The organism is Nocardiopsis chromatogenes YIM 90109, from assembly GCF_000341185.1.
In the GTDB taxonomy this organism is placed as follows: domain Bacteria; phylum Actinomycetota; class Actinomycetes; order Streptosporangiales; family Streptosporangiaceae; genus Nocardiopsis_A; species Nocardiopsis_A chromatogenes.
This window is the reverse complement of sequence record NZ_ANBH01000105.1, coordinates 1-46261: the sequence shown is the minus strand read 5'-3', so window position 1 is coordinate 46261 and position 46261 is coordinate 1. Positions and strand designations below refer to the sequence as shown.

General features: G+C 74.8%; 41 protein-coding genes, 4 pseudogenes and 2 CRISPR repeat arrays. Of the genes and pseudogenes, 24 read left to right on the top strand and 21 right to left on the bottom strand.

Translation table 11 applies throughout. The features are described from left to right. Positions 1 to 24: 24 nt before the first annotated feature. Positions 25 to 210: a hypothetical protein gene (locus D476_RS0110530; protein ID WP_017623915.1), complete on the bottom strand. Its 186-nt coding sequence runs from the start codon at positions 208 to 210 to the stop codon at positions 25 to 27. A 179-nt stretch (positions 211 to 389) separates the two neighbouring features. After that, the gene (locus D476_RS0110525; RefSeq protein ID WP_017623914.1) at positions 390 to 920 is read right to left on the bottom strand and encodes a cysteine hydrolase family protein; all 531 of its coding nucleotides are present in this window, start codon (positions 918 to 920) and stop codon (positions 390 to 392) included. 155 nt (positions 921 to 1075) lie between these two features. Here D476_RS0110525 and D476_RS32870 point away from each other — a divergent pair, with 155 nt between their 5' ends. After that, positions 1076 to 1555 carry a MarR family winged helix-turn-helix transcriptional regulator gene (locus D476_RS32870; protein ID WP_017623913.1) on the top strand — a complete coding sequence of 160 codons (480 nt, stop codon included), beginning with the start codon at positions 1076 to 1078 and terminating at the stop codon, positions 1553 to 1555. 292 nt (positions 1556 to 1847) lie between these two features. Beyond that, positions 1848 to 2918: a YeiH family protein gene (locus D476_RS0110515; RefSeq protein ID WP_026123403.1), complete on the top strand. Its 1071-nt coding sequence runs from the start codon at positions 1848 to 1850 to the stop codon at positions 2916 to 2918. 100 nt (positions 2919 to 3018) lie between these two features. Then, positions 3019 to 3291: a CRISPR direct-repeat array (repeat unit 29 nt; unit sequence ATGCTCCCCGCGCGTGCGGGGATGGACCC). 212 nt (positions 3292 to 3503) lie between these two features. Here D476_RS0110515 and D476_RS0110510 read toward each other — a convergent pair. The 3 genes and pseudogenes from D476_RS0110510 to D476_RS40060 all read right to left on the bottom strand — a co-directional run. Then, entirely contained in the window at positions 3504 to 4673 is a 1170-nt protein-coding gene (locus D476_RS0110510; protein WP_449289400.1) for an ARPP-2 domain-containing protein, read from the bottom strand. A gap of 1913 nt (positions 4674 to 6586) precedes the next feature. Beyond that, positions 6587 to 6808 (bottom strand): hypothetical protein, encoded by a 222-nt coding sequence (locus D476_RS38905; RefSeq protein ID WP_026123402.1) that lies wholly within the window; start codon positions 6806 to 6808, stop codon positions 6587 to 6589. A 106-nt stretch (positions 6809 to 6914) separates the two neighbouring features. Continuing rightward, positions 6915 to 7118: pseudogene (locus D476_RS40060) on the bottom strand (transposase); the annotation flags it as partial. A 387-nt stretch (positions 7119 to 7505) separates the two neighbouring features. Between D476_RS40060 and D476_RS0110495 the strand changes: the two are divergent. Continuing rightward, entirely contained in the window at positions 7506 to 8240 is a 735-nt protein-coding gene (locus D476_RS0110495) for a DUF4389 domain-containing protein (RefSeq protein ID WP_017623910.1), read from the top strand. A gap of 41 nt (positions 8241 to 8281) precedes the next feature. On the opposite strand, the gene xylB is transcribed toward D476_RS0110495, so the two are convergent. The 7 genes and pseudogenes from xylB to D476_RS0110460 all read right to left on the bottom strand — a co-directional run bounded on the left by xylB (position 8282) and on the right by D476_RS0110460 (position 15524). After that, on the bottom strand, positions 8282 to 9688 hold the full coding sequence (gene xylB, locus D476_RS0110490; protein WP_017623909.1) for a xylulokinase: 1407 nt from the start codon (positions 9686 to 9688) through the stop codon (positions 8282 to 8284). A gap of 87 nt (positions 9689 to 9775) precedes the next feature. After that, positions 9776 to 10723: a PfkB family carbohydrate kinase gene (locus D476_RS0110485; protein ID WP_017623908.1), complete on the bottom strand. Its 948-nt coding sequence runs from the start codon at positions 10721 to 10723 to the stop codon at positions 9776 to 9778. A 131-nt stretch (positions 10724 to 10854) separates the two neighbouring features. Further along, a pseudogene (locus D476_RS32860) lies at positions 10855 to 11259 on the bottom strand (carbohydrate ABC transporter permease); the annotation flags it as partial. Positions 11260 to 11300: 41 nt separating this feature from the next. After that, positions 11301 to 12152 carry a carbohydrate ABC transporter permease gene (locus D476_RS0110475; RefSeq protein ID WP_017623906.1) on the bottom strand — a complete coding sequence of 284 codons (852 nt, stop codon included), beginning with the start codon at positions 12150 to 12152 and terminating at the stop codon, positions 11301 to 11303. Further along, a complete protein-coding gene (locus D476_RS0110470; RefSeq protein WP_017623905.1) occupies positions 12149 to 13105 on the bottom strand; it encodes a carbohydrate ABC transporter permease in 957 nt (318 codons plus the stop codon). The genes D476_RS0110475 and D476_RS0110470 overlap by 4 nt, the downstream gene beginning before the upstream one ends. Next, complete coding sequence (locus D476_RS0110465) at positions 13102 to 14469, bottom strand: ABC transporter substrate-binding protein (protein ID WP_017623904.1); 1368 nt, start codon at positions 14467 to 14469, stop codon at positions 13102 to 13104. Before D476_RS0110465 ends, D476_RS0110470 begins: the two co-directional genes overlap by 4 nt. A 29-nt stretch (positions 14470 to 14498) precedes the next feature. Continuing rightward, the gene (locus D476_RS0110460; RefSeq protein ID WP_017623903.1) at positions 14499 to 15524 is read right to left on the bottom strand and encodes a zinc-dependent alcohol dehydrogenase family protein; all 1026 of its coding nucleotides are present in this window, start codon (positions 15522 to 15524) and stop codon (positions 14499 to 14501) included. A 195-nt stretch (positions 15525 to 15719) separates the two neighbouring features. Here D476_RS0110460 and D476_RS0110455 point away from each other — a divergent pair, with 195 nt between their 5' ends. The 3 genes from D476_RS0110455 (at position 15720) to D476_RS32855 (ending at position 17889) form a co-directional block, all read left to right on the top strand. Continuing rightward, entirely contained in the window at positions 15720 to 16652 is a 933-nt protein-coding gene (locus D476_RS0110455; protein WP_192826373.1) for a sugar-binding transcriptional regulator, read from the top strand. 124 nt (positions 16653 to 16776) lie between these two features. Next, positions 16777 to 17211 (top strand): SgcJ/EcaC family oxidoreductase, encoded by a 435-nt coding sequence (locus tag D476_RS0110450; RefSeq protein ID WP_040725942.1) that lies wholly within the window; start codon positions 16777 to 16779, stop codon positions 17209 to 17211. Positions 17212 to 17367: 156 nt separating this feature from the next. Beyond that, complete coding sequence (locus D476_RS32855) at positions 17368 to 17889, top strand: hypothetical protein (protein ID WP_152529304.1); 522 nt, start codon at positions 17368 to 17370, stop codon at positions 17887 to 17889. A 296-nt stretch (positions 17890 to 18185) separates the two neighbouring features. Here D476_RS32855 and D476_RS38895 read toward each other — a convergent pair whose 3' ends face one another. Then, positions 18186 to 18758 carry a hypothetical protein gene (locus D476_RS38895; RefSeq protein WP_338036239.1) on the bottom strand — a complete coding sequence of 191 codons (573 nt, stop codon included), beginning with the start codon at positions 18756 to 18758 and terminating at the stop codon, positions 18186 to 18188. A 157-nt stretch (positions 18759 to 18915) separates the two neighbouring features. Next, positions 18916 to 19473 (bottom strand): annotated as a pseudogene (locus tag D476_RS38890) (MFS transporter); the annotation flags it as partial. Positions 19474 to 19594: 121 nt separating this feature from the next. Here D476_RS38890 and D476_RS0110435 point away from each other — a divergent pair. After that, entirely contained in the window at positions 19595 to 20182 is a 588-nt protein-coding gene (locus tag D476_RS0110435) for a TetR family transcriptional regulator (protein ID WP_017623895.1), read from the top strand. 575 nt (positions 20183 to 20757) lie between these two features. Here the strand turns inward: D476_RS0110435 and D476_RS0110430 are convergent. Both D476_RS0110430 and D476_RS0110425 read right to left on the bottom strand, forming a co-directional pair. Continuing rightward, positions 20758 to 22218: an amidase gene (locus tag D476_RS0110430; protein ID WP_017623894.1), complete on the bottom strand. Its 1461-nt coding sequence runs from the start codon at positions 22216 to 22218 to the stop codon at positions 20758 to 20760. Positions 22219 to 22265: 47 nt separating this feature from the next. Continuing rightward, positions 22266 to 22898 (bottom strand): TetR/AcrR family transcriptional regulator, encoded by a 633-nt coding sequence (locus tag D476_RS0110425; protein ID WP_017623893.1) that lies wholly within the window; start codon positions 22896 to 22898, stop codon positions 22266 to 22268. Between the two features lie 127 nt (positions 22899 to 23025). Here D476_RS0110425 and D476_RS0110420 point away from each other — a divergent pair, with 127 nt between their 5' ends. Next, complete coding sequence (locus tag D476_RS0110420) at positions 23026 to 23526, top strand: DnaJ family domain-containing protein (protein ID WP_017623892.1); 501 nt, start codon at positions 23026 to 23028, stop codon at positions 23524 to 23526. A gap of 80 nt (positions 23527 to 23606) precedes the next feature. Further along, a CRISPR array of direct repeats spans positions 23607 to 24062; the repeat unit is 29 nt; unit sequence ATGCTCCCCGCGCACGCGGGGATGGACCC. Positions 24063 to 24159: 97 nt separating this feature from the next. On the opposite strand, the gene D476_RS0110415 is transcribed toward D476_RS0110420, so the two are convergent. Continuing rightward, on the bottom strand, positions 24160 to 24939 hold the full coding sequence (locus tag D476_RS0110415) for a helix-turn-helix transcriptional regulator (RefSeq protein WP_017623891.1): 780 nt from the start codon (positions 24937 to 24939) through the stop codon (positions 24160 to 24162). Positions 24940 to 24974: 35 nt separating this feature from the next. Between D476_RS0110415 and D476_RS0110410 the strand changes: the two genes are divergently transcribed. Then, entirely contained in the window at positions 24975 to 25415 is a 441-nt protein-coding gene (locus D476_RS0110410; RefSeq protein WP_017623890.1) for a VOC family protein, read from the top strand. A gap of 21 nt (positions 25416 to 25436) precedes the next feature. On the opposite strand, the gene D476_RS0110405 is transcribed toward D476_RS0110410, so the two are convergent. Continuing rightward, entirely contained in the window at positions 25437 to 26144 is a 708-nt protein-coding gene (locus D476_RS0110405) for a sulfotransferase family protein (RefSeq protein WP_017623889.1), read from the bottom strand. Positions 26145 to 26261: 117 nt separating this feature from the next. On the opposite strand from D476_RS0110405, the pseudogene mmuM reads away from it, so the two are divergent. Further along, positions 26262 to 27157, top strand: a pseudogene (mmuM, locus tag D476_RS32845) (homocysteine S-methyltransferase). Between the two features lie 117 nt (positions 27158 to 27274). Next, on the top strand, positions 27275 to 29440 hold the full coding sequence (locus tag D476_RS35560; protein ID WP_051061683.1) for a serine/threonine-protein kinase: 2166 nt from the start codon (positions 27275 to 27277) through the stop codon (positions 29438 to 29440). Here the strand turns inward: D476_RS35560 and D476_RS0110390 are convergent, their stop codons facing one another. Next, positions 29441 to 30364, bottom strand: coding sequence for a LysR family transcriptional regulator (locus D476_RS0110390; protein WP_017623887.1), 924 nt, complete (start codon positions 30362 to 30364; stop codon positions 29441 to 29443). Between the two features lie 398 nt (positions 30365 to 30762). Continuing rightward, positions 30763 to 31323: a MarR family winged helix-turn-helix transcriptional regulator gene (locus D476_RS0110385; RefSeq protein ID WP_017623886.1), complete on the bottom strand. Its 561-nt coding sequence runs from the start codon at positions 31321 to 31323 to the stop codon at positions 30763 to 30765. Positions 31324 to 31424: 101 nt separating this feature from the next. On the opposite strand from D476_RS0110385, the gene D476_RS0110380 reads away from it, so the two are divergent. From D476_RS0110380 to D476_RS0110355, 6 genes are all read left to right on the top strand, one after another. Then, positions 31425 to 33701, top strand: a complete 2277-nt coding sequence (locus tag D476_RS0110380; RefSeq protein WP_017623885.1) for an LLM class flavin-dependent oxidoreductase — start codon at positions 31425 to 31427, stop codon at positions 33699 to 33701. Positions 33702 to 33848: 147 nt separating this feature from the next. Beyond that, positions 33849 to 34265 carry an SRPBCC family protein gene (locus tag D476_RS0110375; RefSeq protein ID WP_017623884.1) on the top strand — a complete coding sequence of 139 codons (417 nt, stop codon included), beginning with the start codon at positions 33849 to 33851 and terminating at the stop codon, positions 34263 to 34265. Positions 34266 to 34400: 135 nt separating this feature from the next. Beyond that, the gene (locus D476_RS0110370) at positions 34401 to 35414 is read left to right on the top strand and encodes a zinc-binding dehydrogenase (RefSeq protein WP_020380448.1); all 1014 of its coding nucleotides are present in this window, start codon (positions 34401 to 34403) and stop codon (positions 35412 to 35414) included. Between the two features lie 792 nt (positions 35415 to 36206). Next, positions 36207 to 37910, top strand: coding sequence for a nitroreductase/quinone reductase family protein (locus D476_RS35555; protein ID WP_449289399.1), 1704 nt, complete (start codon positions 36207 to 36209; stop codon positions 37908 to 37910). Between the two features lie 25 nt (positions 37911 to 37935). Next, entirely contained in the window at positions 37936 to 38118 is a 183-nt protein-coding gene (locus D476_RS38885; protein ID WP_017623881.1) for a hypothetical protein, read from the top strand. Between the two features lie 55 nt (positions 38119 to 38173). After that, positions 38174 to 39277 (top strand): pirin family protein, encoded by a 1104-nt coding sequence (locus tag D476_RS0110355; protein ID WP_017623880.1) that lies wholly within the window; start codon positions 38174 to 38176, stop codon positions 39275 to 39277. Positions 39278 to 39296: 19 nt separating this feature from the next. Here D476_RS0110355 and D476_RS0110350 read toward each other — a convergent pair whose 3' ends face one another. Then, a complete protein-coding gene (locus D476_RS0110350) occupies positions 39297 to 40214 on the bottom strand; it encodes a TetR/AcrR family transcriptional regulator (protein ID WP_017623879.1) in 918 nt (305 codons plus the stop codon). 123 nt (positions 40215 to 40337) lie between these two features. Between D476_RS0110350 and D476_RS0110345 the strand changes: the two genes are divergently transcribed. The 7 genes from D476_RS0110345 (at position 40338) to D476_RS32825 (ending at position 46071) form a co-directional block, all read left to right on the top strand. Then, positions 40338 to 41081 carry a GTP cyclohydrolase II gene (locus D476_RS0110345; RefSeq protein WP_017623878.1) on the top strand — a complete coding sequence of 248 codons (744 nt, stop codon included), beginning with the start codon at positions 40338 to 40340 and terminating at the stop codon, positions 41079 to 41081. Then, positions 41074 to 41913 carry an inositol monophosphatase family protein gene (locus tag D476_RS0110340; RefSeq protein WP_017623877.1) on the top strand — a complete coding sequence of 280 codons (840 nt, stop codon included), beginning with the start codon at positions 41074 to 41076 and terminating at the stop codon, positions 41911 to 41913. The genes D476_RS0110345 and D476_RS0110340 overlap by 8 nt, the downstream gene beginning before the upstream one ends. Next, a complete protein-coding gene (locus D476_RS0110335; protein ID WP_017623876.1) occupies positions 41900 to 42688 on the top strand; it encodes a CDP-alcohol phosphatidyltransferase family protein in 789 nt (262 codons plus the stop codon). Before D476_RS0110340 ends, D476_RS0110335 begins: the two co-directional genes overlap by 14 nt. Before the next feature lie 4 nt (positions 42689 to 42692). After that, positions 42693 to 43667 carry a zinc-dependent alcohol dehydrogenase gene (locus tag D476_RS0110330; RefSeq protein ID WP_017623875.1) on the top strand — a complete coding sequence of 325 codons (975 nt, stop codon included), beginning with the start codon at positions 42693 to 42695 and terminating at the stop codon, positions 43665 to 43667. A gap of 73 nt (positions 43668 to 43740) precedes the next feature. Continuing rightward, the gene (locus D476_RS0110325; RefSeq protein ID WP_017623874.1) at positions 43741 to 44139 is read left to right on the top strand and encodes a 6-pyruvoyl trahydropterin synthase family protein; all 399 of its coding nucleotides are present in this window, start codon (positions 43741 to 43743) and stop codon (positions 44137 to 44139) included. Then, positions 44136 to 45245 (top strand): glycosyltransferase family 4 protein, encoded by a 1110-nt coding sequence (locus D476_RS0110320; RefSeq protein WP_017623873.1) that lies wholly within the window; start codon positions 44136 to 44138, stop codon positions 45243 to 45245. Before D476_RS0110325 ends, D476_RS0110320 begins: the two co-directional genes overlap by 4 nt. Positions 45246 to 45267: 22 nt before the next feature. After that, a complete protein-coding gene (locus D476_RS32825; RefSeq protein ID WP_083939476.1) occupies positions 45268 to 46071 on the top strand; it encodes a methyltransferase domain-containing protein in 804 nt (267 codons plus the stop codon). The last annotated feature ends 190 nt before the right edge of the window (positions 46072 to 46261 follow it).

The window sequence follows — 46261 nt, the reverse complement described above, 5'->3', positions numbered from 1 at the left end:
GGGGATTGCGGCGCGTCCCGGTGGTCACTCGGTGACGGTGATCCCGGCCGCGCGCAGTTCCGCCACGGCGGCGTCGGCACCGCCGGGGTGCGCCCCGACGAACACCGTCGCCGGGCCCTCAGGCGGGAAACGGCCCCTCCCGGTGGGGGAGAGGCCGTCTCCGGCGAGCGCTCCCGAGGTCAGAAGGTCGACGGCGGGTTCATGGTCCAAAGCTCTTCCATCTGAGCTACACCGGCTGTGCCGGTGGCAGGACTCGAACCTGCGTCCCTTGGATTAGGAGATGAAGTATCCGCCGTCTTCGCACCGAGAGCGCGTGAAGGACGCTATCAGCGCTGTTCTGGGTGGAGAAAGGGATTTTCCGGCCTGGGGATTGCGGCGCGTCCCGGTGGTCACTCGGCGACGGTGATCCCGGCCGCGCGCAGTTCCGCCACGGCGGCGTCGGCGCCGCTCGGGTGCGCCCCGACGAACGCCGTGGCCGACAGGGGAACGGTCACCCTGTATCCCAGCCCGGCCGCGTCCCGCGCAGTCGCGGCGACGCAGACGTCGGCCGCGATGCCCACCACGGTGACGGCCTCGACGCCGTCCCGGGCGAGCAGCGCGCCCAGGCGGCTCAGCCCGCCGGTGCCGGGCCCCTCGTCGGCGCCCGGGACCGGGGCGTGGACGAACCCAGAGAAACCCCCCTTCCTGCCGGGCCCCTTCGTCACCACGGTGCCGCGCACCACCAGCTTCGGGTGCAGGTCGAACCGGGGGTCGTCGGGCGGCCCGTCGACGGGGGCGTAGTCGCGGGTGTAGTAGACCGGCCGTCCGTGCCGTGCGGCCGTTTCGATCTGGTCGTTCACGGCGGCGAGCACGGGCTCGCCGACGACGTCGACGAACAGGTTCTGCACGTCGACCACGATGAGCGCCTCGTTCGCGGGCATCGGCTGTCTCCTCACGTTCGGGTGTCCGCGCCGTGGCCGTACGGCCGGCGGGCGCGACCGGGGGGATCCCGGCGGTGGTTTGCTCGGCGATCATTCACTAGGAAACTATCTACCACGACATGAAACGCCGGTCAACCTTCTGCTAAGGTCGGGATATGCCGAACGAGCGCCCCGCAGCCCTGACCGCGTGGATGGAACTCGGTGACACCGCCACCCGGCTCCGCGCACAGATCAACCGGGTCCTCCAGCGGGAGGTGGACCTGACGCTGGCCGAGAACCTCGTGCTGTGCCATGTGGCCATGGCGCCGCAGGGGAGGCTGCGCATGGTCGACGTCGCCGACATGCTCAATCTCGGCAAGAGCGCGGTGACCAAGACCGTCGACCGGCTGGAGCGGCGGGAGCTGCTGGCCCGCCGCCGGGACGACCCCGACCGCCGGACCGTCTACGCCGTCGTCACGCCGGAGGGCGGCCGCGTGTTCGAGACCGCCCAGAAGGTGTTCGCGGAGGCCGTCCGCGCGCAGGTCGAAGGGGCCCTGACCCCGTCCGAGGTCGGAGAGTTCCGGCGCCTCCTCGACAAGCTCGACCGGCGCGCCTCCGCCGAGGAGCACGCCGACCCCGAGGGGCGGCAGGCGTAGAAGGGCCGGTCCGCCTTCCGCGGCCGATTCCACCGCGCGTCACCTCGGATTCGCCCCTCCAGGCCGCCGCTCGTCCTGGGGTGCGCGTTGACGGTCATCGTCGACCGGTGCCCCTCGTCCGTCCCTCGTCCGGGCAAGGGCGCACCAGGGCGTTCGCGTGATCTGCGATGTCACCCGCCCCGTCCGGTGATGGCCCGGGCGGAAGCGGTGGCAGGAGGTGATGCAGTCACTGCATGCCCTACCCCGGAACCGGCGGCTACCGGCGGGAGACCGGCGGCGGGAGCGTGGGGGCATGCTCAAAAAGTCCCCTTCCTTCGCTTTATCCCCCGCGCGGATCCGGGTGCGCCTCGCCCCGCTGCTGCCCGGGACGGTGCTGGCCGCGGCGGGCGTGGCGGCGGCGATGGGCGTGCACGCCCTTGTCCCGGGCGCGGGCGCCCTGGTCGTCGCGCTGGTCCTGGGGGCGGTCCTGGCCAACGTCGGCCTGGTGCCGGACCGCGCGCTGCCCGGCCTGAAGGCGGCGGCGAAGACGCCGATGCGCGCCGGGATCGTCCTGCTCGGTCTGGGGCTGTCCCTGCCGGACGTGCTGGCGCTGGGCGGACCGGTGCTTCTGGTGGTGGCCGGGGGACTGGTGGCGACGTTCGGCGCCACCGTGGCGATGGGCCGCGTGCTGGGCATCGGCCCCGAGCGGAGGATGCTCATCGCCGCCGGGGTGTCGGTGTGCGGGGCGTCGGCCGTCGCGGCGGCCAACGATGCTGTGGGCGGTGACGATGACGACGTGGCCACGGCGGTCGCCCTGGTGACCGTCTTCGGGACCATCGCCATTCCGGTGCTGCCCGCCCTGGCGGCGGCGTTCGGCCTCGGCCCGGACCTGACGGGGATGTGGATCGGTGCCAGCGTGCACGAGGTGGGCCAGGTGGCGGCGGCTGCGGGCGCGGTGGGCGGGACGGCCCTCGCGGCGGCGGTGGTGGTGAAGCTGACCCGGGTGGTGCTGCTGGCGCCGCTGTTGGTGGCGCTGGGGATGTGGCGGCGGAGAAGGGAGGCCGCCGGTGCCGGACCTGACGGGGCCGCTGGCGCCGATGGGGAGCGGAAGCCGAGCCTTCGCCGCCCGCCGCTGGTGCCGCTGTTCGTCGTCGGGTTTCTTGCGGCCGCAGCCTTGGGCGGGACCGGATGGCTGCCGGGAAGCGTGTTGGCGGTCGGGGGAGTGCTTCAGACGATCCTGCTGTCGGCGGGGCTGTTCGCCATGGGGACCGGAGTGCACCTGCCGACCCTCGCGAGGAGCGGAGCCCGGCCGTTGGCGCTGGGGGCGGCGGCAAGCGCGTTCATCGCGACGGCGACCTTGGGAGGGCTGACGGCGGTCGCGTGAGAGGACAGGAGGACGCCTCTACGGGTGCGCTACCGTTTCCAGGAGCCTCAAAGTTGCATGAAAGAGGGTTCAGCGCTGAAGAAGCCCCAGGTCAGCGAGGATGCTCCCCGCGCGTGCGGGGATGGACCCCCCGCAGCTCTTCCACCAGAAAGAACAAGCTCATGCTCCCCGCGCGTGCGGGGATGGACCCTGCCTGCGGCACCACTGCTCGACACCGCGCGAATGCTCCCCGCGCGTGCGGGGATGGACCCGGCGCACCGACATGGCCGGAATGCGCCTGCTGATGCTCCCCGCGCGTGCGGGGATGGACCCACTTCGTGGACCTGCTCGTCTAGGTCCACGGCATGCTCCCCGCGCGTGCGGGGATGGACCCGAGAGAGACACGCGTCCTGGTGGTCCGCAACGATGCTCCCTGCGCGCGGGGATGGACCCGCCTTCACCAGGGTCTCCCGGGGCGTATCTACATGCTCCCCGCATGCGCAGGGTCGGACCTGTGCGTCTGGAAGTGCTGTGCCCCGCACCAGCCGGGGTGACAACGAACGAAGGGGCGGTGCCGCGCACCGCCCCTCTCTCGTTTCCGGCTTCCTACGGGTTCGGATTCCCCGCGTAGAAGCGGTCCAGGATGTCCTGCCTCAGCAGGTGCTCCAGCCCTGCCGACCGCATCCTCGTGATCAGTCCCCGGCGGTCCGTGTCCAGCGCCGCCGCGGCCGTGTCCAGATGCCACCGCGCGTCGGCCAGCCGACTCAGCAGATGTCCCCGCTTCGTCTGGGTCTTGGACAGCACGATCGTCTTCAGGTAGGCCACGCGCTCCCTCTTGTGGAGGATCGCCTCCCCGATGTGGTTCGTCTTGGCCGGGTCGAACGGCGGCAGGAACCGTTCCAGCGTGAAGTCCCCCATCCGGTAGACCGGGTTCCGCGTGTAGTCGGCATCGGCCANCGCCAGCATCGTCTCGTCGTGGAACTCCCGCCACGACGCCCGCTGCTCCTCCAGTGCCTCCCGCAGCCCCGCCAGGTCCGTCACCCCGCGCGTCCTCAAGGGCGCGTACAGGTGGGGCGGGTCAGGGGCGAACATCGCGTTGCGGTAGACCGCCTCCCCGAACATGTCCAGCACCAGCGTCGGGTGCAGCATTCGGTAGTCCTCCGGGTGCGGTGTCACGACCACCGACGCCAACTCGTCCGCGATGTACAGCGCGACCCCGCACTGCCCGCGCACGATCTCGAACGTGCGCAGCGCCTCGGCCAGCCCGTCCACGTGCAGCCCCAGGTAGGAGTCCTCCTCGCGCGGCGACAGCCCCCGCCGGAGCGTCGTGCGCGACCACTCCTGCCATGCGATCTCCGGTCCGCCGAAGTGCAGGCTCAGATACCCCTCCATCGCCAGGTGCAGCGGCAGGAACCGCAGCCGCGTCCGGGCCGTGCGCTGCACCTGCCGCCGCAGCCCGAACATGGTGATCCGGGGCGGCCCGCCGGCCGCCTCCTCCCGCAACGCGCGCTCGGCCTCGGCCCCGGAGGGCACCCCGTCCTCCACCTCCGAGAGCCACGTGCCGTACGCCGCCGACGCCGCCTCGTCGCCCCACGCCGCGACGTAGGCGTGCGGTACGTACCCCACGTAGCGAGGCCGCCGCTGCGACCCCACGGCCGCGGTGTCGCCACCGGTCAGGCGCGGGTGCAGCCGCAGTCCTTCGACGGGGTGCCGCCGGAGCAGCGGCACCATGCGCACGCTGCCGCGCACCTGCGCGCGGCCGGTCTCCAGGCCCATCAGGGCGAGGCCGGTCACCGGACCTCCTGAATCGTTCGCGCCGCGTCGACGTCGGCGATATAGGCGGCCACCCGCTGGTCCAGGTGCTCGCGCAGCTCGGCCAGGCCCGACCGGCCCTCCCCGAAGCGCGCCAGCTCCACCAGCGACGGCAGCGCCGAGGCGTCCCGGATGCCCACGGTCGGCACCGAGCCCGCCAGCCGGGCGGGCTCCATCTCGTCCGCGTCCAGCACCGGGTTCAGGTGCACGGCCGCCGTCCGGCGGTCCGGGTCCACCCGGGTGCGCCAGGCGTCCAGCAGCGCCGCCGGGACGGGCGGGCTGTCGTCGTGCCCGTCCGAGACGACGACCATCCGCTCCGGCCCGTCCTCCAAGGCGTCGAGGATGGTCTCGGCCAGCCGGGTCGCGCCCTCCGGGCGGACGGTCAGGGCGTCGCGGCGCCCCGACACCCAGTGCGCCGTGTACCGCACCGACAGCTCCTCCAGCACGAAGTGGCACGCCAGCGCCACCGCCAGCGGCCGGTTCCGCTTCACGGGCGACCCGAACGAGGAGTAGCTGTCGTCGAGCACCGCCGCCGTCGGCCCCCACGTGCCCGCTTGGCCGCCGACGATCCGCCGGGCCGCCGACCGGAGCGCCGCCGTCAGCTCCTCGCGGCGCTCCTCCCGCTCGGCGATCNCACGTACGAGCACAGCCGCGTCAGGCCCGCCCGCCTCAGGTCGGCGCCTTCCAGGCCGTGCGCGCGCAGACTCCGGTCGAGCCGCAGCAGCTCGCCGCCGGTCGCCGACGCGCGCGCCCGGGACAAGAACTCCTTGCGCGGCACCCCGTGCTTGGCGGCGAACCCCTCGCCGACGCTGAGCGGCAGGTCGTAGGCGGCCTCCATGGTGTAGTGGGCCTCCCGGTAGGACTCCAGCAGGGGCGTGGCGAAGAAGCCCGCCCGGTGCGGCGGGGAGAAGCAGAACTCGGAGATCTCGCCGGGCAGGCGCAGGTGGGCGTGGCGGGCGGCGGCGGTCAGCCCGGCGCGGTACTTGACCGCGTCGAAGGCCAGGTCCCGCCGCTGCGAGACCCAGCGGGCGATGACGGCGCGCGTGCGCCGGTTGTTGACCCGCTCGGCGGCCAGACGCCGGAAGAGGCGGTAGACGCGCTGCGTCGGCATCCGCGAGAGGCGTTGGGCGATGAGGGCGCCCTCGGTGCGCCGGTCCAGGGCGGCGGCCCCGGGCTCGCCGGGGTCCGACAGCAGGCCGTGCACGATCCGGGCGGCGTTGTGGTCGTTGACGTCCAGCGCCAGCGAGGCCGCGTACAGGTCCCGGTAGTTGATGCGCACGTAGTCGTGCAGGAAGTCCAGGGTGAGCCGCTGCTCGGCGGCGCCGTCGCGGAACTCGCGCTGGCCGGTCCCGCTGATCGCGGCGTTGGCGAACCTGAGCACGTCCTCGCAGGCGAGCAGGTCGGTGTAGGTGTCGCCGTTCGGGGTCTCGCGCATCGCCGCTCCGCGGGGGTCGGGGGGAGGCCGACCGGGGAGGAGGGGAGCGAACTGCGTGATGGTCGCGATAGAGGCGAAATCCGGAAGTCGCGCCGAAGTCCCACGGTCGGCCCGGAGTGAGGCTAGCAGCCCGCGAGCGCCCGATTCATGGGGTTTTCGTGTCGCCTCCGCCCCCGGTGGAGGCCGGGGTGCGCCCGCCACGCGCCCCTGCACGTCCGTTCACGCACCGTCACGGATCCGGTGGCCGGTCATCGGCGGGTGCGTCCCTCAGAGCGGCGTGGCCGGGCCCGACCGGGTCGGTGCGACCGCCACGGGGCGAAGGAATGCCCGCCCCGTAGGGAGGGCGCTCACCGGTGCTCGCTGACGGCGGGTTCCTGTGTCCTGTCCGAAGTTCCCCCGCCCGGCCTCTTCCTTTGGTGCTTGCTGCCCGTCCTGCCCCGGTCTACCGGGCTTGGTCCCGTCGCCGACCCCCTTTCAGCTCCTCGCGGCGCTCCTGCCGTTCGGCGGTGGGCAGCGCCAGCACGTACGAGCACAGCCGCGTCAGGCCCGCCCGTCTCAGGTCGGCGCCCTCCAGGCCGTGTCGGCGCAGGCTCCGGTCCAGCCGCAGCAGCTCGCCCCCGGTCGCCGACGTGCGCGCCCGGGACAGGAAGGTCCCGCGCGGCACCCCCTTTCAACGCCCGGATAGGGGAGGAACCGACCGCCGCGCGGGAGAAGTCCAGCGCATCGGCCCCGCGCAGCTCGTCCAGCGGTACCTCGCGCAGGCGCTCCCGCACTCCGGCGGCGTTCCACTCCTCCAGCGGCCGCCGGCAGGTCGTCCCGGAGCCGAAACCCGACTCCGCGGGCAGGTGCTCCCAGGCGATGCCGGTGTGCAGGACGAACAGGACGCCCTGGAAGGCCTTGCGGTCATCGAGCCGCTTCCGCCCGGGATGCCGGAAACGGCGCTCGGCTCGGGGAAGCAAGGGCTCGATCCTGGACCCGAGCTGGTCATCGACATCCCACGGCCTCGGCCCGGCCGCCGCACACCCTCCAGATCATCGCCCCCGGGATGATCAGACCACGCACTGCCCCATCCTGTTAGGAGTTCTTCAGCCCGACTTCCCCGAGAGCAACGGGGATCCGGGCCGGTGGGGCCGCCGGGGGGAGTCACGGCGGGACCCGGCAGAACTCCGGGCAGGCCCTGGGCCCCGCGACGCAGGGGCGATGTGCCCGAAAGTCCCCGTGCTGGAGGCTGTTCACCCCTTAAACCGGGCCGCCCTCCCGCGTTCCACTGGAGACCGCCGCCTACGGGCTCGGCGTCCCGGGGGGACGGCCCTTCACCGGGCCGTGCGCAGCAATGTTCCCTGTCTGTGGAGGGCAGTGAGATGGCGACCACCCCGGTCCGGATCGAAGGCGACCTGGACGGCCGGAGCCGCTGGATGTGGCTGGTGAAGTGGCTCCTGGCGATACCGCACTACATCATCCTCTTCTTCCTGTGGGTCGCCTTCCTGCTGCTCACCGTCGTGGCGTTCGTCGGGATCCTGATCAACGCCCGCTATCCGGGCTGGATCTTCCGCTTCAACCTCGGCGTGCTGCGCTGGTCGTGGCGCGTCGACTACTACGGCTACGCCGTGCTCGGCACCGACCGCTACCCGCCCTTCACCCTCGGAGCGGCCGAGGACTACCCCGCGCGGCTGTACATCGCCGAACCCGGGCGGCTGTCGCGGGGCCTGGTCCTGGTCAAGTGGTGGCTGCTCGCGATCCCGCACTACCTGGTCCTCATGGCCTTCCTCGGCGGTACGACCTTCGTCGTCATGGACGGCGGGGACAAGGGGTACGGGGCGGTCGCCGCGGAGGCGGCCGCGAGCGGGATCGGCCTGACGACGGTCCTGCTCCTGATCGTGGCGGTCGCGCTGCTGTTCACGGGCCGCTACCCGCAGGGGCTGTTCGACCTCCTCATGGGCATCGCGCGGTGGGCGATACGCGTCGGGGCGTACGTCGCCCTCATGACCGACACCTACCCGCCGTTCCGCCTCGACCAGGGCGGGCGCGAGCCGCTCGCGCAGGACCCGCAGAGCGGAGCGGACACGCCGCCGCGGGCGCCCTCCGGGACCGTGTGAGACCGGCCGGGGCGGCGGGACCCGGCCCCGCCGCCCCGGCCTCACGCCTCCTGCGACTCCAGCCGCGCGCGGACCTCGGCGTAGCGCTCCCGCACCTGCGGGGCGGGCTCGCCGGTCCGCTCCTCCGCCTTCGCGCCCCTGCCCCACTCCGGCGGCTCGGCGCCGCCCAGCAGCGCCCACGCGGCCTGCCGCGCGGCCCCGTCGGCCACGTACTCGCTGTCCTCGGGCACCAGCACCGGCCGCCCGAACACCCGCGGCGCCAGCGCCTTGACCGCCTCCGAACGGGCGCCGCCGCCGATGAGCAGGACCCGCTCCACCGGGACGCCGTTGTCCGCCAGCGCGTCCGCCGCGTCGGCCAGGCCGCACAGCATGCCCTCCACGAACGCCCGCGCGATGTTGGCGGGGCGCAGGTTGGCCCCCGTGAGGCCGTCCAGCCGCCCGGTCGCGTCCGGGAGGTTCGGCGTGCGCTCCCCCTCCAGGTACGGCAGCAGCACCAGCCCCTCGGCGCCCGGGTCGGCGGAGAGCGCCAGCCGGTCGAACTCCTCGCGGCCGACCTGCAGGGCCGCCGCCCCGGCCTCCAGCACGCGCGCCGCGTTCAGCGTGCACACCAGCGGGAGGAAGCCCCCCTCGGCGTCGGCGAACCCGGACACCAGCCCGCTCGCGTCCGCCGTGGGCGCCGGGACCGACGCGAAGGCGGTTCCCGACGTGCCCACCGACACCGCCACGTCGCCCGGGCGCAGCCCGAGCCCCAGGCCCGCCCCCATGTTGTCGCCGGTGCCGACCCCCACCGCGCGCACGTCCTCCCGGCCCGGCGCCGGGGCGCACTCCAGCGCCTCGCCCGGCGCGGCCACGCGGGGCAGCCGCACGTCGTGCCCGAGCGCCAGGCGCACCAGGTCGTCACGGTAGGCGCCCTCGGCGGGGGAGTAGTACCCGGTCCCCGAGGCGTCGCCGCGGTCGGTCACCGCCTGCGCGGCCCCGGTGATCCGCCGCGTCAGCCAGTCGTGCGGCAGCACCGCCTCGGCCACCCGGGAGGCGTTCTCCGGCTCGTTCGCGGCCAGCCAGCGCAGCTTGGCCACGGTGAAGCTGGACACCGGCACGCTGCCCACGGCGTCGGCCCACGCCTTGGGCCCGCCCAGCTCGGCGACCAGGTCGGCGGCGGCGCCGGCCGCCCGCGTGTCGTTCCACAGCAGCGCCGGGCGCACCACGCGCCCCTCCTCGTCCAGGGCCACCAGCCCGTGCTGCTGGGCGGCGACCGCGATCGCCTCGACGCCCTCCAGCAGCCCGCCCGAGGAGGCCTCCTCGAACGCGCGCCACCAGGCCTCGGGGTCGACCTCGGTGCCGTCGGGGTGCGGGGCGCGTCCGGTGCGCACGAGGGCTCCGTCCTCGGCGCGCCGGACGACGATCTTGGTGGCCTGGGTCGAGCTGTCGACGCCCGCTACGAGTGCCATGCGATCTCCCTCAGGGGACAGGGGGCGCCCCTCACGCCGGGGGTGCGCTCCAGGGAACGTGGTGTGGCGGCCATTACCCGCCACACCCTAAGAGACCGCTTTTCCGAGGGCGGCTTCCACCTCGGCCCGGCCGGGCGGGGAGGAGCCCGCGCGCGTGCACGCCAGGGCGGCCGCGTTCGCGGCGAACACCAGCGCCTCGGAGGCGGCGTCCGGGCCCATCTCCTCCAGCGCCGCCGGGCCCTCCAGGAACCCGCGCCGTTCCAGCTCGGCCAGGTAGGCGCCGATGAAGGCGTCGCCCGCCCCGACGGTGTCGACCACGTCCACCGGCGGCGCGGCGGCCCGCAGCGGCTCCCGGCCGGGCAGCACCGCCACCGCGCCCTCGCCGCCGAGGGTGACCAGCGCCAGCCGCAGGCCGTGCTCCTCCACGAGCGCCTGGGCCGCCTCCACCGGGTCGCGCCCGGGGAACAGCAGCGCGAGGTCGTCGGCGCTGGCCTTGAGCACGTGCGCCACATCGCACCAGCCGCGCGCGTTCTCCCGGTAGGCGTCCATGTCCGGGCAGGCCACGGCGCGCACGTTGACGTCGTAGGAGACCACGGTCTGTCCGCGCCGCGCGCGCAGCCACGACCGCAGCACCGAGGCGCCGGGCTCCAGCACCGTGGCCAGGGTGCCCACGTGCACGCACGCCCCCGCGGTCTGCGACGGCAGCTCCACGGGCGACCACTGCCAGTCGGCGGTGCCCGCCGCGTAGAAGGTGTACTCGGCCGACCCGGAGTCGTCGAACGCGACGAAGGCCAGGGTGGTCTGCTCGGGGGCGTCCACCGCCCACCTCAGGTCCACCCCGTTCTCCTCCAGGTGGGCGCGGAGCATCCGCCCGAAGTGGTCCCGCGACAGGCGGCAGAGCAGGGGCGCGCGGGCGCCCAGCCGGTTCAGCGCGATGGCGGCGTTGGCGGCGCCGCCGCCCGGCAGCGCCCGCCAGTCGGCGGGGGAGTCCCCGGGGATGAGGTCCACCAGGGCCTCGCCGCAGACGATGATCATGTGACTCCCGACGTTCGGCGGCCCCGGCGCGGCGGTGCCGAGCACCGCCCCACCGGGACCGGGACTGTCCGACGGTTCCCCATCATGGCGGGGCGGCCGGGCCCGCGGCCCGCCGCCCCCGCCGTCGGCCCCTACTTCACCGCGCCCATCGACAGGCCCCGCACCAGCTGCCGCTGGGCGGTCCAGCCCACCACCACGATGGGCAGCGAGGCCATGACCGCCGCCGCCGACAGCTGCGCGATGAACAGGCCCTCGCTGGTGATGAACCCGGTCAGGAAGACCGGCACGGTCGCCGCCTGGGCGGCGGTCAGGTTCACCGCGAAGAAGAACTCGTTCCACGCGAAGATCGTGCAGATCAGCGCGGTGGCGGCGATGCCGGGCGCCATCACCGGCAGCATCACCGACCACAGGATGCGGCCCAGCCCGGCCCCCTCCACCCGCGCGGCCTCCACGATGGCGCCGGGCACCTCCAGGAAGAACGAGCGCAGCATCCACACCGCGATCGGCAGGGTCATCGCCGTGTAGAGCACGACCAGGGNCGGCCGGGCCCGCGGCCCGCCGCCCCCGCCGTCGGCCCCTACTTCACCGCGCCCATCGACAGGCCCCGCACCAGCTGCCGCTGGGCGGTCCAGCCCACCACCACGATGGGCAGCGAGGCCATGACCGCCGCCGCCGACAGCTGCGCGATGAACAGGCCCTCGCTGGTGATGAACCCGGTCAGGAAGACCGGCACGGTCGCCGCCTGGGCGGCGGTCAGGTTCACCGCGAAGAAGAACTCGTTCCACGCGAAGATCGTGCAGATCAGCGCGGTGGCGGCGATGCCGGGCGCCATCACCGGCAGCATCACCGACCACAGGATGCGGCCCAGCCCGGCCCCCTCCACCCGCGCGGCCTCCACGATGGCGCCGGGCACCTCCAGGAAGAACGAGCGCAGCATCCACACCGCGATCGGCAGGTTCATCGCCGTGTAGAGCACGACCAGGGTCCACACGTTGTCCAGCATGGACAGCCACGAGGCGGCCACATAGATCGGCACCACGACGGCCACCACCGGCAGCATCTTGGTGGAGATGAAGAAGAACAGCACGTCCTGGGTGCGCTTGACCGGTGCGATCGACAGCGCGTAGGCGGCGGGCAGCCCCAGCACCAGGACCAGCACGGTCGAGGCGACGGTGGCGATCAGCGAGTTGCCCGCGTACGGCAGGAAGTCGGCGCCCAGGACCGCGGTGAACCGGTCCAGGGTCGGCTGGAAGAACAGCGTGGGCGGGTCGGTCGCCGCCTGGTTCTCCTCCTTGAAGGCGGTCAGCACCAGCCACAGCACCGGTGAGACGAACAGCAGCGCGATCGCCCAGGTGGCCGCGGTCAGGGCGGTGCCGCGCGCGCTCCCGCGGGGGCGGCGCGCCGGGCGCTGGGGGCTCAGGGCGGTCACGTTCTCGCCTCCTGTGCGTTCATGAAGGTCCGGAAGATCAGCCGCAGGGCGAGCATGGCCACGATGATGGTGCCGACCACCACCACGACCCCCATGGCCGCCGACTGTCCGATGTCGAACCCGAGGAAGGTCCGCTGGTAGATGTAGAAGGGCAGGTTGGAGCTGGCGGTCCCCGGGCCGCCCTGGGTCATCATGTAGATCGTGTCGAAGGTGTTGACCACGTAGACCGACCCGAGCAGCACCCCCAGTTCGATGTAGCGGCGCAGGTGCGGCAGGGTGATCCAGGCGAACATCTGCCACCGGGAGGCCCCGTCGACCTGACCGGCCTCGATCACGTCGCGCCCCTGGCTCTGCAGGCCGGCCAGCACCAGCAGGGTCATGAACGGCGTCCACTGCCACACCAGGGCCACCACCACCGAGAGCACCGGCGACTGCGACACCCAGTCGGTGTCCCCGGCGCCCAGCGGCCCCAGCACGAAGTTCACCAGGCCGAACACCGGCTCGAACATGATGTGCTTCCACAGCAGCGCCGTGGCCACCGGCAGCACCAGGAACGGGGTGATGATCATCGTGCGCACCACCCCGCGCCCCCGGAACGGGCGGTCCAGCAGCAGCGCCAGGCCGATCCCCAGCAGCATCGCCACCACCACGCACGAGGCGGTGATCAGCACCGTGTTGGCCGCCGCCCCGAGGAACTGGCGGTCGGTGAAGACGCGGGCGTAGTTGGCCAGGCCCACCCACGCCTGGGAGTCGGGCCGCAGCAGGTTCCACGACCGCAGCGAGTAGACGATCGTCGCCAGGAACGGCAGCTGCGTGGTGGCCACCAGGAACACCAGGGCGGGCAGGAGGGGCGCGCGCCGCGCCCACCCGGCCGCGCGCCGGCCCCGCTCCTTCTCGGGCCGCCGGGCGGGCGCCGCGGGGGCCTCGCGCGCGGGCGCGGTCGCAGCGCTCATCGCTCGTCCTCCTTGTAGGTGTCGCCGACGTCCTGGGCGTAGCGCTGGCTCTGCGCGAGCGCCTCGCCGACGGTGACCTGACCGGCGATCGCGGCACTGAGCTGCTGGCTGACGCGGGTGCCCAGGTCCTGGAACTCGGGGATGGCGAGGAAGCCGATGCCCTGGTAGGGGACGGGGCGCGTGCCCGGGTCGGCGGGGTCGGCCTGCTCGATGCCCTGCAGCATGGGTCCGGCGTAGGCGCCCGCGGCCTCCTGGTACCCGGGCTCGTCGAAGGTCGACAGCCGGTTGCCCGGCGGGACCCGCTGCCACCCGTACTCGTCGGCCACCAGGCGGATGTAGTCCTTGTCGGTCATCCACTCCAGGAACCGCCAGGCCTCCTCCTTGTGCTCGGAGGTGGCGGGGATGCCCAGCGACCAGGTGTAGAGCCAGCCGCCGTAGTCGGTCTCGGCCACCGGGGCCGGGGCGTAGCCGTTGAGCCCGGCCACGTTCCCGGCGCTGTCGTCCTCGATGGTGCTCACCATGGAGGTCGAGTCGTAGAACATGGCGGCCCGCCCCTGGGCGTACCGGTTCAGGCAGTCGCCGAAGCCGCTGTTGGCGGCGCCGGGCTGGCCGTGCTCGCGCACCAGGTCCACGTAGAAGTCCGCGGTGCGGCGGAACTCGGGCGAGTCCAGCTCGGCGTTCCAGCCCCGGTCGTACCACCGGCCGCCGAAGGTGTTGAGCATGCTGTTGAACGGGCTGAGCATCTCGCCCCACCCGGCCAGGCCGCGCATGCAGATCCCGGACACGCCCGGCTCGACGCCGTCCAGCTCGGCCGCCAGGCCGGCCACCTCCTCCCAGGTGGGGTTCTCCGGCATCTCGACCCCGGCCTCCTCGAAGAGGTCCTCGCGGTAGGCCAGGAAGGACGACTCGCCGTAGAAGGGGACCGAGTACATGTCCCCCTCGTGGGAGAGGTCCTCGCGGATGGAGGGGATGAAGTCCTCGTCGTCGTAGCCCTCGGAGGCGTCGATGTAGGGCTGCAGGTTCTCCAGCCAGCCGAACTCGGCCCACTGGCGGGTCTCGTAGTTGCTGATCATCACGGCGTCGAACTCGCCGCCGCCGGTCGCCACCGACGTGGTGATCTTCGCGCGCGCCTCGTTCTCCGGCAGCGAGACGAAGTCGACCTCGATGCCCGGGTTCTCCTCGCGGAACCGGTCCTGCAGCGAGATCGCGTCCTGCATCTGGGGGTTGGAGACGATGGCGACGGTCAGCCGGACGGTGTCGCCGCCGGAACCGGTGGCGCCGGCCCCGGCGCATCCGGTGAGCAGCAGCCCGGCGGCGGCGACGGCGGCCGTGCGGGCGATGGGGATGGAGCGCGTGGGGTGCACTGTGCTGCCTCTTCCGATCGCTTCGGGTCTCAGGAGGCGCCGCCGGTGTCCGCGCCGCCCTCGGCGCCGGGGACGACCTGGATCTTCACACCGGCCCCCGAGCGCATCATGTCCAGCGCCTCGGGGAACTTCTCCAGCGGCAGCGCGTCGGTCAGCAGCGGGGCGGTCTCGATCGCGCCCTGGCCGATGAGGTCCACGGCGGTGCCGAAGCTGTTGAGCACCGCCATCGAGCCGACGATGGTGATCTCGTCGTTGTAGATGCGGAAGGGCGACAGCGACACCAGCGCGTCGTCGGCGGCCACGCCGAAGACGAGCAGCCGCCCGCCCCGCCGCAGGGAGGAGAACGCGGCCTCGATGGCCTGCGGCGCCCCGGTGACGTCGACCGCGGCGTCGAAGCGCTCGTCGTCCAGGTCGGCGGTGTCCTCCGCGGTGGCATCGGCGCCCAGGTCGGCGGCGATCGCCAGGCGGCGGGGGTTGCGGTCCACGACGGTGACGCGCGCGCCGGAGCCCTGCAGGAGCTGTTGCAGGAGCAGCCCCATGGTCCCGGCGCCCACCACCAGGAAGCGCTCGCCGACCGCGGCGCCGATGCGGCGCACGCCGTGCACCGCGCACGACAGCGGCTCGACCAGGGCGCCCTGGCGCATGCTGACCGAGTCGGGGAGCCGGTGGCAGTTGGCGGCGGGGACGGCGACGTACTCGGCGAAGGCGCCGTCGACGGTGTCGCCGGTGGCGCCCCAGTTGGCGCAGAGGTTGCCGCGCCCGGACCGGCAGGGGGTGCAGTGGCCGCAGAACAGGGAGGGGTCCACGGCCACCCGGTCGCCGGGGCGCAGGCCGCCGGGGGCGCCCTCGCCGACGGCGGCGACGGTCCCGGCGAACTCGTGCCCGGGGACCAGCGGGTAGGGGCTGGGCGGGAACTCGCCGTCGGCGATGTGCAGGTCGGTGCCGCAGATCCCGCAGGCGCCGACGCGGACCACCACTCCGCCGGGAGCGGGTACGGGGTCGGGCCGTTCGCCCACGGCGACGGATCCGGGCTGGGAGATGACGGCGGCACGCACGAGGGTTCTCCAGGGGTCGGGGACGGGCGTGACCGAGACCGCTCATGTGAGCGGCGTGTGTCACAGATGTTTCGTGTATTGAAAACCCATCGGAAATGCGGTGTCAATGCGCGGCGCTCGATCGAGTACACTGCTGCGCATATGAGCGAACGGCGGAGTGAGGCGCAGGAGGCCGCCCCGAGCGGTCCCGCGGAGATGGTGCGGCTGGCCGCGATCGCCCGCAGGTTCTACCTGGACGGGCGCTCGAAGGTGGAGATCGCCGAGGAGTTCGGGCTGAGCCGCTTCAAGGTCGCCCGGGACCTGGAGGCGGCCCGCGGCGCGGGCATCGTGCGCATCGACGTGCGCCTGCCCGAGCGTCTCGACGGTGCGCTGTCGGAGCGGCTGCGGCAGGCCTACGGTCTGCACCGCGCCATCGTCGTGGAGGCGGCCGAGGACCCGCTGGAGACCCGCAGGGCGCTGGGGTCGGCCGCCGCGCGCCTGCTGCCGGAGATCGTGCGCCCCGGCGAGGTGCTGGGCCTGGCCTGGAGCCGGGTGCTCCAGGCGATGGGCGCCGAGCTGGCCGAGCTGCCCCGGTGCACGGTGGTGCAGCTCAACGGCGTGCTCTCGGAGTTCGCCGAGGGCGGCGGGTCGGTGGAGGCGGTGCGCCGGGCGGCGTCGCTCTCGGGCGGCCCGGCCTACCCGGTGTACGCCCCGCTCATCCTCCCGGACGCGGCCACGGCGGCGACGCTGCGCGCCGACCCGGGCATCGCGGCCGCGTTCGCCCACTACGACCGGCTGACCACGGCGGTGGTGGCCATCGGCGGCTGGGACGAGCGGAACTCGACGGTCTACCAGGCCCTCGACCCGGACTCGCGGGCCCGCTACGACGGCCTGGGGGTGCGCGCCGAGGTGTCGGCCCAGCTGATCGACGCCGAAGGCGAGCCGGTCCACTGCGACCTGGACGAGCGTGTGATCAGCATCCGGGCCGAACAGCTGCGCAAGGTCCCTGAGGTGGTCGCGGTCGCCGGTGCGGGGGACGGGGCCAAGGCCAGGGCGATCGGAGCGGCGCTCAAGAGCGGCCTGGTGTCGACCCTGGTGACGGACAGCGCGGTGGCCCAGGTGCTGCTGGAGGGCGCGGCCGGCGACTGAGCCCTGCCGCGCCGGAGCGGTCCGGGGAGGTCCGGGCCGTCGCGGTCGGCGGGCCGCGGTGCGACGGCGGTCACCGCACCCGGAGCCTTGACCTCAAGGGAACTTGATGTCCGAGGGTGGGGCCATGGACACCACGGAGTTCGAGAAGACGGAGAACGCCCCCGCCGACGCGGAGGCCGAGGTCGCGGCGATCGAGAAGGTCGTCGCCGGGATCGAGCACGCGCAGCGCAACGAGCTCCCCGAGGGGTTCCTCCGGCACTTCCGCGGCGACGCCGTCTGGACCACGGGGCACGGAAGGCGACTGATCGGCCGGGAGGAGATCGCCGCCTTCACCCGCAAGGTGCTCCCCGGCGCGATGCAGGGGAACACCCCCACCTACGAGGTGCTGAACGTGCTCTTCATCCGCCCCGACGTGGCCGCCGTCAAGGTGCGCCAGCGCTACCGGGGGCCGGACGGGGAACAGGTGGGGCCCGAGGGCAGCCCGCTGTACGTCATGGCCAAGGAGGAGGGGGAGTGGCTCCTGACCGCCTGCCAGAACACGCTCGTGGCCGAGGAGTGACCGAGGGGGTGCCCCCGGTGCGGATGGGCGAGGCGCCCCGGCGCCGCCGGTGAGTGGTGCGCGCACCACTCACCGGTCCACGTGAACGCTCTCCTGACGGGCAGGGCTGCCGTGCCCGAGGGTGGGACCCGACATCGGCCCCCCTTGGAGGCGCACATGCCCCGCACGGTCACCACTCCGCAACCGGCCTCTCCCTCCGGGGCGCTGGAAGCCCGGGGCGAGCCGGGATCCGCGCCCCGCGCGTTGCGCATCGCCTGCCTGTTCTGGCTGGTCGCGATCGGCGCGGGCGTCGTCGAATCCGTCATCGGGGCCACCGGCATGCTGCTCGACGAGGGCATGACCGCCGGGCTCGCCGCCGCGATCGCCCTGCGCGTCGCCGTCTACTCGGGGGCCGCGGCGCTCGTCCTCCTCCTCTACCGGGGCCGGGCCTGGGCGCGGATCGCCCTCACGGTCCTTCTCGGGGTCATCGGCTTCGGGACTCTGGTGGTCCCACTCGCCGCCTGGTTCGCGGGCGGGGGCGACCCCGCGGCGGCCCTCGCGCAGGCGGACGGTGCACGACTGGCCTACTTCGCCGTCCGGGCGGTGCACATCGCCGCCGTTCCGGTTGCTCTGGCGGCCATGTTCCTGCCTGCCTCCGGCGCCTACCTCGCGTCCCGGACCGGGGGCGCGAACGGGTGAGCCGGCGCCGGTCCGGACGGCGAGGACGGCGCCACCTGCGCCACCTGCGCCACCAGTGCCCACATGGCGTGCTCAAGGGGCGGGCCGACATCTCCGCGCGGGGCGTCTGGGCCTTCGAGAGGCGGGGATGGGCGTACGAGGTGTGCCCGCCCGGTGCCGAACGCCTCAAGGCGGAGAGGGTCGCCGCTGAGTGCCCCGGGGCGCCCTGACGGGCGGTCCCGGAGCCTTCGGCGGAGTCGGCGCGGTCGTGGCGGCGGGGCGGCGGCGGTCAATGGTGACAGGTCGCCGATGACAGGTCAGCGGCGGCGGTCCACTGCCGTGAGCAGGCCCCACGCTGCCAGGGCGAGGGCGACGGTGGCCGTCGCCGCCCCGGCGGCGGCGACCCACCCGGCCGCCTCGTACAGGGCCGCGCCCACGCCCGACCCGGCGGCACCGGCCAGGAAGGTCCCGAACATGAAGACCGTGTTCATCCGGCCCCCGGCCTCGGGGTTGGACGCCAGCACCGCGGTCTGGTTGCCGACCTGGGCGGCCTGGAGCCCGGCGTAGAGGACCGCGATGCCCACGGCCGCCACGGGCGGCCCCAGGTGCGCCGCCATCAGCAGGGCGGCCCCGGCCGTGATCGCCGCCAGACCGGCGCCCCGCACCGGCCAGGTGCCGAACCGGTCGATCGCCCGACCGGCGACGGGCGCCACCAGGATGCCGAACGCCCCGAAGGCGCCGAAGAGCGAGGCCCCGAGCGTCGAGAACCCGAACCCGGGCCCGGTGAGCAGGAAGACCAGCGCCGTCCAGACCATGTTGAACGCCGCGAAGGCCGCGCCCTGGAACAGCAGCGACCGGCGCAGCGCCGAGACGCGCAGCAGGCCGGGCAGGGACGCCAGCAGCGCCGGGTAGGACGGGCGCGCGGTTCCCGGGGCGGTCGCGGGGGCGTCGGCCGCGCGGGGGAGCAGGGCGATGGTCAGCGCGCNCCCCCGCCGCCGCGACGAAGACCGGACGCCACCCGGCGAACTCGCCGAAGGAGCCGCCGACCACGCGTGCGGCGATCGCGCCGGTGAAGACCCCGGCCTGGAGAACGGAGACCACCCTCCCGCGCCGCTCGGGTCCGGCCAGGCCCGCGGCGACGGGCACGAGGAGTTGCGGGATGACGGTGAAGGCCCCCGCCGCGAGCATCGCGGCGGCGAGCGCGGGCAGCCCGGGGGCCGCCGCGGCGGTGGCCAGGGCGCCGACGGTTCCGGCGACCAGAGCGATGAGTAAGGGGCGCCGCCGCACCGTGTCGCTGAGCGGCAGCAGGAACAGGAGGCCCAGCGCGTAGCCGAGCTGCCCGGCGGTGGTCACCAGCCCGGCGTGGTCGGCGGTGATGCCCATGGTGTCGGAGACCAGTCCGAGCAGCGGGGCGCTGAGGTAGATGTTGGCCACCGTCACCGCGCAGGCCAGCGCGAGCACGGCGGTGAGCGTTCCGGAGATACCCGTCGGGGCTCCGGGCGTGCCGTGCGTACCGGGGGTGCCGGGCGCGGTGGGCGCTGCGGTGGCGTCGTCGGTTCCGGTTCCGGCGCCGGTCGGGTGCGCGGCTGCGGGATTCGCGGACATGGTCGGCCTCCGGAGGGACGTGGAATGAACGAACCAGATGGTTCGCTTTGTGGCGCGGTCGACCCTACACCCGCACTCCGAGAGAACGAACCATCTGGTTCGGAAATGTAAGCTGCCTCCCATGGGATACGACGCCGCCGCCACCAAGGCCCGCATCCTCAGGGCGGCCACACGGGAGTTCGCCGACCACGGGATCGCGGGCGCCCGGGTGGACCGGATCGCCGCCGCGGCCGAGGCCAACAAGCGGGCGATCTACGACTACTTCGGCGGCAAGGAGCGGCTGTTCACCACGGTGCTCTCGGACGCCTGCTCGCGGCTGTCGGCCGCGGTGCCGCTGCAGGAGGGCGACGACCTCGCCGAGTACGTGGTGCGCGTCCACGACTACAACCGCGAGCAGCCCGAGTACCTGCGGCTGCTGATGTGGGAGGAGCTGCACTACACCGAGGGCCCGGTCCCGGCGGAGGACTGGCGGACCGAGCGCTACCGCCGCAAGGTCGAGGTGGTCGCCGAGGCCCAGCGCCGCGGCCGCGTGCGCGCGGACATGGCCCCGGAGGTGCTGCTGTTCATGCTGCTGTCCCTGGTGAACTGGGCCGTGGGCGCCGGACAGCTCCGTCGCCTGATCACCGGCGGCATGAGTGAGGACGGCCTGCGCGCCTCGCTGCGCGCCTCGGCGTCGGCGCTGTTGGCGGGGGAGGGCGGCGAGCGGTAGGCGCCCCTGGCCGGAGCAGGGGGCGGAGCGGATGGCCGGACAGGTCGGCCCGCGCTGCAGCGCTGTCGGGTGCGCGGTGTGTGCGTGGTCGCTGCGATGGGCGGCGATGGCGGAGCTGGGCGGTTCCCCGGCCCTGTCGGTCGGCTGACGGCTCCCTTGCGGTGCGGGTGGGCCGGGCGGTGGGGTCGGCGGGTGGTCGGGCGCGTTCGCGGCGGCGATCGGGCCGGTGGGTGGGCCCGGAGGAGCGGCCCGCTGGACACCGCATTCCGGGCATGCCGGGCGCGCGGGTAGGGCTTCGGTGATCCTGCGTGGCGGAATCGCCACCTGATCAGCGATTGTGTGGCGATTCCGCCACGCAGGATGCCTCCGGCCGCCCGAGGTGCCCGGAAGGTGGGTTCCGGTTCCGCCGTTACCGGCCCCGCATTCGGTTGCCCGCTGTCCGGGGCGCCGGGCGGGTCCTCACGGGGCGTTCCGGGCGCAGGACGAGTGGATTCGGGCATTGGGTATGCCCGGATGGGAACGGATCTACGCTGTCAAGGCAGCGCTTGATTCGCACCTACGCCCCCGCCACGGTCTCACCCCAGGTCCGGGCGCCGTCTCCAGTGGCCCGTCGCCTCCTCGAACGCCGAAGCATGGCCGAGCAGGCGCCGCTCCGAGCGGTGCGGCCCGACCATCTGCACGCCCACGGGCAGCCCTTCCCGTGTGAAGCCGCCCGGGACCGACAGCGCAGGGCACCCGGTGACCGTCACCCAGAAGCACGAGGCCATCCACTCCAGGTAGTCGCCCATCGGCCGACCCGCGACCTCGGCCGGGTACTCCAGGCCGGCATCGAACGGGGGAAGCTGGCTCACCGGCAGCAACAGCAGGTCGTAGCGCTCGAAGAACACGCGGAACCGGTGGTACAGCTCCGCCAGGCCCTCCTTGGCGCGCCCTACCTGCTCACCCGTCAGCGCCGCCCCCTCGGCCGCGTTGCGCACGACCGCCTCCTTGACCTTGCCCGGGTGCGCCTCGATCACCGGGCCGAACGCCAGATGGAACTGCCAGGCGCGCAGCGTCCGGAAGACCTCGTCCGCGCCGGAGAAGTCGGGCAGCGCCTCCTCGACCGAGGCGCCGAGCCGCTCCAGCGTCCCGGCCGCCCCGGCGACGACCTCCGCCACCTCGGGGGCGACCGGCAGCAGCCCGCCGAAATCCGGCGCCACCGCCACACGTGCGCCGCGCACCCCGCCCGGCCCCGGTTCGGCGAACGCCGCCCCCGGCTCCTGCAGCGCCATCGGCGCCCTGGGGTCCGGCCCGGCGAGCACCGACAGGAGCAGCGCCGTGTCGGCGACGGTCCGCCCCATCGGTCCGGGCGTCGACAGCGTCTCCCAGGGGAGCGCCGACGGCCACGCCGGTACCCGCCCCGGAGACGGCCTCAGGCCGACCACGTTCGTGAACGACGCCGGGTTGCGCAGCGACCCGCCCATGTCCGACCCCTCGGCGACCGGGACCAGCCCGGCCGCCAGCGCCGCCGCCGCGCCCCCGCTGCTGCCGCCGGCGGAGCGGGTGGGGGCGTACGGGTTGCGCGTGGTGCCGAAGACCGGGTTGAAGGTGTGCGATCCGGCGGCGAACTCGGGCACGTTGGTCTTGCCGACCACGATCGCCCCGGCGGCGCGCATCCGCTCCACCACCAGGTCGTCGGCGTCGGGGACATGGTCGGCGAAGACCGGGGAGCCCAGCGTGGTGCGCACGCCCGCCACGGCGTGGGTGTCCTTGACCGCGACGGGCAGGCCGTGCAGGGGGCCCGGGGCGACCCCCGAGGCCAGGCGTTCGTCCGCGGCGGCGGCCTCGTCCATCGCGCGGTCGGCGCACACCGTCACGACCGCGTTCACCTGCGGGTCGACGGCGGCGATCCGGTCCAGGTGCGCCGCGACGGCCTCGCGGGCCGACACCCGGCGCTCCCGGATCATGCGCGCCAGCTCGACGGCTCCGGTCCAGTGCAGTGCGTCGTCGCGCTCGTCGTCGTGGGCGGGCCCGGCCAGGGGGTGGGTCTCGTGCATGGGGGCATCATGCCGCCTGGGCGCGGGCGTGTACCCGGGCGGGGTCCTCAGGAGATGTGGGGCGGTCCCTCAGTGCTCCGCGTGTCGAAGACCCGGTCCACGTGGTACTCGGCGACGGCGAGGGCGCGATCGGAGGTGAGGCGCCCGGTGAGGACGTCGGTGCCCAGGCCGTGGGTGAGTGCCAGCAGGCGGGGCGCCTCCATCGCCGGGTCGCGGTCGGTGGGGAGGCCGCCGTCTGCGCGGGCCTCCGTGAGCAGGTCGGCCAGTTGGCGCTCCAGGCGTTCGGGGCCGGAGACGAAGGGCTGCTCGGCCAGTGCGGGGTCGGTCATGGCCAGGACGGCGAAGGAGGTCCACAGCAGATGGAACACGCGGCTCTCCTCGTCGTCGGGGATCGCCTCGGCGACGAAGGCGTGCACGCGCGCACGGGCCGGGGCGGGGGAGGGGAGGGCGGCGAGCCGTTCGTTCCACCGCCGGTGGCTGCGCTCTTCGAGGTGGAGCAGTGCGGCGTGCATGAGGCCGCCCTTGTTCTCGAAGTAGTACTGCACCAGGCGGAGCGACACCCCGGCCTCGGCGGCCACCGACCGCATGGTCACCGCGTGCAGCCCGTCGCGCGCGGCGGCGCGGACCAGGGCGTCGCAGATGTCGGCCCGCCGCTGGCCGTGGTCGACGGTTCGGGGCACGGGTGTCCTTTCGGGGGTTCGTCGGAGGCGGTGCCGGGCTGGCACACCTTCATGATACAGGCGTATCATGAAGGTCGGGTGCGGAACGGTGCCCGGCCCCGATGGACCACGGAGGTGGGGTGCGGCCATGAGCAAGCGCAAGCCCGCGGGCATGGAGTGGGAGTCCTGGGCGGACCAGCAGGTCCGCGAGGCCATGGAGCGCGGGGAGTTCGACGGCCTTCCGGGGGCGGGCAAGCCCATCCCGGACATCGACCGCCCGCGCGACGACCTGTGGTGGGTCCGGCGCAAGACCGAGGAGGAGGGCGTGGCGCCGCTGCCCCCGGCGCTGCGCGTCCGCAAGGAGGCCGAGGAGGCGCGGGCCGCGGCGGTGGGGGCCCGCACCGAGGACGATGCGCGCCGGATCATCGCCGAGATCAACGAGGAGATCGTGCGCACGGTCAAGTTCCACACCACCGGTCCGCCGCTGAACATGATGCCTTTTGATGTCGAAGAGGTCGTTGCCGAATGGCGGGAGCGGAAGGCGGCCGACATGCGCAAGGCAGAGGAGAGGCGCGCCGAACGCGCACGGGAGGCGCAAATGGCCGCCGAAGAGAAGCGCAAGCGCCGCTGGTGGAACATCTTTGGGTGAGGTGCGGCGGGATGGCGGGTCGCTGAGTAAAGTGGTTCAAACCAAGAGGTTGCTTGGCCCATTCCCCCAGGTCAACGAGGATGCTCCCCGCGCACGCGGGGATGGACCACATTGGGGTGACGATGAAACGCGATTGTGGGAATGCTCCCCGCGCACGCGGGGATGGACCCGACGCTGCCGAGTGGGTGGCGGGGCGCCGGTCATGCTCCCCGCGCACGCGGGGATGGACCCTTACGTGGTTTGGGTACGGTGGCAGCATGAGCATGCTCCCCGCGCACGCGGGGATGGACCTTGGCGCCCGGCGGCACGATGGCCTCTCGCATCATGCTCCCCGCGCACGCGGGGATGGACCCGACGACGCGAACAAGTACGCCGACCGGGTCTGATGCTCCCCGCGCACGCGGGGATGGACCCACCACGTACTACTCGATTCAGATGATGGTCGGATGCTCCCCGCGCACGCGGGGATGGACCCCTCAGCGCCCGGTCGCGCCACACGGCCTCCAGATGCTCCCCGCGCACGCGGGGATGGAGGCACCTTGTCCGGCTGGAGCATGTCCTTCAGGTCGTGACTCTCCGCTCCCCGCACGTGCGGGGGTGCCGTTCCTCGGCTGGACGGGACCTACAGCAGACTCAGGACGAACCCTCCGGCCATGAGGCCCCCACACCCGATCTGCGCTCCCTCAGCAACGCCCGTGGGGTGAGACCGGACATCCTCCGTACCTCCCGGCTCAGGTGGGCCTGGTCGGCGTAGCCCGCCTGCACGGCCAAATCCGCCAAGCGCTGCACCGGGGCGGAGTCGGCCAGGGACAGGAAGCGCTGGAGGCGCATCACCCGTTGCAGCTCCCTCGGGTCCAGGCCGGTCGCGTCCAGCATCAGGCGCCGCAAGTGGCGCTCGGAGACCCCGGCCGCCTCGGCGGAGCCGCCGACCGATGCCGCGGGCGTGCTCAGCGCGCGCAGCGCCGTCCGGACACGGGCGTCGAAACCTCGGCGCGGTCGCAGTTCCGGCGAGTCGCCGTGCCATACCTGCTCGGCCAGCAGACGCGCCTCCCCCGACGGCAGGACGTCCTCCAAGGCGGCCTCCCCGTTCCGCAGGGCCTCGGCGGAACACCCGAGCACCGGCCCGATCGCCGAAGGGCGCAGGCGCAGGCCGCGCACCGTCGCCCCGGGGGACAGGCGGGCCAGCTCGGCCCCTGTCGCAGGGCCGACGAACCGGGCCCCGCCGTCCTCGGTCACCACCACGTCGGCGCAGGCGTCGGGCAGCACGCGTTGGACGTACCCGCCCCCGGGGCCGATCCGCTGCTCCCATGCGCACACGGCCCCCGGGACCGGGGGTCCGGCGGGCGGGAACTCCCGGTAGGAGGACCGGGCGCCGGTGCCGGACCCCGATCGGCGCGTGTCCGTTTCGTTCAAGACCGCCCACCCCCCACACCGCCATCATCAGGGGCATGAACCAGTCCGTCCACTTCATCACCCTGTCCACGCCCGACCTGAACGCCGCCCGCGACTTCTACGTCTCCGGGCTCGGGTGGACCCCGCTCATGGACGTGCCGGGGGAGATCATCTTCTTCCAGATCGCCCCCGGCACGGTGCTCGGCCTCTTCGAGGCGGGCAGGTTCGCCGCCGACATGGAGGGCGGTCCCGAGGACGCCCGCCTTGCGGGGCTGACCCTGTCGCACAACGTCGCCTCCCCGAAGGAGGTCGACGTCGTGGTCGACCAGGCCCTGAAGGCCGGCGCCCGCCTGGTCAAGAGCCCGAAGAAGGCCGACTTCGGCGGTTACCACGGGCACGTCGCCGACCCCAACGGGGTGGTGTGGGAGATCTGCCACAACCCTGGCTGGAGCGTGGGTGAGGACGGAACAGTGCGCCTGGGCCCGGTCGAGGGGTGACACCCCGGCGGGGGAGGGGCCTCAGCCGATGGGCGCCTCCCCCTTCATCACCTTCCCCAGCCGCTCCTTGAGGTCCTGGGCCTCGTTGAGCCGGGGGAAGGGCTCGCCCTCGGGGACCGGGACGTCCAGGAAGTCGCACAGCGGCTCCCACCCCTGCGACACCTCGAACACCAGCAGGTTGTCCGCGGGCACGGTCGCGCGGACGTGCTCCACGTGGCGCTCGAAGGCCGCGATGGCCGTCGCCTCGTCCGGCACCACGTCGGAACCGACACCGAAGGCCCCGCGCCACATGCTGTCCAGCAGCGTCCGGTGCAGCCTTTGCAGGCGCTCCATGGTCTGTACCGCCTCCGGGTCCGGCTCGTGCCCGTCCGGCGCCTCCTCCCCGCCGGAGAGGGCCGCGGGTGCGAACTGGAAGATGGTCTCGTAGGCGCTCTTGTACCAGCGCTTGGGGTCGCGGACGGTGAGCAGGATCTTGGCGTCGGGGTTGGCCCGGTGGACCTCTTCCCAGTAGTAGCCCGTCGGCCAGTCGACCGCCGACACGTACCCCTCGTAGAGGCGGTCCCAGGACGCCTCGCCCTCGCCCGGGGTGAGCGACCACAGCTCACTCTGCTCGGGGCGGCTCATCACCTCGAACATGTGGTGGCAGGGGCCGAACCCGAGCCGTTCGAGCGCGGCCTTCAGGGAGAGTGTTCCGGTGCGCGGGTATCCCGCGCCGATGACCTTGAGCATGTGCACCGTCCTCGGCGAATCGCGCCTGCCGCCCGTGACCGGGCGCCCTCGGTTCCGAGCCTCCTCCTGCCGCGAACGGGCCCACAAGGGCCCCCGTCCGGTTCTAGAGTGGCGGCCATGGAGGCGCTGCTCGGACACCGGGAGACCGTGGTGCTGGACGGCGGGCTGGCCACCCGCCTGGAGGAGTACGGCCGCGACCTGTCCGGCGGCCTGTGGTCGGCGCGGCTGCTGGCCGACGACCCCGGCCTGGTGCGCCGCGCGCACCGCGACTTCTTCGACGCCGGGGCCGACGTGGCCGTCTCGGCGTCCTACCAGGCGAGCTTCACCGGCTTCGCCGAGCAGGGCATCGGCCGCGACGAGGCCGCCGCCCTCATGCTCCGTTCGGTGCGTCTGGCCGCCCAGGCGCGGGACGAGGCCGGGGGCGGTCTGGTGGCGGCCGGAATCGGCCCCTACGGCGCGGCGCTCGCCGACGGCTCGGAGTACACCGGCGACTACGGCCTGGACGCCGACGCGCTCGCCGACTGGCACCGGGAGCGCTGGCACCTGCTGGCCGGATCCGGCGCCGACCTGCTCGCCTGCGAGACGGTGCCGTCCTTCGAGGAGGCCCGCGCGCTGGCGCTGCTGATGGACGAGAGCCCTGAGGTGCCGGTGTGGGTGTCCTTCTCCGGCCGCGACGACGCGCACGTCAGCGACGGCACGCCCATCGCCGACTGCGCCGCGCTGTTCAAGGACCGGCCGCAGGTGGTCGCCGTCGGTGTGAACTGCACGGCCCCCCGGCACGTCACCTCTCTGGTGGCCGCCGCCGTCGCGGCCTCGGGGCGGCCGGGCCTGGCCTACCCCAACTCGGGGGAGTCCTGGGACGCGCAGGCGCGCGCGTGGACCGGGCCGGCCGACCCCGAGGCGTTCGCGTCCGGCGCGGAGGACTGGCGGGCCGCGGGGGCGNGCGCCTGATCGGGGGCTGCTGCCGCACGGGCCCTGGCCACATCCGGCGGATCCGCGCTCACATCGGGTGATGTCGCGCCCCCGAGACTGCTGTGACGGCGGCGGGAGCACTAGGGTTCTGTACTCGACGCCTCCCGCGGCGGCGCGCCGCGGGCGGGCGAGCGGCGGAGAAGCGAATAGGGGAGCGCATGACGGACGGACCCAGGAGACTCGGCGGATTCACCCTCTACGGGGAGCTCGGGCGGGGCGGGTTCGGCACCGTGTACCTGGGGGTGGACGACGAGGGCCGCCAGGCGGCGGTGAAGGAGCTGCACCCCCACATGCTGGAGGACGCCCACGCCCGCGAGCTGTTCCGCCGCGAGTTGGAGGCGGCCCGGGGCGTGCGCGGCTTCTGCACCGCCTCGGTGCTGGACGCCGATGCCGACGCCGAGCGCCCCTGGATCGCCTCGGAGTACGTGGAGGGTCCCACGCTGCTGGCCGAGGTGCGCGACAGCGGGCCGCGCAGCGGCGCCGACCTGGAGCGCCTGGCCGTGCACACCGCCACCGCGCTGGTGGCCATCCACGCGGCCGGGGTGGTGCACCGCGACTTCAAACCGGACAACATCATGCTGGCCGACGACGGCCCCCGGGTGATCGACTTCGGCGTGGCCCGGCTGGCCGAGGCCGGGGCGGCCTCCACGGCCGCCGTGGGCACGGTCGGCTACATGGCGCCCGAGCAGCTGCAGGGCGGGCAGATCGACGACCGGGCCGACGTGTTCGCCTGGGGCGCCACCATGGTCTACGCCGGGAGCGGCGGGCAGGCCTTCCCCGGGCCCAACGTGGGCGCGCGCATGCTGCGGGTGATCAAGGGCCCGCCCGAGACCGGCGCCCTGTCCGGGCATCTGCGCACCATCGTGCTGCACTGCCTGGCGAAGGACCCGGCCGAGCGGCCCTCCGCCCGGGGCGTGCTGGACATGCTCACCGGCGCCGAGGAGGTGCCGCCCGCCCCCGACCCCGCCACCGCCGCGGCCGGGCCCACCGTGCGGGTGGCGCCGCCGCGCCGGGCGGCCGCGGCCGAGCAGGACACGCAGGCCGTTCCCGTCGCCGGGGCGGCACCGTACGCGTCCGGGCGGTCCCAGGGGTCCGCGCGGGCGCCGGACCCGGCGCCCGCCTCCTCCGTGCCGGCGTCCCCGCCGCGCCCGCGCCCGGCCCCCGACCGCTGGTCCGACCCGACCGGCACCCCTTCGGGAGGCGGCCCGTCGGGCGGCGGGCCCGACCCGCGGGCCCGCCTCGCCGCCGCCGAGCGGCACCTGCTCACCGGTGACGGGGCGGCCGCCGAGGGGCCGCTGCAGCAGGCGATCACCGGGTTCGACCAGACGGGCGACCAGGGGCGGGCCGACTACGCCCGCATCCTGCTGGGCGACCTGCACAACGTGAACGGGCGGCACGAGGACGCCTGGCGGCTGCTGGAGGCCCTTCGGGAGCGGTTCGAGCGCGCGGGCAAGCGCGTGCACCTGGCGCGGTGCCTGCGCGGCATGGCCCTGCTGGACCACGGCGAGGTGTGGGAGGGCCGCTCCGGGGGCGGACTGGGCTCCCTGGTGGGCGGCCTGCTGTCGCGGCGCGGCGCCGACCCGTGGCGGGCCGAGGCCCGCCTGGAGCTGGCCGAGCGGTCCCTGCTGCTGTTCCACGAGCTCAACCACGGCCGGGAGAGCGCCCGTACGCGGCTGGTGCTGGGCCAGGTGCTCAGCGAGGTCGGCGAGGCCGAGCGGGCGGTGGGCGCCTTCTCCCAGGCGGTGAGCGGCTTCGAGGCGCTGGGCGACCGGTGGTGGGAGGCGCGGGCGCGCCGCATCACCGCGCAGACCCGGTTCCACGCGGTGATGGAGCCGCAGATGGCGGTGGGGGTCTACACCGGGCCGCCGCGCGAGGGGCGGGAGCTGTCGCTGGTGCTGGACCACGCGCGGCGCGCGGTGCGGCTGTGCGGCAAGGCGGGGGACCAGCGGGGCCGCATCGCCGCACAGGTCCTGCTGGCCCGCGCGGTCTGGGCCACCCTGGGGCACGAGGGGGCGCAGGCGCTCCAGGAGGCGGAGGTGTCGCCGTCGGCGACGCCGTCGTCGGGGCCGGGGACCTCGGCGCAGACGGCGTGGTACGAGCGGATGACCACCTCCGACGAGGTGGAGGCGCTGCTGGAGACCAGCGCGGCCGAGGCCCGGTCGCAGGGGCTGGAGGAGCTGGCGGCCCAGGCGCGGCTGTGGCAGGAGCGGTTCTTCCACGAGAGCCCCGGTGTGCACGTCCAGGGGTGGGAGCTGCACAAGAAGCCGCAGGACGTCCCCTTCTGGGAGAGCGGTCTGACCCGTGGGGACCGCTGCGCGGTCTAGTCAGGAGGCGCGCGAGGGGCCGTGCCGGCGGCAGTACCCGACGAACTCCTGCGCCCGCCGGTTCAGGCGCATGCTCCGGGGCCAGGCCAGGACGACGGCCTCCTCGTGGACGGGTTCGGCGATCTCCTTGACGACCACCCGCATGCCCTCATAGGTGCGGTCGTTGGCCGGACGCTGCACCAGCACCCCGTAGCCCATGCCGCGGCCGATCAGCGCGCGCGCCGTCTCGAACGTGGTGGGCCGGTGGCGCACTCTGGGCGTCACGCCGAAGCGGTGGAAGAGCGAGAGGGCGTGGTGGGAGCTGGGGGCCGCGTCCAGGAGGACCATGGGTTCGGCCTCCAGGGCGCGCAGCGACACCTCGGGCAGGTCGGCCATGGGGTGGTCGGCCGGGAGGAGGACGTGGGGGCGCACCGAGAACAGGACGGTGCGCTCCATCTCGGGCAGCAGGTCCATGTCGTAGAGGACCGCCATGTCCAGCTCGCCTCGGAGCAGGCGGCGCTGCAGAACGTCCTGGGTGTCCTCGGCGAAGTCGACGGTGACCTCGGGGTGGCGGGAGGCGAAGCCCTGGAGCAGCGGGGGCAGGACGGTCGGGGCGAGCGTGACGTAGCAGCCCAGGGAGAGCACGCCGGTGAGGGCGCCCCCGCCGCTGGCCTCGGCCTCCAGCTCCTCGGCCTCGCGCAGGAGGCGGCGGGCGCGGGCCAGCAGGCTGGTGCCGGAGGGGGTGAGGGTGACGCCGTGCGCCTTGCGCCGGACGCACAGCTGCACTTTGAGCGCGCGCTCCAGGTCGTTGAGGGCCAGCGACACGGCGGGCTGGGAGATGTGCAGCCGCTCGGCGGCCTCGGTGAGGGTGCCCGCCTCGGCGATGGCGACGAAGTAGGCGAGCTGGCGCAGGGAGAACCGCGGCGGCGCGGGCGGCTCGGACACAGGGGCACCGGCCTTTCCGGGGCGGTGGCGTTCCGGAGGGGCCGGAAAGGGGTCCGGCCTGGGGTGATGCCACTCTAGAGCGCCGCGCCCGACTCCGCGACGGGTGGGCGATACGTCCCGGAACGCGTGGGGGCGGTGTCCGCAGTGACGGGGCGTTCGGGCCGCGGCATGCGCGCGGTCGACGGCGGGGCGCCGGTCCTGGCTCCGAAGGTGGGCCAGGGCGGCTCGGACCTGCAACGACCGTGCCGACCTGCTCGGTCGGAGACACCGTGTGACGGCGGATGCGGCTGGACGGGGTCCAGGCCGGGCCCCGGCACCGACCCCCGCCGCCGCAGGCCGGAACGGCCCCGGGGGGTGTCGGCGTGCGGGCGGGCGTCGCAAGGCGAGCGCGACCGCCCTCATGCCCCTGCGGGCCCGTCGCCTCCGGTGCCGCCGGGTCCCAGGCCGTCGGCGGCCAGGACCTGGCGGACGGCCGCGCACGGGTCGGTCGACGGCGACTCCGTGCGGATCAGGCGGGCCGCGCGCTGGGCCAGGTCGGCGAAGACCGCGCGCTCGTCCTCCGACAGGCCGCTGAGCACCGCCTCCTCGGCGCGGCGCACCCGGCTCTCGGTCGCGGCCAGCTCGGCGCGCCCGCGGGCGGTGGCCACGACGCGCCGGGCCCGCCGGTCGGCGGGGTCGGGGACGCGCTCGACCAGCCCCTCGGACTCCAGGGCGTCGATCACGTAGGTCATCACCGTGCGGTCGATGCCCGAGTGCGCGGCGAGGGCGGCCTGGTTGGGCGGCTCCTCGTGGACCACGGCGTGCAGCACGTGGTACCCGCGCGCGCCCAGCGGCAGGTGGGAGAGGACGAACTCGGCCGCCTCGTGCCACCGGCGCAGCACCAGCGCCAGCGCCCACCCCAGGTCGCCGTCGGCGGGGGCGGCGTCGGGCGCGGCGTCGGGGTGTTCGGGGTCGGCCATGTCCCGAGGCTACCAGGAATAGGTGGAACAGAAGATAGGTTGCTGTGCATATCATCTGACCGACAACATATGTGAGCGCTGCGCCGGAGGGACCCGCCACCATGGCCGACTATGGGCACGAACCGCTCCTCGGCACGTTCCTGACGCCGGACGCCGCCGACCCCGGGGGCGTCATCGAGCGCGCGCGGGCCACCGAGCGCGCCGGGCTGGACTACGCCACCTTCCAGGACCACCCGTACCAGGCGCGGTTCCTGGACAGCTGGACCCTGCTGAACTGGGTCGCCGCCGCGACCGAGCGCCTGCGCGTGGCCCCCAACGTGCTCAGCCTCCCGCTGCGCCCGCCCGCCGTCGCCGCGCGCGCCGCCGCCTCCCTCGACCTGCTCTCGGAGGGCCGCCTGGAACTGGGCGTGGGCGCCGGCGCCTTCTGGGACGGCATCGCCGCCATGGGCGGCCGGAAGCTGACGCCCGGCCAGGCCGTCGGCGCCTTGGGCGAGGCCATCGACGTCATGCGCGGTGTGTGGGACGCGGACGCGCGCGGCGGCGTCCGCGTCGACGGCGAGCACCACACGGTCCTGGGGGCCAAGCGCGGGCCGCGCCCCGCCCACGACATCGGCGTCTGGGTCGGGGCGTACAAGCCGCGGATGCTGCGCCTGACCGCCCGCAAGGCCGACGGGTGGCTGCCCTCGATGGCGTACGCGGACGAGGCGGCCCTGATCGAGGGCAACCGCGTCATCGACGAGGCCGCGGCCGAGGCGGGGCGCGACCCGCGCGAGGTGCGGCGCCTGCTGAACATCAACGGCGCCATCGGCGCGCGCTCGGCCGGGTTCCTCCAGGGCCCGCCGGAGCAGTGGGTCGAACAGCTCCTGCCCTACGTTCTGGAACACGGGTTCAGCGCCTTCTTCCTGGCCACCGACGACCCCGGCCAGATCGCCCGGTTCGGCGAGGAGGTCGCGCCCGCGCTGCGCGAGGCCGCCGCCCGGGAGCGCGCGGCGGCCGGGACGGCCGTGGGCGGGCGTACCTCCACCGCGTCGGCCGCGCGCCGGGGCGGCATCGACTACGACGCCGTCCCCGACGGGCTCAGGGACGCGGCGGTGGAGCCGGGCGACCGCGAGTACCCGCGAGTGCGGCACAACTACATGAGGCCCGGGGCGCCGGGACTGGTCCTGCGCCCGGCGACGGCCGACCAGGTGGGCGAGGCGCTGCTCTATGCGCGCGAGCAGAAGGCCCCCATGGCCGTGCGCAGCGCCGGACACGGCATCAGCGGGCGCTCGGTAGGCGACGGCGACGTGGTCGTCGACCTGTCGGCGCTGGACGGCGTGGAGGTGCTGGACCGCCGGTCGCGCACCGTTCGAGTGGGCGCGGGCGCGCGCTGGGGCGCGGTCGCCGAGCGCCTCGCTCGCGAGGGTCTGGCCGTCAGCTCCGGCGACCACGGCGGCGTGGGCGTCGGCGGGCTCGCCACCACCGGCGGCGTCGGGTGGATGTCGCGGTCCCAGGGCCTGACCATCGACCGGGTACGTGCGGTGGACGCGGTGCTGGCCGACGGCACGCAGGTGCGGGCCTCCCAGGACGAGAACCCCGACCTGTTCTGGGCCATGCGCGGGGCGGGCGGCAACTTCGCGGTCGCGACCTCTTTCGAGATCGAGGCCGCGGAGGTCGGCGACATCGTCTTCGCCGACTTCGCCGTGGACGCCGCGCGCACCCCCGACGTGCTGCGGCGGTGGGGCGCAGCGGTGGAGGCCGCTCCGCGCGAGGCGACCAGCTTCCTGATGCTGCTGCCCGCGCGCGGCGGCCAGGGGCCGCTGGCACGCTTCCAGGTCGCCTACGCGGGCGACGACGTCGAGGCGGCCAAGCGCGCGCTCGAACCCTTCCTGGACGTGGGCCCGGTGCTCGACCAGCAGGCCGTCCTGACCCCGTATCCGGCGGTCCTGGTGGCCCCGCACGGGCCCCACACCGGCGGGGGAGGCGAACCGGTCATGCGCTCGGCGCTGGTGGAGCACTTCACCGACGCCTCGGCCGCCGGGCTGGCCCGCGTGCTGTCCTCCGGGCAGACCATGGCGGTGCAGATCCGGGCGGTCGGCGGGGCGGTGAACGACGTCGCCCCTGAGGCCACGGCCTATGCGCACCGGCACCAGAATTTCTCGGTGGCCGCGCTCGGCGCCCTGGCCCACGCCCCCGCCCTGGACGCCGCATGGGAGGGGTTCCTGCCCTTCACCGACGGCATGTACCTGAGCTTCGAGACCGGATCCGGCCCCGGCCTGCTGGAGCGCGCCTTCCCCGGGCCAGTGCTGGAGCGGCTGCGCGAGCTGAAGGCCGTGTACGACCCTGACCAGGTCTTCGACCGCAACCTGCCGATCCCCCCGGCGGACCGGACCGCCTGATCCGGCGCCCCGGTCCGCCGCGTGCCCGCCGGTCCGCCATGGGCGGTGGACCGGCCGCCGCCCATGGCGGTCGACGCCGCCGGGGCGGACAATGGTGTGACGACGACGGGACCCGGCCGTGTCCGGTGGGAAGGCGGTCGAAAGGCGATGCGATACGAGACCACGAGGCAGATCGCGGCGCGGCCGGAGGAGGTCTGGCCGGTGCTGACCGATGTCGAGCGCTGGCCCGAATGGTCGCCCACGGTGTCCTCCGTCCGGGCACTGGACGGCGGGACGATGCGCCTGGGAGCGCGCTACCGGCTGGTCCAGCGGCGAACGCCCCCGGCCGTGTGGTCGGTCACCGTGTTCGCCCCCGGGCGCGAGTTCACCTGGGACACCCGGTTCCTCGGGGCCCGGATGACCGCCGAGCACCATCTGGACGCCGCCGACGGGGCCACGCGCGTGCGCCTGGTGCTGTCCCTGGAGGGCCGCGCGGCACCCGTGCTGGCGTCCATCGTGGGGGCGCGGATGCGCAGATTCGTGGACATCGAGGCGACCGCGCTGAAGTGGCGCTGCGAGCCGTGAGGCGGCCCGAGGTCCCCGGGGCTCCCCGTTCGCCCCGCCCGCAGGGTTGACCTCAAGTCAACTTGAGGAGTGAGAGTGGTGCCCACGCCCTCCCGGAACGGCCGGGAGGGCACGACCCGGAAGGGGAGTGGCGCCATGCGCGCGGTGCGAGTGGAGCGGTTCGGCGGCCCCGAGGTGCTGGTCCCCGCGGAGGTCCCGGCGCCCCGGCCCGGGGCGGGCGAGGTGGTGGTCGGCGTCGAGGCCGCCGACGTCATCTTCCTCGACACCCAACTGCGGGCCGGCTGGGGCAAGGAGTTCTTCGCCCTGGAGCCGCCCTACGTCGCGGGAGGCGGCGTCGTCGGCACGGTGGCCTCGGTGGGCGAGGGAGTCGACCCCGCCCTGGTGGGACGGCGGGTGCTCAGCAGCACCGGCGAACGGTCCCCGGAGACCGGGCGCACCCTCGCCCCTCAGGACGGGTACGCCGAGTACGCCGCCGCACCGGCCCTCAGCGTGACGGAGGTGCCGGACGGGGGCGACGGCGAGCAGGCGCTGGCCCTCCTGTCCGACGGGGTCACCGCCCAGCTCATCGCCGACACGGTGGCCCCAAGGCGAGGGGAGACGGTCGTGGTCGCCGCCGCTGCCGGAGGGCTCGGGTCGATTCTGGTGCAGCTGGCGCACGCGGCCGGCGCCCGCGTGATCGGGGCGGCGCGCGGGGAGCGCAAGCGCGCCTGGGCCGCCGAGCAGGGGGCCGAGCACACCGTCGACTACTCCGAGGAGGGGTGGACCGACCGGGTCCTGGAGCTGACCGGCGGGGCCGGGGCCGACGTCGTGCTCGACGGTGCGGGCGGCGCCCTGGGGACCGCCGCCTTCTCCCTCACCAAGGAGGGAGGCCGGTTCGTGGGCTACGGCGCCTCGGGCGGCGACTTCGCCGACATCGACCGCGACCGGGCCGAGGAGCGCGGGATCCGCGCGTTGTCGCTCCTGGAGCTGCCCGCCCTGGACGGCGCCAAGGATCGCCGCCTCCTCCAGCGGCTGCTGGACAAGGTGGAGCAGGGCGAGATCTCCCCGAAGGTCGGGCAGGTGTTCCCCTTGGAGAAGGCGCAGGACGCACACCGCGCCCTCGCCGAGCGCGCGACGCTCGGCAAGACCTTGCTGCGGGTGAACGGCTGACTTGGAGGGAGAAGGGGTGGGCGGAGCGGACGCACCGCCCACCCCTTCGGCATCCGCGTGTAGGGGCCGGACGTGCCCCCTGTCCAGAGGAGGGCGGAGGTCGGCGGCATGAGCGGGGCGGTCGGCCCGGAGCCGGTGTTCCGGGCGGTACGGGCGTTTCGGGGGGACGGGGGCGGTGGTTCCGCCACTCGATCGGTCTGGAAAGGACCATGTCGCCATCCTCGATTCCCGCACCGCCCGTCCTGTGGCCGGCGCGCCGGAATGCGGTGTGCCGGGGGGCATGCCCGCCAGGAACACGAGCGTCCGCTCGCCTGGACCGCGAGGGGCCCGGCGCCCTGCTCCGGCCGTCGCTGCCTTTCCACACGGCACTCCGGCAGCCGTCCGTCCGGCCGGGCCCGCGAGCGGGGTAGCTGCCGTGCCGTCGTCTCCGGTCGCCTTGGCCATCGGCGCGCCCGCCGTCCGACTGCGACGGACCGAGGGGATACCGCCCCCTCCACCTGCGGGCTTGACGCCCCGCCGCTCCAGGGATTGAATGACGGGCGTGCCGTGTGGCGCCGCAGCGACGAAGGCGGTGGCCGGGCGGCACCCGACCCTGGAGAGATGCCGTGATGGAAGCACGCTTCTGCGGACTGATCTAGCGCTCGGCGCCGCATGACTCCGCGCCCGTCGGCCTTCCTGTCCGGCGCGTGAGCTAGGCGCCCCCTTCTCCGCCGCATCGACGGCGACCCGTATTCGACGTGGTCTCCGCGTGCCCGTGCGCTCCTGGGATGCCCGCCATCCGTTCCCACGCGTGTGCGGAGACACCCCTGTCCGCTTTTGCGCGCACCCCGTGACCGGGTGTGCGCCGTTCATCCGTGCATTCAAGGAGATGCCGCCATCACCACCGACTTCAACCAGCAGGTCATCGACGAGTACCGCGCCACCCAGGGGCGCCTGTCCGGGCCGTTCGCCAAGGCCCGCCTGCTGCTGCTGACCACGACCGGGGCCCGCACCGGGCTCCCGCGCACCACCCCGCTGGGGTACCTCAACGACGACGCCGGCCGGGTCTTCGTCATCGCGTCGGCCGGGGGCTCCCCGCGCCACCCGGCCTGGTACCGCAACCTGCTCGCCGAGCCCCGCGTGACCGTGGAGAACGGCCCCTTCACCTTCACCGCCGACGCCGAGGTGCTGGAGGGGGAGGAGCGTGACCGCGTCTTCGCCCGCGCCGTCGAGGCCGACCGGGGCTGGGGCGCCTACCAGGAGCAGTCGGGCCGCACGCTGCCCGTGGTGGCGCTGAACCCCGTCGAGGGGGGCCCAACGGGCGACCCGGCCGCCGGAGACTTCCTCGTGGCGGTGCACAACGCCTTCCGCCGGGAGCTGGAGCTGATCCGCGACGAGGTCGCAGCCACCGGCACCGCCGCCCTCGGGGCCCAGCTCCGCATCAACTGCCTGATGGTCTGCCAGGGGCTGCGGCACCACCACGCCCAGGAGGATGAGGGCGTCCTCCCGGCCGTGGCGGCCGCGCGGCCGGACCTGGCGCCGGTCGTCGAGCGCCTGAGCTCCGAGCACGCCCGCGTCGCCGAACTGCTGGCGGCGCTGCACGAGCGCGTCTCCGGCGGCGACCCCGACACCGCGGCCGTGCTGGCCGACGTCGACCGCCTCACCGCCGACCTGCTCGCCCACCTGGACTACGAGGAACGGGAGCTGGTGCCGCTGCTCAACGCCGGGGTCGGGGAGCCGGTCGCCGACGCAGAGGCGGACGCACAGGACACCGGGGACACCGGAGCCGCCGGGGACAACGCGGAGGCCGGCCGCCCGCGCCCCGACACCGAGCGCGTGCGCGCCACCGACCGCGAGCGCGAGGAGGTGCGCGCGCTCATGACCGGCGGCGCCCTGTTCGGCGTCGCCGTACCCGGATCGGCCCGCACCGAGCCGCTGCTGGCCGACACCGGCGGCGTCCCGTGCGACTGGGTCGACGCCGACGGGGCCGGGCTCGGCGCCGGTGCGGTCCTGTACGTGCACGGCGGGGGCTTCGAGTTCGAGCAGCCCCAGGCCGAGCGCGTCATGGCCCACCGCCTCTCCTCCGCCGCGGGCCGCCCCGCCCTGCGGGCAGGCTACCGCCTGGCGCCCGCGCACCCGTTCCCCGCTGCGGTGGAGGACGTGATCGCCGTGTACCGCTCCCTGGTCGCCCAGGGGGTGCCGCCCGGGCGCACCGTCTTCGCCGGGGAGTCCGCCGGAGGCACGCTGGTGCTGTCGGCGCTGCTGATGCTCAAGGAGGCGGGCGAGGCCCTGCCCGCGGGGGCGGTGGCGGTCTCGCCGGTCACCGACTTCGCGGCCGAGGGCGGCTCCCGGGTGCGCAACGACGGCCGGGACCTGGTCCCCGCAGGGCTGATGACCCACATCGGCCCCGGGTACCTGAACGGCGCCCCGGCCGACGCGGCGCCGCAGTCGCCCCTGTACGGGGACCTGTCCGGGCTCCCGCCNCGCCCCCCCGCCGCTACTGCTGGCGGCGGGTGAGGACGAGCTGCTGCTCGACGACTCCGTGCGGTTCGCCGAGGCCGCCGCCGAGCAGGGGACCCGGGTCGCGCTCGACCTCTACGAGGGCATGCCGCACGTGCCGCACATGCCCGTGCTCGCCGAGGAGCCCCGCCTCAAGACGGCCGAGACCTTCCTCGACCGCCTCGCCGTGTGGGTGCGCGGCCTGGAGGGCGGGCAGGGCGGCTGATCTCCGCTCCGCGTGGAGCCTGGGCGGCGGCCCGGGCCCGGTTTACGGTGGTGCGGTGAGCAATGTCGAGACCCGCCCCTCCGAGCAGACCGTGTGCGCCCCGGGCACCGCGCCCGGGGCGCCGGGGCCCGCCCTGCCACCGGCGCCCCCGGCCGCCGAGCCCGACATCGAGCTCCTCGCGCCACGCGAGGTGCCCCTCGGCGGGCCGCGCGCCATGCCGGTGCAGCGGAGCCTGCCCAACCGTGAGCGCCGCATGGTCGGGGCGTGGTGCTTCGCCGACTTCTACGGGCCCTCCGACGTCGCCGACGGGCCCGGTATGCAGGTCCCGCCCCACCCCCACACCGGCCTGCAGACGGTGAGCTGGCTGCTCGAAGGGGAGGTGGCCCACAAGGACAGCCTGGGCGGCGACCGCACGGTGCGCCCCGGGGAGCTCAACCTCATGACCGCCGGGCGCGGCATCGCCCACTCCGAGCGCTCGCCGGAGGAGCGGCCCTCGATCCTGCACGGCGTGCAGCTGTGGGTGGCCCAGCCCGAGGCCGACCGCGACGGCCCCGCCGCGTTCGCACACCACGCCGACCTTCCCGACCTGCAGAGCGCCGCGGGCACCGTGCGCCTGATCGCCGGGGAGATGGCGGGGGAGACGTCTCCGGCGCGGTTCTTCTCGCCCCTGCTGGGGGCCGAGGCGGTGCTGGTGGGGGACGGCCCGCTGCGCCTGCCCCTGGAGCCGGAGTTCGAGCACGCGGTGCTGTCCCTCATCGGCCCGGTGAGCGCCGAAGGGTGCGACATCCCGGTGGGGTCGGTGCTCTACCTGGGGCGGGGGCGCAGGGAGCTGGTCCTGAACGGGCACCGGGGGTCGCGCGCGCTCCTGATCGGAGGGACCCCCTTTGAAGAGGACCTCGTCATGTTCTGGAACTTCGTGGGGCGCAGCCATGAGGAGATCGTGGCCGCGCGCGAGGCCTGGGAAGAGGAACGGGCCGCACAGCGCGCGGATCGGCCGGAAGAGGACGGCGGCGGCGCCCCCGGGCCCGGAGGGCCCGGTGCGGGGACGCCCGGCTCCGAGCGCTTCGGGGCGGTTCCCGGAGACGGCGGGGACCCTCTGCCCGCACCCGCCCTTCCCAACGCGCACTTGCGGCCCCGGTCCAGGTACAAGCGCACGTGAGGGCGGTTCCGCGCCCGGGCTAGCCCTCGTCGTCGGCCCCGGGCCCGGCCTCCCCCGCGTCCCCGGTGTCGGCGCCGTCGAGCAGGCCGCCGCCCTCGGTCAGCACGCGCCGCACCTCCTCGATGCGGGCGTCGTCGAACTCGACCCGGGGGTCGGGCTCCAGGAAGGCGGTGGCGACCGAGGCGAGCGCGAGCGCGGGCAGCGACCAGTCGGTCCCGCCGGGCACGCCGAGCGCGTCGGTGTGCACCGTCTGGCTGGACAGCACGGGGGTGGTGGGCGCCATCACCACCATGCCGCGCACGGTGGCCCCCGCGATCGCGGCCAGCGCCTCGAACCCCGCCCCCAGCCCGGGGCGCAGGCGCAGCCCGAGCAGCGCGGCGCACTGTTCGTAGAAGGCGGCCAGCCGGGAGGCGAACCGGCGCTCGGACTCGGCCAGGGCCAGGCGCACCCGCTCGCGGAAGCCGCTCTCGGGCAGGCTCAGGAACGTGGCGTGCAGGGCCAGGTAGGTGCGCCACTCGGGCGAGTTCAGGAACGTCTCCAGCTCGCGGGGCGCGCCCCGGCGCAGCACCTCGGCGGCCACCCCCACGCGCTGGGACGGGACGCGGAGGCGGTCGAGGTGCTCCAGCACCGTCCGCTCGACGCCGCGCACCGCCTCGGGGTTGCTCCCCCCGACGGCCGGGCTCGCCCCGCGCGCCAGCTCCAGCAGCAGGTCGCTGAAGAACAGGTCCTTGTAGGGCCAGCGGCGGTAGACCGCGCTGCGGGAGACGCCCGCGTCGCGGATGACGTCCTCGAAGCTGATGTGGTCCAGGCCCACGGTCAGGCCGGCGCCGTTGACCTGCTCGACGGCGGCCCGGAGCATGCGCCGCTCGGTCTCGGTGTCGGACAGGCGGCGCCGCCGCCGTGTCGGTCCCGCGTCCTCCGGGGGGTGCCCGCTCATGGATCCGTCCTTGGGATACGATGTCTCAAATTCCGAATATCAGGCCCATTCTATTGCGCGACGCGCGTGAACGCGCGGGGCCGGACCGCCCCCGGCGGTCCACCCGCCGGCGAGGGGAGAAGGATGCCTGACCACGACGCCGCACCCGGCGCTGACCGGCCCCTGGAGACCGCCGAGTCGGAACTGGCCACCCGCCGCGGCCCCTTCCGGGCCGTGGCCTTCCGCGACCCGGAGGAGGGCGGCGAGCACCTGGCACTGGTGCGCGGTCCGGTCTCCGGGGGCGGGCCGGTGCTGGCCCGCGTCCACTCCGAGTGCCTGACCGGGGACGTCTTCGGCGCCACCCGGTGCGAGTGCGGCGAACAGCTCGACGCCGCCCTGGAGGCGATCGCGGCCGAGGGGCGCGGCGTGCTGGTCTACATGCGCGGGCACGAGGGCCGCGGCATCGGCCTGCTCGCCAAGGTGCGCACCCACATCCTCCAGGACGAGCAGGGCCTGGACACCGTCGACTCGGCCACCTTCCTGGGGTTCCCCGTCGACGTGCGCGACTACCGCCCGGCCGCGCGCGTCCTGCGGCACCTGGGGGTGGGGGCGGTGCGCCTGATGTCGAACAACCCCGACAAGGTGGCGGCGCTGGAGGCGCACGGCGTCCCGGTGGCCGCACGCGTGCCGCTGCTGGCCCCCGCGCACAGCGGCAACATCGCCTACCTCACCGCCAAGCGCGACCGCCTCGGCCACGACCTTCCGCAGCTCGACGGCGGGGCCGACGGTGCGGTCGACGGCGCGGGCGCGGGCGAGGCGCCCAGCGGCCCCAACGGGCACGGCGGACCCGACGGCGCGGCGCGCGCGACGGGGGGCCGCCGTGGATGAGAACGGCGGTGGCCGGGGAGCCCGGACCCCGGACACGCGGGGCGCCGACCTGCTCCCGGTCGCGCGCGAGGCCGCGGCCCTGGCCCGGCGGATCATCGCCGAGCGCGCCCCGCGCTCGGTCTCGGCCAAGGGCGACCGCGACATGGTGACCGACGTCGACCTGGCCGTGGAGGAGGCGCTGCGGGAATTCCTGGGGCGGGAGACGCCCGGCCTGGGCGTGCTCGGCGAGGAGGGCGGGCGCACCGGCGGGGAGAGCGGCGCGCCCTACTGGGTGGTCGACCCCGTCGACGGCACCGCCAACCTGGCCCGCGGCATCCCGCTGTGCGGGGCGACCGTCGCGCTGGTCCAGGGGAGCACGGCAGTGGCGGCCGCGATCGACTTCCCCTTTCTGGACACCGCGTACGCGGCGGCGGCAGGGGTAGGGGCCTACTGCGGGGACCAGCGGCTGCGCGTGTCCGGAACCGCCGAGGAGGCGGCCGCCCTGGTGTCGGTCGGCGACTTCGCGGTGGGACCGGGCGCCGAGGCCAGGAACCGCGTCCGCCTGGACCTGCTGGGGCGGCTGGGCGCCCGGGTGCAGCGCATCCGGATGCTCGGCACCGCGGCGGCCGACCTGGCCTGGACCGCGCACGGGCGGCTCGACGCGGCGCTGATCCTGGCCAACCGGCCCTGGGACACCGCGGCAGGGGTGCTGCTGGTGCGCGAGGCGGGAGGGGCCGTCCTCGACCGTGACGGCTCCGAGCACACCGTGGACTCCGAGGCGACGATCGCCGTGGCCCCCGGGGTCCGCGAAGCCTTGATGGCGGAGGTGAAGCGCGCTTATGGGAGTCTGTGAGATCCCCGCCTACGCACGGCCCGCCGCGCCGCCCACGGGGCCGTGGTGCGGGACGGCGCTGGGCGCCCTCGCCCTTCCGGCGCTCTTGGCGCTGATCGCCTCGACCGTCGGCCTGGGCCCTGCGGGCTGGGCGGCGGGGTGCGCCTACGCGCTCGCGCTGTGGGTGCTGCTCGCACGCGGGCTGCGGCGCGACGGCGCGCCCTCGATGCGTCCGGCCGACCGCGTCACCCTGGCGCGCGCGGTGCTGGTGGGCGCGGTCGCCGCCCTGGTGGCCGACGCCGCCTTCGGGCGGCCCGCGCACACGGGGACGTTGGCCGTGATGGCGTCGGTGGCGCTGGCCATGGACGGCCTCGACGGGCCGGTCGCCCGCCGCACGGGGACGGCCTCGCGGCTGGGCGCCCGCTTCGACATGGAGGTCGACGCCTTCCTGATCCTGGTGCTCAGCGTGCACGCCGCGTTCCTCCTCGGGCCGTGGACACTCGCGATCGGCGTGGCGCGCTACGCCTTCGCCGCAGCCGCGCGCACGGCCCCCTGGCTGGGCGGGGAGCTGCCGCCCAGCAACGCGCGCAAGGCGGTGGCGGTCGTGCAGGCGGTGGCGCTGATCGCGGCCGTCAGCGGTGCCCTGCCCCACGGACTCGCGGTCGGGGTCGCGGCGGGGGCACTGGCGCTGCTGGCGTGGTCCTTCGGGCGGGACGTGCTGTGGCTGTGGCGCGCGCGGGACCGGGCGCCGGACGGGGCCGCCCCGGAGAAGGCCCTCTGGCCGAACGGAGGATGAGCACGTGGAGCGCACAGCGCGCGCCTTCTGGGTGACCGCCCCCGGGCACGGCGAGATCCGGTCCGCCGCCCTCCCGGAGCCGAACCCCGGCGATGTCGTCGTCCGCACCCTGTACAGCGGCGTCAGCAGGGGGACCGAGGCGCTCGTGTTCGGCGGCCGCGTCCCCGAAAGCCTCAGGGAGGACATGCGGGCGCCCCACCAGGAGGGCGAGTTCCCCGGCCCGGTCAAGTACGGCTACCTCAACAGCGGCGTCGTCGAGCAGGGGCTGCCCGGGCTCGTCGGACGCGAGGTGTTCTGCCTGTACCCGCACCAGACCCGGTACGTCGTCCCGGCGGACGCCGTCGTCCCGCTGCCGGAGGGGGTACCCGCCCGGCGGGCCGTGCTCGCCGGGGCGGTCGAGACGGCGGTCAACGCCCTGTGGGACGCGGCGCCCCGGGTCGGCGACCGTGTCTGCGTCGTCGGAGCGGGGATGGTGGGCTGCTGCGTGGCGCGGCTGCTGTCCGCCCTGCCCGGGGTGCGGCTGCAGCTCGTGGACACCGACCCGGCGCGGGCGCGGGCCGCCGAACGGCTGGGCGTGCCCTTCGCCGCGCCCGGCGCCGCCGAGGACGGGTGCGACCTGGTCTTCCACGCCAGCGCCTCGGACGAGGGGCTGGCCCTGTCCCTGGGCCTGCTCGGCACCGAAGGCGAGGTGATCGAGCTGAGCTGGTACGGCGACCGGCAGGTGCGCGTCCCGCTGGGCGAGGCGTTCCACCCCCGGAGGCTGGCGGTGCGCTGCAGCCAGGTGGGGCGGGTGTCCCCGGCGCGCAGCGCGCGCAGGACCCTGCGCGACCGCCTGGCCCTCGCGGTGAGCCTGCTCGCCGACCCCGCCTACGACGCGCTCGTCACCGGCGAGAGCCCCTTCGAGGAGCTGCCCGCGACCATGCCGGGCCTGGCCGACGGGCGGATCCCCGCCCTGTGCCACGCCATTGCCTACGCCTGACCGACGACTGCCCCGGCCCCCCGGGGGACCGACCGGGGACCGGGAATGCGTCCCCCTGTGTGAGGAGAGCCCCGTGTTCAATGTCACCGTCCGCGACCACTTCATGGCCGCGCACAGCTTCCGCGGCGACGTCTTCGGGCCCGCCCGGGCCCTGCACGGCGCCACGTTCGTCGTGGACGCCTCCTTCCGCCGCCCCGAGCTGGACGACGACGGGGTCGTCGTCGACATCGGCCTGGCGAGCGCCCGGCTCGGGGAGGTCCTGGCCGACCTGAACTACCGCAACCTCGACGAGGACCCGGCGTTCACGGGCGCCAACACCACCACGGAGTACCTGGCCAAGGTGATCGCCGACCGGCTCGCCGAGCGCATCCGGGCCGGTGAGCTGGGGGAGGGGGCGCGCGGACTCACCGGCCTCCAGGTGACCCTGCACGAGTCCCACGTGGCGTGGGCGGGCTACGAGCGGTCGCTGTGACGGCCGTGAGCGGGTCGGCCTTCGTCATCCCCGGCGGCGCCGCCGACCCGGCGGCGCCGAGCGGGGGAAACGTCTACGACCGGCGCACCCTGGAGGAGCTGGCGCGCGCGGGGCCGCCCGTGCGCCAGGTCCCGGTGGACGGGGAGTGGCCCGACCCCGACGCGGCCGGGCGCGCGCGGCTGGCGGCCGCCCTCGCCGACCTGCCGGACGGCGCCCCGGTGCTGGTGGACGGACTGGTGGCGTGCGGGGTCCCGGACATCGTCGTCCCGGCGGCGGCCCGGCTGCGGCTGGCGGTGCTCGTGCACCTCCCGCTGGCCGACGAGACGGGGACGCCCCCTGGGCGCGCCTCGGCGCTCGAACGCGGGGAGGGAACGGTGCTGCGCGCGGCGGACCTGGTGGTGGCCACCAGCGGCCACGCGGCACAGGACCTCGCCCGGCGCCACGGGCTCGACCCGGCGCGGGTGCACACGGTGGAACCGGGCAGCGACCCCGCGCCCGTGGCGCCGGGCACCGACGGGTCCTCGCGGCTGGTGTGCGTGGCCTCGGTGACCCCGCGCAAAGGGCACGACGTGCTCGTCGAGGCGCTCGCCGCGAACCGGGGGCGCCGATGGGAGTGCGTGTGCGCCGGGCCCGAACCCGCGGACTCTGCCTTCCCCCGTCAGGTGAGGCGGCGGCTCGGCGAGCACGGCCTCACCGGCCGGGTCCGCTTCACCGGCCCCCTGGAGCGACCCGCCCTGGACCGGGTCTACGCCGGGGCCGACCTCGTCCTCCTGCCGTCGCGCGCGGAGACCTTCGGCATGGCCGTGGCCGAAGCGCTGGCGCGGGGCATCCCGGTCGTGGCCAGTACGGCGGGCGCGCTTCCGGCGACGGTCGGGCGACCGGGGGACGGGAGGGCGCCTGGCCTGCTCGTCCCGCCGGACGACGCCCCCGCACTCGCAGCGGCGATCAGACGCTGGCTGGAGGATGCGGCCCTGCGCGAGGAACTGCGCGCCGCCGCGCGTACGAGGAGGGCGGAACTGCGCACCTGGCAGAGCGCGGCCCGGGACATGGCCGCTGTCCTGGAACGGCTCGCAGCCGTCGGCCGGAGACCGGAGGGGGCGCGGTGAGCGTTCCACGGCAGCCNTCGCCCTGCGCGAGCCCGCCGACGCCGCCGCGCGCCACCGAGGCCTGGCCGCCGAGGCCGCGCGGGCACTTCGGCGGCCGGACGCCGACGCGCCGCTCGTCGTCCGCGACCTGGGCGGAGGCACCGGATCGATGGCCCGCTGGCTGGCACCGCTGCTGCCCGGACCGCAGCACTGGGTCGTCTACGACCACGACCCGGGCCTGTTGGAGCGCGCGCGGGCCGCGGGTCCGCGCGCGTCCGCCGACGGGCGTCCGGTGACCGTCGAGACGCGGACGGCCGAGCTGGCGAGCCTGGGAGAGGCCGACCTGCGCGGGGCGGACCTGGTGACCGCCTCGGCGCTGCTGGACCTGTTCACGCGCGGGGAGGTCGAACGGGTGGTCGCGGCGTGCGTCGGCGCGCGCTGCCCGGCCCTGTTCACGCTGTCGGTGAAGGGCAGGGTGGCCCTGACCCCGCAGGAGCCGATGGACCGCGAGATCCAGGAGGCCTTCAACGCGCACCAGCGGCGGATGGCGGGCGGTAGGGCACTGCTGGGCCCGGACGCGTCACAGGCGGCTGCGGAGGCGTTCACCAGGGCGGGGGCGCGCGTCCTCGCCCGGCCCAGCCCGTGGCGCCTGGGAGCCGAGCGGCGCGCGCTGGCGGCCGAGTGGTTGGAGGGGTGGGTGGGCGCGGCCGTGGAGCGGAACCCGGACCTGGCCGCCAAGGCGGGGGCGTACCTGCCCCGCCGCCGCGCCGAGTGCGCGGCCGGCGGCCTTTACGTGGAGGTGGAGCACGAGGACGTCCTTGCACTGCCGCCGGGAGGGGACCGGTGACGAGGAGAGGTGGGAGTCGTCGGGGGATCGCAGTCGGCCACGGGGCGTATGCATGGCCGGGGCGGTTCGACAACGGCGGGCCCAGCAGGTGCCCCGCTCATGGGCCCCACCCGGCCACCCGACCACCAGGCCACCAGGCCACCAGGCCGCCGGGCCGCTCGCGGTCCAGGAATGCAGCGGCCCAGCAGGA

Excerpts from the sequence above, each read along its gene's own strand:
- D476_RS0110525 (WP_017623914.1), bottom strand. The coding sequence starts at position 920 with ATGCCCGCGAACGAGGCGCTCATCGTGGTCGACGTGCAGAACCTGTTC.
- D476_RS32870 (WP_017623913.1), top strand. The coding sequence starts at position 1,076 with ATGCCGAACGAGCGCCCCGCAGCCCTGACCGCGTGGATGGAACTCGGT.
- D476_RS0110515 (WP_026123403.1), top strand. The coding sequence starts at position 1,848 with ATGCTCAAAAAGTCCCCTTCCTTCGCTTTATCCCCCGCGCGGATCCGG.
- D476_RS0110495 (WP_017623910.1), top strand. The coding sequence starts at position 7,506 with ATGGCGACCACCCCGGTCCGGATCGAAGGCGACCTGGACGGCCGGAGC.
- xylB (WP_017623909.1), bottom strand. The coding sequence starts at position 9,688 with ATGGCACTCGTAGCGGGCGTCGACAGCTCGACCCAGGCCACCAAGATC.
- D476_RS0110485 (WP_017623908.1), bottom strand. The coding sequence starts at position 10,723 with ATGATCATCGTCTGCGGCGAGGCCCTGGTGGACCTCATCCCCGGGGAC.
- D476_RS0110470 (WP_017623905.1), bottom strand. The coding sequence starts at position 13,105 with ATGAGCGCTGCGACCGCGCCCGCGCGCGAGGCCCCCGCGGCGCCCGCC.
- D476_RS0110455 (WP_192826373.1), top strand. The coding sequence starts at position 15,720 with ATGGTGCGGCTGGCCGCGATCGCCCGCAGGTTCTACCTGGACGGGCGC.
- D476_RS0110450 (WP_040725942.1), top strand. The coding sequence starts at position 16,777 with ATGGACACCACGGAGTTCGAGAAGACGGAGAACGCCCCCGCCGACGCG.
- D476_RS32855 (WP_152529304.1), top strand. The coding sequence starts at position 17,368 with ATGCCCCGCACGGTCACCACTCCGCAACCGGCCTCTCCCTCCGGGGCG.
- D476_RS0110435 (WP_017623895.1), top strand. The coding sequence starts at position 19,595 with ATGGGATACGACGCCGCCGCCACCAAGGCCCGCATCCTCAGGGCGGCC.
- D476_RS0110430 (WP_017623894.1), bottom strand. The coding sequence starts at position 22,218 with ATGCACGAGACCCACCCCCTGGCCGGGCCCGCCCACGACGACGAGCGC.
- D476_RS0110420 (WP_017623892.1), top strand. The coding sequence starts at position 23,026 with ATGAGCAAGCGCAAGCCCGCGGGCATGGAGTGGGAGTCCTGGGCGGAC.
- D476_RS0110410 (WP_017623890.1), top strand. The coding sequence starts at position 24,975 with ATGAACCAGTCCGTCCACTTCATCACCCTGTCCACGCCCGACCTGAAC.
- D476_RS0110405 (WP_017623889.1), bottom strand. The coding sequence starts at position 26,144 with ATGCTCAAGGTCATCGGCGCGGGATACCCGCGCACCGGAACACTCTCC.
- D476_RS35560 (WP_051061683.1), top strand. The coding sequence starts at position 27,275 with ATGACGGACGGACCCAGGAGACTCGGCGGATTCACCCTCTACGGGGAG.
- D476_RS0110385 (WP_017623886.1), bottom strand. The coding sequence starts at position 31,323 with ATGGCCGACCCCGAACACCCCGACGCCGCGCCCGACGCCGCCCCCGCC.
- D476_RS0110380 (WP_017623885.1), top strand. The coding sequence starts at position 31,425 with ATGGCCGACTATGGGCACGAACCGCTCCTCGGCACGTTCCTGACGCCG.
- D476_RS0110375 (WP_017623884.1), top strand. The coding sequence starts at position 33,849 with ATGCGATACGAGACCACGAGGCAGATCGCGGCGCGGCCGGAGGAGGTC.
- D476_RS0110370 (WP_020380448.1), top strand. The coding sequence starts at position 34,401 with ATGCGCGCGGTGCGAGTGGAGCGGTTCGGCGGCCCCGAGGTGCTGGTC.
- D476_RS0110350 (WP_017623879.1), bottom strand. The coding sequence starts at position 40,214 with ATGAGCGGGCACCCCCCGGAGGACGCGGGACCGACACGGCGGCGGCGC.
- D476_RS0110345 (WP_017623878.1), top strand. The coding sequence starts at position 40,338 with ATGCCTGACCACGACGCCGCACCCGGCGCTGACCGGCCCCTGGAGACC.
- D476_RS0110335 (WP_017623876.1), top strand. The coding sequence starts at position 41,900 with ATGGGAGTCTGTGAGATCCCCGCCTACGCACGGCCCGCCGCGCCGCCC.